General features: G+C 72.8%; 52 protein-coding genes, 5 tRNA genes and 1 pseudogene (2 of these 58 running past the window's edge). 39 read left to right on the forward strand and 19 right to left on the reverse strand.

What is annotated here, in order from left to right:
* Together ABZ822_RS12225 and ABZ822_RS12230 are read right to left on the reverse strand one after the other, a co-directional pair.
* A protein-coding gene (locus ABZ822_RS12225) for a DUF1918 domain-containing protein (protein WP_360851016.1) crosses the window boundary here: on the reverse strand, positions 1-177 show its 5' portion. The gene continues 30 nt to the left of window position 1, outside the view; only the first 177 of its 207 coding nucleotides appear in the window; the start codon lies at positions 175-177; its stop codon lies beyond the left edge, outside the window.
* A gap of 140 nt (positions 178-317) precedes the next feature.
* Entirely contained in the window at positions 318-1,340 is a 1,023-nt protein-coding gene (locus tag ABZ822_RS12230) for a DMT family transporter (RefSeq protein ID WP_360851019.1), read from the reverse strand.
* On the opposite strand from ABZ822_RS12230, the gene ABZ822_RS12235 reads away from it, so the two are divergent.
* Positions 1,339-2,796: a PLP-dependent aminotransferase family protein gene (locus ABZ822_RS12235; RefSeq protein ID WP_360851022.1), complete on the forward strand. Its 1,458-nt coding sequence runs from the start codon at positions 1,339-1,341 to the stop codon at positions 2,794-2,796. The genes ABZ822_RS12230 and ABZ822_RS12235 overlap by 2 nt on opposite strands.
* A gap of 155 nt (positions 2,797-2,951) precedes the next feature.
* On the opposite strand, the gene ABZ822_RS12240 is transcribed toward ABZ822_RS12235, so the two are convergent.
* From ABZ822_RS12240 to ABZ822_RS12250, 3 genes are all read right to left on the reverse strand, one after another.
* Positions 2,952-3,842 carry an SRPBCC family protein gene (locus tag ABZ822_RS12240; RefSeq protein WP_360851025.1) on the reverse strand — a complete coding sequence of 297 codons (891 nt, stop codon included), beginning with the start codon at positions 3,840-3,842 and terminating at the stop codon, positions 2,952-2,954.
* Positions 3,839-4,222, reverse strand: a complete 384-nt coding sequence (locus tag ABZ822_RS12245) for a metalloregulator ArsR/SmtB family transcription factor (protein WP_360851028.1) — start codon at positions 4,220-4,222, stop codon at positions 3,839-3,841. The genes ABZ822_RS12240 and ABZ822_RS12245 overlap by 4 nt, the downstream gene beginning before the upstream one ends.
* Before the next feature lie 73 nt (positions 4,223-4,295).
* A complete protein-coding gene (locus tag ABZ822_RS12250) occupies positions 4,296-5,255 on the reverse strand; it encodes a helix-turn-helix domain-containing protein (RefSeq protein ID WP_360851030.1) in 960 nt (319 codons plus the stop codon).
* Between the two features lie 143 nt (positions 5,256-5,398).
* Here ABZ822_RS12250 and ABZ822_RS12255 point away from each other — a divergent pair, with 143 nt between their 5' ends.
* The 7 genes from ABZ822_RS12255 (at position 5,399) to ABZ822_RS12285 (ending at position 11,083) form a co-directional block, all read left to right on the forward strand.
* Positions 5,399-5,698 (forward strand): antibiotic biosynthesis monooxygenase, encoded by a 300-nt coding sequence (locus tag ABZ822_RS12255; protein WP_360851033.1) that lies wholly within the window; start codon positions 5,399-5,401, stop codon positions 5,696-5,698.
* A 194-nt stretch (positions 5,699-5,892) separates the two neighbouring features.
* The gene (locus ABZ822_RS12260) at positions 5,893-6,498 is read left to right on the forward strand and encodes a PaaI family thioesterase (protein ID WP_360851036.1); all 606 of its coding nucleotides are present in this window, start codon (positions 5,893-5,895) and stop codon (positions 6,496-6,498) included.
* 18 nt (positions 6,499-6,516) lie between these two features.
* Entirely contained in the window at positions 6,517-6,831 is a 315-nt protein-coding gene (locus ABZ822_RS12265; protein WP_360851039.1) for a DUF4326 domain-containing protein, read from the forward strand.
* Positions 6,832-7,028: 197 nt separating this feature from the next.
* The gene (locus tag ABZ822_RS12270; protein ID WP_360851041.1) at positions 7,029-8,375 is read left to right on the forward strand and encodes an FAD-dependent oxidoreductase; all 1,347 of its coding nucleotides are present in this window, start codon (positions 7,029-7,031) and stop codon (positions 8,373-8,375) included.
* 60 nt (positions 8,376-8,435) lie between these two features.
* Complete coding sequence (locus tag ABZ822_RS12275) at positions 8,436-9,197, forward strand: NUDIX domain-containing protein (protein WP_360851044.1); 762 nt, start codon at positions 8,436-8,438, stop codon at positions 9,195-9,197.
* Between the two features lie 164 nt (positions 9,198-9,361).
* Complete coding sequence (locus ABZ822_RS12280) at positions 9,362-9,646, forward strand: hypothetical protein (protein ID WP_360851047.1); 285 nt, start codon at positions 9,362-9,364, stop codon at positions 9,644-9,646.
* Between the two features lie 69 nt (positions 9,647-9,715).
* Entirely contained in the window at positions 9,716-11,083 is a 1,368-nt protein-coding gene (locus ABZ822_RS12285; RefSeq protein WP_360851050.1) for an aminotransferase class V-fold PLP-dependent enzyme, read from the forward strand.
* 53 nt (positions 11,084-11,136) lie between these two features.
* Here the strand turns inward: ABZ822_RS12285 and ABZ822_RS12290 are convergent, their stop codons facing one another.
* A complete protein-coding gene (locus ABZ822_RS12290; RefSeq protein WP_360851052.1) occupies positions 11,137-11,877 on the reverse strand; it encodes a VOC family protein in 741 nt (246 codons plus the stop codon).
* A gap of 382 nt (positions 11,878-12,259) precedes the next feature.
* Between ABZ822_RS12290 and ABZ822_RS12295 the strand changes: the two genes are divergently transcribed.
* The 7 genes from ABZ822_RS12295 to ABZ822_RS12325 all read left to right on the forward strand — a co-directional run bounded on the left by ABZ822_RS12295 (position 12,260) and on the right by ABZ822_RS12325 (position 19,118).
* Complete coding sequence (locus ABZ822_RS12295) at positions 12,260-12,931, forward strand: HEAT repeat domain-containing protein (RefSeq protein ID WP_360851055.1); 672 nt, start codon at positions 12,260-12,262, stop codon at positions 12,929-12,931.
* Between the two features lie 3 nt (positions 12,932-12,934).
* Positions 12,935-13,939, forward strand: a complete 1,005-nt coding sequence (locus tag ABZ822_RS12300) for a MerR family transcriptional regulator (RefSeq protein WP_360851058.1) — start codon at positions 12,935-12,937, stop codon at positions 13,937-13,939.
* Positions 13,940-14,161: 222 nt separating this feature from the next.
* The gene (gene argC / locus ABZ822_RS12305) at positions 14,162-15,190 is read left to right on the forward strand and encodes an N-acetyl-gamma-glutamyl-phosphate reductase (RefSeq protein WP_360851061.1); all 1,029 of its coding nucleotides are present in this window, start codon (positions 14,162-14,164) and stop codon (positions 15,188-15,190) included.
* Positions 15,191-15,233: 43 nt separating this feature from the next.
* Positions 15,234-16,385, forward strand: a complete 1,152-nt coding sequence (argJ, locus tag ABZ822_RS12310; RefSeq protein ID WP_360851064.1) for a bifunctional glutamate N-acetyltransferase/amino-acid acetyltransferase ArgJ — start codon at positions 15,234-15,236, stop codon at positions 16,383-16,385.
* A complete protein-coding gene (gene argB / locus ABZ822_RS12315; RefSeq protein WP_360851067.1) occupies positions 16,382-17,332 on the forward strand; it encodes an acetylglutamate kinase in 951 nt (316 codons plus the stop codon). Before argJ ends, argB begins: the two co-directional genes overlap by 4 nt.
* Positions 17,329-18,561, forward strand: a complete 1,233-nt coding sequence (locus ABZ822_RS12320) for an acetylornithine transaminase (protein ID WP_360851069.1) — start codon at positions 17,329-17,331, stop codon at positions 18,559-18,561. Before argB ends, ABZ822_RS12320 begins: the two co-directional genes overlap by 4 nt.
* A 5-nt stretch (positions 18,562-18,566) precedes the next feature.
* Positions 18,567-19,118, forward strand: a complete 552-nt coding sequence (locus ABZ822_RS12325) for an arginine repressor (RefSeq protein ID WP_360851460.1) — start codon at positions 18,567-18,569, stop codon at positions 19,116-19,118.
* Between the two features lie 148 nt (positions 19,119-19,266).
* On the opposite strand, the gene ABZ822_RS12330 is transcribed toward ABZ822_RS12325, so the two are convergent.
* From ABZ822_RS12330 to ABZ822_RS12345, 4 genes are all read right to left on the reverse strand, one after another.
* The gene (locus ABZ822_RS12330; protein WP_360851462.1) at positions 19,267-20,007 is read right to left on the reverse strand and encodes an FAD:protein FMN transferase; all 741 of its coding nucleotides are present in this window, start codon (positions 20,005-20,007) and stop codon (positions 19,267-19,269) included.
* Positions 20,008-20,050: 43 nt separating this feature from the next.
* Entirely contained in the window at positions 20,051-20,656 is a 606-nt protein-coding gene (locus ABZ822_RS12335; RefSeq protein WP_360851072.1) for an FMN-binding protein, read from the reverse strand.
* 4 nt (positions 20,657-20,660) lie between these two features.
* The gene (locus ABZ822_RS12340) at positions 20,661-22,046 is read right to left on the reverse strand and encodes a ferredoxin reductase family protein (RefSeq protein ID WP_360851075.1); all 1,386 of its coding nucleotides are present in this window, start codon (positions 22,044-22,046) and stop codon (positions 20,661-20,663) included.
* A gap of 262 nt (positions 22,047-22,308) precedes the next feature.
* A complete protein-coding gene (locus ABZ822_RS12345) occupies positions 22,309-22,890 on the reverse strand; it encodes a pyridoxamine 5'-phosphate oxidase family protein (protein ID WP_360851078.1) in 582 nt (193 codons plus the stop codon).
* A 170-nt stretch (positions 22,891-23,060) separates the two neighbouring features.
* Between ABZ822_RS12345 and ABZ822_RS12350 the strand changes: the two genes are divergently transcribed.
* The 7 genes from ABZ822_RS12350 to ABZ822_RS12380 all read left to right on the forward strand — a co-directional run bounded on the left by ABZ822_RS12350 (position 23,061) and on the right by ABZ822_RS12380 (position 30,898).
* Positions 23,061-24,254: an argininosuccinate synthase gene (locus ABZ822_RS12350; RefSeq protein ID WP_360851081.1), complete on the forward strand. Its 1,194-nt coding sequence runs from the start codon at positions 23,061-23,063 to the stop codon at positions 24,252-24,254.
* Between the two features lie 128 nt (positions 24,255-24,382).
* Positions 24,383-25,813: an argininosuccinate lyase gene (gene argH, locus ABZ822_RS12355; RefSeq protein WP_360851084.1), complete on the forward strand. Its 1,431-nt coding sequence runs from the start codon at positions 24,383-24,385 to the stop codon at positions 25,811-25,813.
* Positions 25,814-25,879: 66 nt separating this feature from the next.
* On the forward strand, positions 25,880-26,854 hold the full coding sequence (locus ABZ822_RS12360; protein ID WP_360851087.1) for an aldo/keto reductase: 975 nt from the start codon (positions 25,880-25,882) through the stop codon (positions 26,852-26,854).
* A gap of 128 nt (positions 26,855-26,982) precedes the next feature.
* A complete protein-coding gene (locus ABZ822_RS12365; RefSeq protein ID WP_360851090.1) occupies positions 26,983-27,813 on the forward strand; it encodes an alpha/beta hydrolase in 831 nt (276 codons plus the stop codon).
* 96 nt (positions 27,814-27,909) lie between these two features.
* A complete protein-coding gene (locus tag ABZ822_RS12370) occupies positions 27,910-28,464 on the forward strand; it encodes a helix-turn-helix domain-containing protein (protein WP_360851093.1) in 555 nt (184 codons plus the stop codon).
* 20 nt (positions 28,465-28,484) lie between these two features.
* A complete protein-coding gene (locus ABZ822_RS12375) occupies positions 28,485-30,191 on the forward strand; it encodes an MFS transporter (protein WP_360851465.1) in 1,707 nt (568 codons plus the stop codon).
* A gap of 203 nt (positions 30,192-30,394) precedes the next feature.
* A complete protein-coding gene (locus ABZ822_RS12380; RefSeq protein ID WP_360851096.1) occupies positions 30,395-30,898 on the forward strand; it encodes a GNAT family N-acetyltransferase in 504 nt (167 codons plus the stop codon).
* Positions 30,899-30,910: 12 nt separating this feature from the next.
* On the opposite strand, the gene ABZ822_RS12385 is transcribed toward ABZ822_RS12380, so the two are convergent.
* Entirely contained in the window at positions 30,911-31,540 is a 630-nt protein-coding gene (locus tag ABZ822_RS12385; RefSeq protein ID WP_360851468.1) for a lysophospholipid acyltransferase family protein, read from the reverse strand.
* Between the two features lie 331 nt (positions 31,541-31,871).
* On the opposite strand from ABZ822_RS12385, the gene ABZ822_RS12390 reads away from it, so the two are divergent.
* From ABZ822_RS12390 to ABZ822_RS12400, 3 genes are all read left to right on the forward strand, one after another.
* On the forward strand, positions 31,872-33,017 hold the full coding sequence (locus tag ABZ822_RS12390; RefSeq protein ID WP_360851099.1) for a glycerophosphodiester phosphodiesterase: 1,146 nt from the start codon (positions 31,872-31,874) through the stop codon (positions 33,015-33,017).
* Positions 33,018-33,188: 171 nt separating this feature from the next.
* Positions 33,189-33,818 carry a sigma-70 family RNA polymerase sigma factor gene (locus ABZ822_RS12395; RefSeq protein WP_360851102.1) on the forward strand — a complete coding sequence of 210 codons (630 nt, stop codon included), beginning with the start codon at positions 33,189-33,191 and terminating at the stop codon, positions 33,816-33,818.
* Between the two features lie 165 nt (positions 33,819-33,983).
* On the forward strand, positions 33,984-34,487 hold the full coding sequence (locus tag ABZ822_RS12400) for a GNAT family N-acetyltransferase (RefSeq protein WP_360851105.1): 504 nt from the start codon (positions 33,984-33,986) through the stop codon (positions 34,485-34,487).
* Positions 34,488-34,582: 95 nt separating this feature from the next.
* Here the strand turns inward: ABZ822_RS12400 and ABZ822_RS12405 are convergent, their stop codons facing one another.
* The gene (locus ABZ822_RS12405; protein ID WP_360851471.1) at positions 34,583-34,963 is read right to left on the reverse strand and encodes a hypothetical protein; all 381 of its coding nucleotides are present in this window, start codon (positions 34,961-34,963) and stop codon (positions 34,583-34,585) included.
* Positions 34,964-35,072: 109 nt separating this feature from the next.
* Positions 35,073-35,441 (reverse strand): hypothetical protein, encoded by a 369-nt coding sequence (locus tag ABZ822_RS12410; RefSeq protein ID WP_360851107.1) that lies wholly within the window; start codon positions 35,439-35,441, stop codon positions 35,073-35,075.
* 157 nt (positions 35,442-35,598) lie between these two features.
* Here ABZ822_RS12410 and ABZ822_RS12415 point away from each other — a divergent pair, with 157 nt between their 5' ends.
* The 9 genes and pseudogenes from ABZ822_RS12415 to ABZ822_RS12455 all read left to right on the forward strand — a co-directional run bounded on the left by ABZ822_RS12415 (position 35,599) and on the right by ABZ822_RS12455 (position 48,885).
* On the forward strand, positions 35,599-36,264 hold the full coding sequence (locus ABZ822_RS12415) for an HAD family hydrolase (RefSeq protein ID WP_360851110.1): 666 nt from the start codon (positions 35,599-35,601) through the stop codon (positions 36,262-36,264).
* Positions 36,265-36,764: 500 nt separating this feature from the next.
* The gene (locus ABZ822_RS12420) at positions 36,765-37,835 is read left to right on the forward strand and encodes an ATP-binding cassette domain-containing protein (protein WP_360851113.1); all 1,071 of its coding nucleotides are present in this window, start codon (positions 36,765-36,767) and stop codon (positions 37,833-37,835) included.
* Positions 37,832-38,470: pseudogene (locus ABZ822_RS12425) on the forward strand (methionine ABC transporter permease); the annotation flags it as partial. The gene ABZ822_RS12420 and the pseudogene ABZ822_RS12425, both read left to right, overlap by 4 nt.
* Before the next feature lie 140 nt (positions 38,471-38,610).
* Entirely contained in the window at positions 38,611-39,453 is an 843-nt protein-coding gene (locus tag ABZ822_RS12430) for a MetQ/NlpA family ABC transporter substrate-binding protein (protein WP_360851116.1), read from the forward strand.
* 197 nt (positions 39,454-39,650) lie between these two features.
* Positions 39,651-40,289: a GNAT family N-acetyltransferase gene (locus ABZ822_RS12435; RefSeq protein ID WP_360851118.1), complete on the forward strand. Its 639-nt coding sequence runs from the start codon at positions 39,651-39,653 to the stop codon at positions 40,287-40,289.
* Between the two features lie 143 nt (positions 40,290-40,432).
* Positions 40,433-41,692, forward strand: a complete 1,260-nt coding sequence (cbiE, locus tag ABZ822_RS12440) for a precorrin-6y C5,15-methyltransferase (decarboxylating) subunit CbiE (RefSeq protein ID WP_360851121.1) — start codon at positions 40,433-40,435, stop codon at positions 41,690-41,692.
* Between the two features lie 305 nt (positions 41,693-41,997).
* Positions 41,998-46,113 (forward strand): nicotinate-nucleotide--dimethylbenzimidazole phosphoribosyltransferase, encoded by a 4,116-nt coding sequence (gene cobT, locus ABZ822_RS12445; protein ID WP_360851123.1) that lies wholly within the window; start codon positions 41,998-42,000, stop codon positions 46,111-46,113.
* A gap of 653 nt (positions 46,114-46,766) precedes the next feature.
* Positions 46,767-48,011: a uroporphyrinogen-III C-methyltransferase gene (gene cobA, locus ABZ822_RS12450; protein ID WP_360851126.1), complete on the forward strand. Its 1,245-nt coding sequence runs from the start codon at positions 46,767-46,769 to the stop codon at positions 48,009-48,011.
* A gap of 55 nt (positions 48,012-48,066) precedes the next feature.
* The gene (locus tag ABZ822_RS12455) at positions 48,067-48,885 is read left to right on the forward strand and encodes an RNA methyltransferase (RefSeq protein WP_360851129.1); all 819 of its coding nucleotides are present in this window, start codon (positions 48,067-48,069) and stop codon (positions 48,883-48,885) included.
* Between the two features lie 75 nt (positions 48,886-48,960).
* Here ABZ822_RS12455 and ABZ822_RS12460 read toward each other — a convergent pair whose 3' ends face one another.
* Positions 48,961-50,265, reverse strand: a complete 1,305-nt coding sequence (locus ABZ822_RS12460) for a protein kinase (RefSeq protein ID WP_360851132.1) — start codon at positions 50,263-50,265, stop codon at positions 48,961-48,963.
* A 664-nt stretch (positions 50,266-50,929) separates the two neighbouring features.
* Between ABZ822_RS12460 and ABZ822_RS12465 the strand changes: the two genes are divergently transcribed.
* The 3 genes from ABZ822_RS12465 (at position 50,930) to ABZ822_RS12475 (ending at position 53,410) form a co-directional block, all read left to right on the forward strand.
* Complete coding sequence (locus tag ABZ822_RS12465; RefSeq protein WP_360851135.1) at positions 50,930-51,136, forward strand: hypothetical protein; 207 nt, start codon at positions 50,930-50,932, stop codon at positions 51,134-51,136.
* 749 nt (positions 51,137-51,885) lie between these two features.
* Entirely contained in the window at positions 51,886-53,058 is a 1,173-nt protein-coding gene (locus ABZ822_RS12470; protein ID WP_360851138.1) for a phosphotransferase, read from the forward strand.
* Between the two features lie 70 nt (positions 53,059-53,128).
* On the forward strand, positions 53,129-53,410 hold the full coding sequence (locus ABZ822_RS12475; RefSeq protein ID WP_360851141.1) for a zf-TFIIB domain-containing protein: 282 nt from the start codon (positions 53,129-53,131) through the stop codon (positions 53,408-53,410).
* Positions 53,411-53,507: 97 nt separating this feature from the next.
* Here the strand turns inward: ABZ822_RS12475 and ABZ822_RS12480 are convergent.
* The 5 genes from ABZ822_RS12480 to ABZ822_RS12500 form a co-directional block, all read right to left on the reverse strand.
* Positions 53,508-53,579, reverse strand: a tRNA-Val gene (locus ABZ822_RS12480).
* Between the two features lie 77 nt (positions 53,580-53,656).
* Positions 53,657-53,728: transfer RNA gene (locus ABZ822_RS12485), tRNA-Val, on the reverse strand.
* Between the two features lie 76 nt (positions 53,729-53,804).
* Positions 53,805-53,876 (reverse strand) — tRNA-Val (locus ABZ822_RS12490).
* Between the two features lies 1 nt (position 53,877).
* Positions 53,878-53,951, reverse strand: a tRNA-Cys gene (locus tag ABZ822_RS12495).
* A gap of 31 nt (positions 53,952-53,982) precedes the next feature.
* Positions 53,983-54,055, reverse strand: a tRNA-Gly gene (locus tag ABZ822_RS12500).
* A 339-nt stretch (positions 54,056-54,394) separates the two neighbouring features.
* On the opposite strand from ABZ822_RS12500, the gene ABZ822_RS12505 reads away from it, so the two are divergent.
* Together ABZ822_RS12505 and ABZ822_RS12510 are read left to right on the forward strand one after the other, a co-directional pair.
* Positions 54,395-55,453, forward strand: a complete 1,059-nt coding sequence (locus tag ABZ822_RS12505) for a chorismate-binding protein (RefSeq protein ID WP_360851144.1) — start codon at positions 54,395-54,397, stop codon at positions 55,451-55,453.
* Positions 55,450-55,573 carry the 5' end (the start) of an aminodeoxychorismate lyase gene (locus ABZ822_RS12510; RefSeq protein WP_360851147.1) on the forward strand. The gene runs 701 nt beyond the window's last position, so only the first 124 of its 825 coding nucleotides appear in the window; its start codon is at positions 55,450-55,452; its stop codon lies beyond the right edge, outside the window. The genes ABZ822_RS12505 and ABZ822_RS12510 overlap by 4 nt, the downstream gene beginning before the upstream one ends.

Genomic DNA, 55,573 nt, shown 5'->3' on the forward strand with positions numbered 1-55,573 from the left:
CCGTACGACCGCGTCGGGGCCGGGGGACACCACGCACTCCTTGCCGTCGTCCTCGAAGCGGATCCGGTACGGCGGTTCGCCGTGGTCCCCCATGACTTCGACGATCTTGGCCATGCGGTCGTGGTGCCCGACCGTCCTGCCGTGGACGAGCAGGCTGTCGCCTTTCTTCGCTTCCATCTGCGGTGACCTCCGCTCAGGGGTGCTGCTCAGGGTGCTGCGCCTCTTGTCCCACAGTGTGGTGCTCCGTCCGTCAATTCTAGGGCGGGAGCCGCTTCCCGCACCCCTCCCCGCGGGCCAGGCCGCGGCCCCGTCCGCTGTCAGGAGCGAGCCCGCTGGGTGACCGCGATGCAGACGAGCACGGCCGCGGCCGTCAGCGGGGCGGCGGGTGTGAGGTGCTCGCCCAGCAGCAGGACCGACCAGACGAGCGTCAGGAGGGGCTGGGCGAGCTGGAGCTGGCTGGCCCGCGTCACGCCGATCGCGGCCATGCCCCGGTACCAGATGAGCAGCCCGAGGAACTGCGAGCCCGCGGCGAGCCAGAGGATCCCGGCCACCGCGTGCCCGGTGAGGTCCACGGGCTCGGCGAGCACCGCGAACACGGCACCGGCGAGCGCGGCCGGGAAGCAGGCCACGAGCGCCCAGCCGATGACCTGCCAGCCCGGCAGGTGGCGTGCGAGGCGGCCGCCCTCGGCGTAGCCGGCGGCGCAGATCAGCAGCGCGCCGAACAGATAGAGATCGCCGGTCGTCGGGGCCCCGCCGCTCTGCAGCAGCGCGAAGACGATCACGACCGCGGCCCCGGCGAGTGCGGCGGCCCAGAAGGTCGGCGACGGCCGTGACCCCGTACGGATCGCGGAGTACGCGGCGGTGGTCAGCGGGAGCAGCCCGACGACCACCGCCGCGTGGGAGGTGGTGGACGTCTGCAGCGCCAGTGTCGTCAGCAGGGGGAAGCCGACCACGACGCCGGCGGCGACGACGAGCAGCCCGGCCCAGTGGCGGCGGTGGGGGACCGGGACGCGGCGGGCGAGCAGGCAGGCGCCGGCGATGAGGGCGGCCAGGACGATACGGGACGTGGTCACGGTCCAGGGGCCGAGACCCTCCAGCGCCCACGCGGTGGCGGGGAAGGTGAGGGAGAAGGCGGCGACGGCGAGAGCGGCGAGGAGGGTGCCGCCCGCGGCGTGGGTGCCGTGCGGCGTCTGCCCGGCTCCGGCCGCGGGGCCCGCGAGGCCGGTCGCGGGGCCGGTCGCGGCGGTCTGCCCGGCCGTCGGGGGCTGCCCGGCCACGGCGGCGGTTTCGCTACCTGCCGCTACCGTCACCGTCTCGATAGCGCTATCCTGTGCTCTCATGCAAGAGCGTAGCAGTGTGGGTGAGCTGGCGGAAACTCTGCGGAAAGAGCTGGACCGCTACTCGCATGGGGAGAAGCTGCCGTCGAGCCGGGCTCTGGTGGAGCGCTACCGCGTCAGCCCGGTGACCGTCACGCGTGCCCTGGCCGTGCTCGCGGGCGAGGGGCTCGTCGTCACCCGGCCCGGCGCCGGCGCCTTCCGCGCCGAGCCTCGCCGCGGTACGCCGGAGCCGGGCGACACCTCCTGGCAAGAGCTGTTCCTCAGCGCCGAGTCGGCCTCCGCCTCCGGGGAGCCCATTCCCCGTACGGTCGACGCCTCCGGGGTGCTGGCCACGCTCGCCGCACCGCCGACCGGTGTGATCGAGTTCAACGGCGGCTATCTGCACCCCGCTCTCCAGCCGGAACGGGCCATGGCCGCGGCCCTCGCCCGGGCCGGACGGCGTCCCGGTGCCTGGGGCCGCCCGCCGATGGAGGGCCTGGCGGAGCTGCGCGCGTGGTTCGCCCGCGAGATCGGCGGACCCGCCGGTCACGTGGGCGCCTCCGAGGTCCTGATCACCGCGGGCGGCCAGAGCGCCCTCACCACGGCGCTGCGCGCGCTCGCCCCGCCGGGCGCCGCCGTGCTCGTCGAGTCGCCCACCTACCCCGGGATGCTCGCGGTCGCGCGTGCCTCGGGGCTGCGCCCGGTGCCGGTCCCGGCGGACGCCGAGGGCGTACGGACCGAGCTGCTGGCCGCCGCCTTCCGTGCGACCGGGGCACGGGTCTTCGTCTGTCAGCCCCTCTTCCAGAACCCGACCGGGGCCGCGCTCGCCCCGCACCGCCGGAGCGAGGTCCTGCGGGCCGCGCGCGAAGCGGGCGCGTTCGTGGTGGAGGACGACTTCGCGCGGTGGCTCGGCCACGACGACGCGGGTGAACTGCCGCCGCCGCTGGCCGCGGAGGACCCCGACGGGGTCGTCGTCCACCTCCGCTCACTGACCAAGATCACCTCGCCCAGCCTGCGGGTCGGCGCCCTGGCCGCGCGCGGCCCCGTCCTCAGCAGGCTGCGCGCGATCCAGGTCGTCGACAGCTTCTTCGTCCCCCGCCCCCTCCAGGAGACCGCCCTCGAACTCGTCGGCGCGCCCGCCTGGCCGCGCCATCTGCGCACGGTCCGGGCGGAGTTGCGGGCGCGGCGCGACGCGATGGCGACCGCGGTACGGCGCGAGCTCCCCGAACTGGCCCTCGCGCACGTGCCCTCCGGCGGCTACCACCTCTGGCTGCGGCTGCCGGAGGGCACCGACGAGGACGCGCTGACCACCGCCGGGCTGCGCGCGGGCGTCGCGGTCGCCACCGGGCGCCCGTACTTCGCCGCCGAACCGCCCGCCCCGCACCTGCGGTTGAGCTTCGCGGGCGTGGCGGGTGAGGCCGAGATCGCCGAGGGCGTACGGCGGTTGAGGACCGCGTGCGACGAGGCGATCATCCGCTGAGCGAGGCGGCGGTCCGGAAACACGGCTACCGGCGGCCCGGTCCCCGGTCCGTGAGGCACCCTCACACAACTGCACAACTGCACAACTGCACAACTGCACAACTGCACAACTGCACAACTGCACAACTGCACAACGGCGCATCCGGCGACGGGCGTTCAGGCCCGCGGCAGGGCGCGCAGATCCTCCGCCAGGCGGGCGATGCGGCGCTTCCACGCCCGGAGCGCGGTGTGCCGCTCCGCCGTGAGGCCGGCTGGTCCGGTCTGCGTGAGGACGAGCCGGGCGCCGTGACCCGTGCCGGGCGTCAGCTCCCAGCGGACCCGTCCCACCGTACGTCCGCCCGACTCCCAGGCGTATTCCAGCAGTTCGGGCTCTTCGACCGAGGTGACGGTGCCCGCGTCGACCTTGCCGTGGGTGAACCCGGGCGGCACCGTTCCTCCTGCCCCGAGGCCGTCCCCGTCCGCGAGCAGGGCCCAGACCCGCTCGGCGGGCTGGGTGAGCTGGCGCTCGAAGCGGACCACCCAGCCGTCCACGGTGTCCGAGTACACCCCGCCGTCCAGGCCGAACTTCTCGACGTACGCGTCGTGCAGCGAGGGCACCGGGTAGCCGGGCTCGACGGGCCGGTCGTCCACCACGGCTTCGAAGGCGTCGAGGCAGACCTGCCAACCGCTCGCGTAACTCGCCGCGGCGTAGCGGTCGTCGAAGACATGGGTGAACACCAGACGGCAGCCGGTGCCCTCGGGGGACAGCTCGAAGCGGATCAGGTCGTCGCTCTCGCGGGGCATCTCCGCCGGGGCGCGGGTGCTGAAGGCGAACAGGCGCGGCGGGTCCAGCTCGGTGACGACGGCGTCCAGCGTCATGCCCGCACCGTCGTCGAAGCGGATCTTCCCGCCCAGGCGCAGTTCCAGCTTCGTGGCCCGGAACGGGTACCACCGGCTGAGGTGCTCCGGCTCGGTGACGGCCCGCCAGACCTTCTCCCGCGGATGGGCCAGCATCCGCTCGATGCGCAGGACGGGGCGGCCGTCCGCCGTGGTCAGCGTCTCGTTCATGACGGTTCCTTCGGATCGGTCCCGGGCTCGTCCGGCACGGGGCCGGAGCCGGGTGCGGAGCCGGGCGGGGCGGCGTCCGGCATGGTGTCGAGGTGCCGTTCGAGGGCGTCGAGCCGCTGCTCCCACAGACGCCGGTACGGCGCGAGCCAGGCGTCGACCTCGGCCAGGGGCTCCGGGCGCAGCTCGTACCACCGCCGCTGGGCGTCCCGGCGGACGTGGACGAGGCCGGCCTCGCGCAGCACGCGCAGATGCTTGGAGGTGCCGGGCTGGCTGATCCCGAGGTGGCCGGTCAGCTCACCGACCAGGCGGGGGCGCTCCAGCAGCAGATCGAGGATCCGCCGGCGGGCCGGCTCCGCGAGCACGTCGAAAGGTATGGACACATGCCCGAACATACTCCTGGGGCTATATAGCCGCAAGGGAATGTACGTCCTGGAGATCGCCGGCCGCTTCCGCTCAGCGGCGGCGCAGCTCGCCCGCCGTCGACCCGGTGCGCTCCCGGAGCAGGATCCGGAGCGTGTTGGCGTGCTCGTAGCCGACCTTGCGCGCGATGACCTCCAGCGGCATGTCCGTGGTCCGCAGCAGATGCGAGGCTCGTTCGATCCGCAGGTCCTGCACGAAGCGGACGGGCGAGGTGCCGAGCGTGCGGCGCACGGCCCGCTGGAGGGTGCGCTCGCTGACCCCGATCGCCGACGCGCCGTCCGAGATGGCGATCGGCTCGTCCAGGTGCACCCGCGCCCAGCGTTCGAAGGCGGCCACGGTCGGATCGCTCTGCGCCAGGGCGGCCGAGATGGTGTACGCGGCCTGGGACGGGCGTTCGTCGACGACGAGATAGCGCGCGACGAGATCGGCCAGCGCCGGGCTGCTCATCCGGACGATGGCGAGCGCGAGGTCGACATGGCCGAAGGCCGCGCCCGCCGTCGTCACCCCGCCCGACGACGTCACCATGCGGGTCTCGTCGATCGTCACCGCCGGATAGCGCTTGCGGAAGTACGGCGCGAGCCACCAACTCGTCGTCGCCTGGCGCCCGTCGAGCACGCCCGACTCGGCGAGCAGGAACGTGCCCGTACAGGCCGAGGCGACGGGCGTACGGCGCTCGCGCGTCGCCGCCACCAGCTTCCGCGCCGCCGCCGACACGGGTCCCGAGACGTGCGCGATGAGCGCGTCGGGCCGGCGTTCCGCCAGCGCGGGCACCAGCAGGAGGTCGCTCTTCTCCGCCTCGGCGACGGGTGCGGTCTCGACCACATGGCCGGCGCCGGTACGGATCCGGCGGCGGAAGCCGACCGTCGTGACGTTCCAGGCGGGCGGCGGCTCGGGGAGCTCCGTCCGCATGGCGTTCGCCCCGTCCAGGACGTCGAGGATCGCGGCGAGTCCCGAGTCGAAGACGCCGTCGTATGCCAGCACTGCAATATCCATGGCGGAAACCGTATCGGAAGAGTCGCTTGCGACACTGGGAGGAGGGGGGTGGTCCTCCTAGGTTTGCTGATGTCCGGACACCGGCCGGTGCGACGGCACCGGCCCCGCATCCGATACGACCACCACCCCGACAGGAGCACACGATGAGCAAGCTCGGCCTGCTGGCCCGGATCGAAGCCAAGCCCGAGTACGCCGACCAGGTCGACGCCATGCTGCGCAACGCGGTCCAGCTGGCCCGCGAGGAGGCGCACACCGTCACCTGGTTCGCGTTCCGCCAGAGCGCCACCACCTTCGGCGTCTTCGACACCTTCGAGGGCGAGGACGGCCGTAAGGGCCACCTGGAGGGCAAGATCGCCGCCGCGCTGATGGACGCCGCCCAGACGATGCTCGCCGAGGCGCCGGACATCAAGCCCGTCGACATCCTGGCGGTCAAGCTTCCCTGATCCGGCCACGCGTACGGACCGGGAGCGCCCACTTGTGTCGGGAACGCTATCGAAGCTGTCGTGAGCGACGCTCCCGCGGGACCGCCGTACGCGCCTAGGTTCGCGGTACGGGGGCGAGCACTCCTCGCCCCCGTACCGCACGCACATCCACAACACGCCCCGCCGGACGGGGCATTCGAGGGACGGAACGCACCATGGCGCAGCCCGCCACCCAGCCCCCCACCACGCCCGAGGTCTCCGCGACCGGCACCGCAGCCCGCGGCGCCACCGGCAGCGGCACCGGACACGGCACGGACGCCGACGGGGTCCGCTCCCGCATCCACACCTGGGACCCCCCGACGTCCTACGCCGACGCGGGCAGCCGCTCAGGACTCGAACTGGCGCGGATGAGCCTCGACGGGCGCCTGCCGTCCGCACCGATCTGCAGCACCCTCGGCTTCCGGCTCGTGGAGGTCGAGGAGGGCCGCGCGGTGTTCGAGGGCACGCCGGGGGAGCACCTCTTCAACCCCATGGGCACGGTCCACGGCGGCTTCATGGCGACCCTCCTGGACTCCGCCCTCGGGACGGCGGTGCTCAGCGCCCTGCCGACCGGCCGCGCCTACACCACCGTCCAGCTCGGGGTGCATCTGGTCCGGCCCGTTCTCGGCACCACCCCGGCCCTGCGCTGCGAGGGCACGGCCGTCCACGTCGGCCGGACGACGGCGACGGCGGAGGCCCGGATCGTCGGGACGGCGGACGGAAAGCTGTACGCGCACGGGACGACCACGTGCGCCGTCTTCGCCGTGCCCGGCGCGGCCTGAAGAGCGAGGATGAAGCACATGAGCAGGACGACGGTCGTCAACCTCAAGGGCCACCGCGACGATCCGGACTACGCGGACGTCGTCTACGTCGGGCGCGCGATGCACCGCGACGGCTGGGACCTGAAGGGCTCACCGCTCGCCAGCCCGTTCCGGCCGGGGCCGGACGGCACGCGGGAGGAGGTCGTGGCCAAGTACCGCGAGTATCTCCTCGGCCGTCCGGACCTGCTGGAGCTGCTGCCGGAGCTGCGCGGCCGGAGGCTCGGGTGCTGGTGCGTCCCCGAGGCGTGCCACGCCCAGGTCATCGCCGAACTGGCCGACTCGCTCGACGCGTAGACCCCCTCCACGTCACTGCCCGTACGTCACTCCCGCGGGCGGCTCCCGGAGGAATTCCCGGCCCGGACGCAGCCTTTCGCCGCCGGGTGCCGTCCTCCGTAGTGCGGCCCGGAGCGGGGCCCGAGCTGTCCGGCACGAGGTCGGGGCGGCGGCACTCGATCCCGGCATGGGCGGGTTCGGCGACCACGAGGGAGATCATGACGGAACGCGGCAATGTCACCCGGCGCGGCCTGCTCGGCGCGACCGGTGCCCTCACCACCGCCGCGGTCGCGGCCATGGCGGTGGCGGGCTGCGGGCCGTCCCGCCCCCGCGGCCGTCGCGGCGTTCCCGAGCCGGTGTCCTTCCTGCGCACCTCTTGGTCTGCCGACCCCTTCGCCCTGTGCGCGTACTCGTTCCTCGCCCCCAGCCCCCTGGGCCGGTCGGTCCGGGCGAAACTGGCCGCCCCGGTGGGCCAGCGGCTGCACTTCGCCGGCGAGGCCACCTCCGGCGAGGCCCCTGCGACGACGACCGGCGCGCTGCTGAGCGGCCGCAGGGCCGCACGAGACATCCTCGACACGGCGCGCGAGGGCGCGCGGATCACGGTCGTCGGGGCCGGGTTCGCCGGGCTCGGCTGCGCCCGCGCCCTGGCGGACGCCGGGATGCGGGTGACCGTCCTGGAGGGGCGCGACCGTACGGGCGGCCGGACGTGGACGCGGCGGATCGCCGGAGTGCCCGCTGAGATGGGGGCCTCCTGGATCCACACCTGGCGCGGCAACCCGGTGACCGAGCTGCTGCGACGCACCGGAGGCCGCGCCGTGCCCTTCGACTACGAGAACACCGTCGGCACGGACGAGGCGGCCATGGCCGAACTCGCCCGCTACGCCCGCAAGCTCGACGCCGTCGGCAAGCCCGACACGACGCCCGTGTCCGCGGTCTTCCCCGATGCCCCGTCCGCAGGACTGCGCTGGGCGGCCAACATGACGTACACCCAGGAGTACGCCACCGAACCCGACGAGCTCTCCGTCAGCGCCCTGGAGGAGGGCACCGGCGGCCGGGGCGGGGACGTCCTGCTGCCCGACGGCTACGACCGGATCGTCGACCGGCTCCGCGGCGACATCCCCGTCCGAACGGGCGCCACGGTCACCGCCGTCCGTCACGGCGACGACGGCACGACGGCGATCCTCGACGGCGGTGAGGAGATCGTGTCCGACCACTGTGTGGTGACCGTGCCCATCGGTGTCCTCAAGGCCGGCCGCATCACGTTCGACCCGCCGCTCCCCGCCGCCAAGCGGAGCGCCGTCGACGCGCTCGGGGCGGGGCTGATGGACAAGCTCTGGCTCCGCTTCGACGAGGTGTTCTGGGACCGCGAGGCCGACGCCCTCGAATGGTTCGACCCCGACGAGCCGGGCCTGTGGTCGTACTGGGTCAACGGTCACAAGGTCTTCGGCGAACCCCTTCTGCTGGGCTTCAACGCGGGCCGCTCCGCGCACCGCCTCGCCCACTGGTCCGACCGCCGGGTCGTGTCGAGCGCGATGGACGCCCTGCGCCGTATGCACCGGGGATGAGCGGCGTAACAGGGGCTCACGCCCGCACGAGGGCGTGGGGACGCATGACAGCATGACCGGATGACCGAGCTGCTGCGGCGACCAACGGGCGTGGACATCCTGGACGTTCACCGGCTCCGCCTGGCCGAGACCGCCCCGCCGCTGGTGCCGCCCGAACACCGGGCGGCCATGGACCGGGTCTGGGACGACGCCGTACGCGCCAACCCCAGCCTCTTCGACGGGCCGGTGGCGGCCTGCACCGGGCTGGACGCGGACGGCGCGGGCCGCCTGACCATCTCCTGGGCGAGGACCACCTACCGGCACCGTGCGCTGCGCCGCGTGCCGGGCGCCGCCTTTCTGCCGTCCCTGTTCGTCGGCGTCCTGCAGCCGGACGACGACGGGCGGCTGGTGGTGGGCCGGGGCTCGCCGTCGACGGCCGCTCCCGGGCGCTGGCAGCTGCCCGGCGGCACCGCCGAACCGCCGGAGGACCACGCGTCCCTCGACGCGGCCGCGCTCCGCCGCCATGCCGCGCGCGAGCTGGCCGAGGAGACCGGTGTGGACGCCCCGCCGGACGGCCTGGACTTGTGGTGCGTCACGCGGGGCACGAACGGGAACGTGGGCGTCCTCTTCCTCGCGCCGCCCCGCCCGGCGGCCTGGCTGCACGACCGCCACGCGGCCCTGGTGTCCGCGGAGACGGCCCAGGGCCGGGAGCCCGAACTGGACCGGATCGCGCTCGTCCGCTCCCCGGCCGACGCGGCGGACGACCTCCGCGGCCCGCACGTGGACTACCTGGACGCGGTCCTCCGCCGGTACGCGGAGCGGACGCGCCACCGCGGCGCCTGATCATCTCCGGCCACAGCGGCGGGATCCTCCGCGGAAGGCCGCTGTTCGGATCACCGGTGCGAGCCCTTCCGGTGATTGCCGGGCGTCCGCGCCCGCCCCGGTCGCCGACCCGGGTACGCCGTCACCGCAGAGACGTGCAGCGCGATGCGGTGAGGAGACCGGAGATGTACGCAGTGGTGCGGCGGTACGAGGGCGTGACCGACCCGGCCGAGGCGGGACGGCGGGTGAGCGAGGGGTTCGTACCGATCCTCCGAGAGGTCCAGGGGTTCGTCGCCTACTACTGGGTCGACGCCGGGGGCGGCGTGATGGTCTCGACGAGCGTCTACCAGGACCGGGCCGGTGCGGAGGCGTCGAACGAGCGGGCGGCCGGATTCGTCCGGGAGCACCTCGCCTCCCTGCTCCCCAGCCCTCCCGAGGTCACGGGCGGCGAGGTCGTGGCGCACTCCTAGCGGCCGGGCGCGCCTGCCGGAGGCGTCGTGGCTTGCGCGGTGGCGGGGGCTGTCCCATAGTCCGGAGGTATGGACGCGCGCGACGCGGCGCTTCGGCAGGCGTACGACCATGCCCTCCGCTGGCTTGAGAGCCTCTCCGACCGCCCGGTTCCCGCCCGCGCCTCGGCCGAGGAGATCGTGCGCGCGCTCGGCGCCGAACTGCCCGACGACCCGAGCCCGCCCGCCGACGTCGTCGACCTGCTGGCCACGGCCTGCGAGCCGGGTCTCACCGCATTTCCCAGCGGCCGCTTCTACGGCTTCGTGATCGGTGGCACCGAACCGGCCGCGCTGGCTGCGGACTGGCTCGTCAGTGCCTGGGACCAGAACTGTGTGATGCGTGCCGTCTCACCCGCGTACACGGCCGCGGAGGACATCGCCGGCGCCTGGCTGCTGGATCTCCTCGGCCTGCCGGACGGCAGCGCCGTCGGCTACACCACGGGTGCCACGATGGCGAACTTCACCTGCCTCGCCGCCGGACGGGACGCGGTGCTCCGGCACGTCGGATGGAACGTCGCGCGCGACGGACTCGCGGGCGCGCCGCCCGTGCACGTCGTCGTCGGCGAGGAGCGCCACATGGCCATCGACGTGGCGCTGCGCTACCTGGGACTCGGACACCCCGACGCGGTCGGGGCGGACGACCAGGGGCGTATCGACCCCGACGCCTTGCGGCGCAGTCTGGCGGACGCGGGGGAGTGCCCCACGATCGTGGCCCTCCAGGCCGGGGAGATCCACTCCGGCGCCTTCGACCCCTTCGCCGAGACGATCCGCGCCGCACGCGAGGCGGGCGCCTGGGTGCACGTCGACGGCGCCTTCGGCCTGTGGGCCGCCGCTTCGCCGCCGTACGCACATCTGACGGCGGGCTGCGCGGATGCCGACTCGTGGGCGACGGACGCCCACAAGACCCTCAACGTCCCCTACGACTGCGGCATCGCGATCGTCCGCGACCCGGCCACGGTCCGGGCGGCGATGGGCGTACACGGCGACTACCTCATCCAGCACGAACAGGGTGACCCCAGCGACAAGGTCCCCGAACTCTCGCGGCGCGGCAGGGGGTTCACCGTGTGGGCGGCCCTCAGGTCGCTCGGCAGGACGGGCGTGGCCGACCTCGTCGAGCGGCTGTGCCGGCACGCCTCCGCGTTCGCCGCCGGGATCGCGGCGATCGACGGCGCAACCGTGCTCAACGACGTGGTCTTCACCCAGGTCTGTGCCGAGTTCGGCAGCGACGACCGCACGGAACGGGTGCTCAGCCGGCTGCTCGACGACGGCACGACCTGGATCAGCGGCTCCACCTGGCGCGGCCGGCGCGTCATGCGGATCTCGGTGAGCAACTGGTCGACGACGGACGAGGACGTGACGCGGGCACTGGACGCGATCCGCCGCGCCGCCGCCACGGCCTGACGGGCACGCCGCCGTGGCGCGGACCGCCCGCCCCGGCCGGAGGAGGCTTCGCGTCAGGACGGGGCGAGGACGCAGAACTCGTGGCCTTCCGGGTCGGTCAGGCAGGTCCACGGGACGTCGCCCTGGCCGACGTCGAGGTCGGTGGCACCGAGGGCCCGCAGCCGGGCCACCTCCGCCGCTGTGTCGTCACCCGGGTACGGCAGCAGGTCGAGATGGATACGGTCCGGCACGGTCTTCACGTCGGGCGTGCGGAGGAACTCCAGATACGGGCCGACCCCCGCGGCGGAGCGCAACGTCGCCTGATCGTCGGTCACCTCGTGCAGGGTCCAGTCCGTCGCCTCGCCCCAGAACCGGCCCATGGCCCGCGGGTCCGCACAGTCGACCACCACCGCGGCGATCGGTCCGGTGTCCCGGTAGATCTCCCGGGGCTCCAGCACGCAGAACTCGTTGCCCTCCGGGTCGGCGAGGACCGTCCACGGCACCTGGCCCTGGCCCACATGGACGGGTGTCGCACCGAGAGCCCGGAGGCGCGCGACCAGCTCCGTCCGATGGGCCGCGGAGGTGGTGGCGAGGTCGAGGTGCACACGGTTCTTCGTCGTCGTCCTCGGTTCCGGGACGGGAACGACGTCGATGCCCACGGCGACCGGGTCCGGCCAGACGAGACCGCCGGCGGGTCCGACGTACGTGGTCACGCCGGGGCTGTACGCACTCCAGCCGAGCGCCTCCGCCCAGAATCGGCCGACCGCCGAGGCGTCGAGAGCCTTGATGATCACGTGAACGGGTCGCAGCGCCATGCCGGCGATCCTATGCACTTAAGACTCGGCGTTTCAGTCGGGTTTGTGGCGCTCCATTCGGCCCAGCAGGGCGTCATGGTCGGCCTGTTGGGCGGAGAGGCGCCGCTGCAATGGGCTTTCCGGCCCCGGGCGGGTCGTTGGCGCGGTCCCGGCTCGGGGCGGGCACTGTTTCGCCGACCGTTAGGGCCGGAGGGTCCCCGACAAGGCCCACACCGCATACACCAGCCCCGTGACCAGCGACTTCACGAAGAACGGTGCTCATCAGGACAGTGCTCACAGGGCACGCCTGGGACGCGGCAGTCGACCGGTGAACGCGCAGCGGGCCCCGTTTGACCTTGACACGGTGACAACGCCTTCACTGCTTGCCGAGGAGGTGGTCACGATGACCATGGCGAGACAGGACACGGATGCGGTGCGAGTGCTCCGGGGGCTGGAGGACGGCCGTTCGTCCGTGCGCCTGCGGGCTGCTCTGGCGGCCGGCACGACGCCGGACCCGCGCTTCGTCGACAAGCTCGTCAAGCGCTGCGCGATCGAACCCGCGTTCTTCGTCCGCGAGATGCTGACCTGGGCGCTCACCCGCCACCCGGTGTCCATGACGCTCCCCGGGCTGCTCCGCGAAGTCCGCTCGGAGCGTGCGCAGGCACGGAGTCAGACGCTGCACACGCTGTCCAAGATCGGGGACCGGCGGGCATGGCCGGCGATCACACAGGCGCTGTTGTCCGACGCCGACGACGAGGTGGCGCGGAGCGCCTGGCGGGCCGCGGTCGTGCTCGTGCCGGAAGGCGAGGAGTCCGCGTTGGCCGCGGAGTTGGCGAAGCAACTCGGGCGCGGGGGACAGGGGACGCAGCTGAGTCTCAGCCGGGCGCTGATCGCGCTGGGCGGAGCCAGTGAGCCGGCTCTGCGTGCTGCGGCGACGGCCACCGACCCGCGGGTGCGCGCGCACGCGTTCGCCACACAGCGGATGCTGCGGGACCCGGAGGCCGGATTCGAGTTCGCGATCGAGGAGGCGAAGCGCGCGGTGGTCCTTGCCCGGTCCGGCCAGGAGGGACAATAGGACGTGTTGATCGGTGAGGTGGCGCGGAGGTCCGGGGTCAGCGCCCGCATGCTCCGGCATTACGAATCGCTCGGCCTGGTGCGGCCTGCGGGCCGTACGGGCTCCGGATATCGGGAGTACTCCGGGGAGGACATCCGGCGGATCTTCCAGATCGAGTGCCTGCGGTCGCTGGGGCTGTCGCTGCGTGAGATCGGTCGCGCGCTGGACGATCCCGGCTTCACGCCCTCGACGCTCGTCGGCGACCTCATCCGTCGGACACGCGACCGCATCGCGGCCGAGACCGAACTGCTCACGCGGCTGCGCCGGATCGATGCCGCGGACCCTGCCGGCTGGGAGGACGTCCTCCAGGTCGTTGCGCTCCTCCAGGCTCTGGGGTCGAAGAGCGCCGACGCACGCCAGCGCGCCGCCCTCTCCTCGGCCGACGAGGTTCCGGTGCCGGTGGAGGCCCTGGTCGAGGCGGCACTGGGCGAGACGGATCCGAACGTCGCCGGAGCCCTTCGTTGGGCGCTGGCGCGTTCGGGCGACGGTGGTCCGGCGCTGCTGGCGGAGGGTCTCGGCTCACCGGAGGCCGCGGTGCGGGAACGTGCCGCACAGTCCCTGGTCGAGATGGTCGATGGTGAAGCTACCGCGCAGCTGCGGGACGCTCTCGCGAACCCCGACGTCGTGGTCCGCGGGTATGCGGCTCTGGCGCTCGGGACACGCGGAGTGGCCGAAGCGGTCCCGACGCTCGTCGACATGATCGTGGAGGGACGGAACGACACCGATGCGGCCGATGCGCTCAGCGTGCTGGCCGGCGACACCGCGACGGCGGATCGGATCGCGACCAGGCTCGTCGACCGCCTCGCCCTCGACACCACTGAAGCGCCTGCGCGCGGACGGCTGACCCAGGCGCTGGCGGGCATCCCGGGGACGACGGCCTCACATGCCCTCGAGGACCTGTCGCATGACGAGGACCGTGCCGTTGCGCTGACTGCGGCGTACCTTCTTCAGCTACGCGACGCAGGGTGACGGGGCTCTCCCGGGAAGAACACGCCCCATCTTGCCCGACCCCGAAACGCCCGGGTCAGCAGCGCCCGCCCCCACCGGCGGGCCCATCGCGACGCTGAGCCGGGCCGACTCCGGCGCGCCTCGGCAGAGCCGTTCGGTCGCGTACCCCCGGGCTCCTGGTCTGGGCTCGATTGCATAAAGCTGCCGCATTCCGTATAGTCATGCCATCGAGAGGGAGGTTCGATGGCAGTGCGCGTGGCAGTCGCCGGAGCGAGCGGATACGCGGGCGGGGAACTGCTCCGCCTGCTCGCCGGGCATCCGGCCGCCGAGATCGGGGCCGTGACCGCGAACAGCAACGCCGGGCAGCGGCTCGGCGCGCTGCAGCCGCATCTCCTTCCGCTCGCCGACCGCGTCCTCGAGCCGACCACCACCGACGTCCTCTCCGGGCACGACGTCGTCTTCCTCGCGCTCCCGCACGGCCAGTCCGCCGCTGTCGCCGACGAGCTGGGGGAGGACGTCCTGGTCGTCGACTGCGGTGCCGACTTCCGCCTCCAGGACGCCGAGGCGTGGCAGACCTTCTACGACTCCCCGCACGCCGGCACCTGGCCGTACGGCCTTCCCGAGCTGCCCGGCGCGCGGGCCGCGCTGCGGGGCACCCGGCGCATCGCCGTCCCCGGCTGCTATCCGACGGCCGTCTCGCTCGCCCTGTTCCCGGCCTACGCCGCCGGGCTCGCCGAGCCGGACGCCGTGATCGTCGCCGCGTCCGGCACCTCCGGGGCGGGCAAGGCCCTCAAGCCCCATCTGCTGGGCAGCGAGGTCATGGGCTCCATGAGCCCGTACGGCGTCGGCGGCGGCCACCGGCACACGCCCGAGATCATCCAGAACCTGAGCGCCGCGGCCGGTGAGCCGGTGACCGTCTCCTTCACGCCCACCCTCGCCCCGATGCCCCGCGGCATCCTCGCGACCTGCAACGTCAGGGCGAGGCCCGGGGTGACGGCGGCCGCGGTGCGCGAGGCGTACGACAAGGCCCTCGCCGCCGAACCGTTCATCCAGCTGCTCCCCGAGGGCCGGTGGCCGTCCACCGCGGCCGTGTACGGATCGAACGCCGTCCTGATCCAGGTCGCGTACGACGAGGCCGCCGGCCGGATCGTCGTGATCAGCGCGATCGACAACCTCACCAAGGGCACCGCCGGCGGCGCGGTGCAGAGCATGAACATCGCCCTCGGACTCCCCGAGGAGACCGGTCTCCCCATGACCGGGGTCGCCCCGTGAACCGGAGCGGCGCCGCGAGCGGGGCCACGACGAAGGAGGCGCAGTGAGCGTCACGGCAGCCAAGGGATTCACGGCGGCGGGCATCGCCGCCGGGATCAAGGAGAACGGCAACCCGGACCTGGCGCTCGTCGTCAACACCGGGCCGCGCCGTGCCGCCGCGGGCGTCTTCACCTCCAACCGCGTCAAGGCCGCGCCGGTCCTGTGGTCCGAGCAGGTGCTCGCGGGCGGCCAGGTCTCCGCCGTCGTCCTCAACTCCGGTGGCGCCAACGCCTGTACGGGCCCGCTGGGCTTCCAGGACACCCACGCCACGGCCGAGAGGGTCGCGGACGCCCTGGGCGAGAGCGCGGCGGAGGTCGCTGTCGCCTCGACCGGCCTGATCGGCATCCGGCTCCCGATGGACAAGCTGCTGCCCGGCGTCGACACGGCGGTCGCCGAACTCTCCGCGCACGGCGGCGAGAAGGCGGCCATCGCCATCAAGACCACGGACTCGGTGCACAAGACGGCCGTCGCCGAGGGCGACGGCTGGACCGTCGGCGGCATGGCCAAGGGCGCGGGCATGCTCGCGCCGGGCCTCGCCACGATGCTCGTCGTCCTCACCACCGACGCCGACGTCGACGCCGCAGGACTGGACGGCGCGCTGCGGGCCGCCACCCGCGTCACCTTCGACCGGGCCGACTCCGACGGCTGCATGTCCACCAACGACGCCGTCTATCTCCTCGCGTCCGGCGCCTCGGGCGTCACCCCCGGCCAGGAGGAGTTCGCCGCGGCCCTCACCGAGGTCTGCGACAGCCTCGCCCGTCAGCTCATCGGCGACGCCGAGGGCGCCTCCAAGGACATCCGCGTCGAGGTGGTGGGCGCCGCGAGCGAGGACGACGCCGTCGAGGTCGGACGCTCCATCGCGCGCAGCAACCTCCTCAAGTGCGCCATCCACGGCGAGGACCCCAACTGGGGCCGGGTGCTCTCCGCGATCGGCACCACCTCCGCCGTCTTCGAGCCCGACCAGCTCAACGTCGCCATCAACGACGTCTGGGTCTGCAAGAACGGCTCGGTCGGCGAGGACCGCTCAGGAGTCGACATGCGGTTCCGCGAGGTCCGCATCACAGCCGACCTCGCCGCGGGCACCGAGTCCGCCGTCATCTGGACCAACGATCTCACCGCCGACTACGTCCACGAGAACAGCGCCTACTCCTCATGAGCTCCCCCAACCTCCGGCCGGGGGTCCCCCCGCGCAAGCACACCGCCCTGCCCAAGGCGCAGACCCTCATCGAGGCGCTGCCCTGGCTGACCCGCCACCACGGCAAGACCGTCGTCATCAAGTTCGGCGGCAACGCCATGATCGACGACGAGCTGAAGTCCGCGTTCGCGCAGGACGTCGTCTTCCTGAGGCATGCCGGCCTCAAGCCGGTCGTCGTCCACGGCGGCGGCCCGCAGATCAGCGCCCACCTCGACAAGCTGGGCCTGGTCTCGGAGTTCAAGGCCGGGCTGCGCGTCACCACGCCCGAGGCGATGGACGTCGTACGGATGGTGCTCGCCGGACAGGTGCAGCGCGAACTCGTGGGACTGCTCAATCAGCACGGCCCGCTGGCCGTCGGCATGACCGGCGAGGACGCCCACACCATGACCGCCACCAAGCGCTTCGCCGAGATCGACGGCGAGGCCGTGGACATCGGCCGGGTCGGTGAGATCACCGACATCGACGCCGGAGCCATACAGGCGCTGCTGGACGACGGCCGGATCCCGGTCGTCTCCTCCATCGCCCGCAGCGCCGACGACGGCCACGTCTACAACATCAACGCCGACACCGCAGCAGCCGCACTCGCCGCCGCGCTGGGCGCCGAGACGCTGATGGTCCTCACCGACGTCGAAGGGCTCTACGAGGACTGGCCGAACAGCGACGAGGTCATCAGCAAGCTGACGGCCAGCCAGCTGGAGGGGCTGCTGCCGGAGCTGGCGAGCGGCATGGTCCCCAAGATGGAGGGCTGCCTGCACGCCGTCCGCCACGGGGTACGCACCGCGCGCGTCATCGACGGCCGGGTGCAGCACTCGATCCTGCTGGAGATCTTCACCGACGAGGGCATCGGCACGATGGTCGTGGCCGACGACCGCGAAGCGGCCGACGACCGGGAGACGGGGACGGCATGACGCACGATCAGAACACCACGAGCGCCGCGCAGAAGTCGGGCAACCAGGAGCTGACCCGGCGCTGGCAGGGCGCCCTCATGGACAACTACGGCACGCCCCGCCTGCCGCTGGTGAACGGACAGGGCGCCACCGTCCGCGACGCCGAGGGCCGGACGTACACCGACTTCGTCGGCGGCATCGCCGTCAACGCCCTCGGCCACGCCCACCCCGCCGTCGTCCGGGCCGTCTCGGAGCAGATCGCCACCCTCGGGCACGTCTCCAACCTCTTCGTGGCCGAACCCCCCGTCGCGCTCGCCGAGCGGCTGCTCCAGCTCCTCGGCCGCCCCGGACGCGTCTACTTCTCCAACTCCGGTGCGGAGGCCGTCGAAGCGGCCGTCAAGATCGGGCGGCGTACGGGGCGTACGCACATGGTCGCCACCGAAGGCGGCTTCCACGGCCGCACCATGGGCGCCCTCGCCCTCACCGGCCAGCCCGCCAAGCAGGAGCCGTTCCGGCCGCTCCCCGGCGACGTCACGCACGTGCCGTACGGGGACACCGACGCGCTGCGCGCAGCCGTCACGGGCGACACCGCGCTCGTCGTTCTCGAACCGGTCCAGGGCGAGAACGGCGTCGTCGTACCGCCCAAGGGCTATCTGGCCGCCGCCCGGGAGATCACCCGGGCCACCGGCACGCTGCTCGTCCTGGATGAGATCCAGACCGGCATCGGGCGTACGGGCCACTGGTTCGAGCACCAGGCGCAGGGCGTCGAGCCCGATGTGGTCACCCTCGCCAAGGGGCTCGGCGGCGGACTGCCGATCGGCGCGACCGTCGCCTTCGGCGAGGCTGCCGACCTCCTGACGCCCGGGCAGCACGGCTCGACCTTCGGCGGGAACCCGGTCGCCTGTGCGGCCGCGCTCGCCGTCCTCGACACCCTCCAGGCCGAAGGAATCCTCGACCGCGTCAAGCGCACCGGCGAACGCCTGCGGTCCGGGATCGAGGCGCTCGGCCACCCGCTGGTCGGCCAGGTCCGCGGCGCGGGCCTGCTGCTCGGTATGGTGCTCACCGAGCCCGTTGCGCCTGAGGTGCAGCGGGCGGCGCAGGAAGCCGGTCTCCTGGTGAACGCGGTCGCACCCGACGTGGTGCGGCTCGCCCCGCCGCTGATCATCGGCGAGGGCGAGGTGGACGCGTTCCTCGGGGCGCTCCCGGCGATCCTGGACGCGGTGTACGGGGAGCGACGATCCGGAGAATGACGACGATGAGCCAGGCGCAGGACAGCGAGCGCGGCGGACCCGACCAGGGCGGACCCGCGGTGCCCCAGACCCGTACCGCCCGGCACCGCCGGATCGTCGACATCCTCGGCAGGCAGCCGGTTCGCTCCCAGAGCCAGCTCGCCAAACTGCTCGCCGACGACGGCCTGTCCGTCACGCAGGCGACGCTCTCCCGAGACCTGGACGAGCTGGGCGCCGTGAAGATCCGCAACACCGGCGGTGAGCTGATCTACGCGGTGCCGAGCGAGGGCGGCGACCGTACCCCGCGGGCGCCGCTGGGGGAGTCGGCGAGCGAGGGGCGCATGGCACGCCTCGCGGGGGAACTGCTGATCTCGGCTGAGGCGTCGGCGAACCTGGTGGTGCTGCGCACCCCGCCCGGCGCCGCCCAGTTCCTCGCGTCGGCCATCGACCAGGCGGAGGTGCACGAGATCATCGGCACCATCGCGGGTGACGACACGCTGCTCCTGATCAGCCGCGCCCCCACGGGCGGCCAGGCGCTGGCCGACCACCTGCTGAGGCTGGCGCAGAAGGCGCGCTGAGGGGTCCGGTCGCCCTCCCGCCGGCATCCGGGCGTGGCGGCGGCAACGGTTGAGCGTGGCGGCAAGGGTCGCTTGCGGCCGGGGAGTTGACGACCCGGCTCCGTTCACATAGGTCGGGCCGAGTTCACGTGGACGCCTCAGCGGCGGCTCAGTTCACGTGGGCGAATTCCCGGAAACCCGCCGTGCACCACGTCCGCCCCGACGGCTCGACCGCGAACGCCTCCACGTCCGGCAGGGCCTCCAGCCACTCCCGGGACGACGCGCCGCGGGCGAAGGCCGCGGTCGCCCACGCGTCCGCCGCCGTCAGGCCGCGGGTCAGGACGGTGACCGAGGCGAGGGAGTCCGCGGGCGGCGCCCCGGTGCGCGGGTCCAGGACGTGGCAGCCGCGCTCGGCCGTACCCGACGTCGCCACCCCCAGATCCCCGTCCGACTCGACGATCGCGACGAGGTCGCCCGGGTGCAGCGGGTCGCTGATGCCGATCCGCCAGGGGCGGCCCGGCTCCTTCTCACCGCTCAGCTGGATGTCACCGCCGCCGTTGATGCAGGTGTCGCCCAGTCCGCGGGCCGCCAGCAGACGCGAGGCGCGTTCCACCGCCCAGCCCTTGACCAGGCCGGTGGGGTCGAGCGCACCCGCGTACCGCGTGCTGAACCAGCCGTCGCTGCGCGCCTCGGCGGCCTCGCACAGGGCGAGGACCTCGGCGATCAGCGGGTCGCAGTCACCCGCGGTCAGCTCGCCGCGGGCCAGCCTGCTCATCTCGCTCTCCGGCTTGTAGAGCGAGAACAGCGCGTCCACCCGGTGCAGCCAGTTCGCGGCCGCGTCCACCGCCGCCTCGGCCCCCTCCGCCCCGGCGGACTCGCCGCGGACGTCGAACGAGAAGACCGTGCCCATGGCGTGCTCGACCCGGCGCAGCCGCGGCTGTTCCGCCACCGGGTCAGACACCGGCCTTGTCCAATGCGCTCTGCAGCGAGCGCGAGTAGCCCTCACTGGTGTACGTGGCCCCCGACACCGCGTCGATCTCACCGCTCCGTGACTGCACGGCCTTCTGGTTGAGCTGGGGGACCGCCTTGGAGGTGATCTGCTTCGACATCGGCGTCGAGGCGGGTGCCTGTGTGGCGGCGGCCTGGGTGACGCGGCCTCCGGACACGGTGAGGCGGACCTGCACCGGGCCGTAGTCGGTCTGCACGGCGTCGCCGACGACCGTACGGGCCCCGCCGCCCTGACCGCCCTCCTCCTGCTCTCCGCCTTGCCGTTCTTCGCCCGAACCCTGTCCGTCCGATCCCTCACCGCCCGGCTCGTCCTGCTGCTGCCCGTCCTGCTGCGGCGGGTTGCCCTGCTGCCGCCCTGGCTCCTGTGGCCCGGAGCCGCCCTGCTGCTCCGGCTGTCCCGCGGGAGCCGATGCCGGGGGCGCGGCGGGCAGACCGCTCGCCTGCGTCGAACTGCTCGGCAGGCCAGGGGCCTTGAGTGCCAGCAGCATCACGACGCCGGAGACGGTCGCGGCCGTGCTGAGCAGGATGTGGCGCAACGGATGCTTCTTCATGAACTCACCATTCGAAGGACTCGTGGTGGATACGGTTCGCCGGAACGCCCGCTTCGCGCAGCGCCTCGTAGGACTCCTCGGCGAGTCCCGGCGGTCCGCACAGATACGCGTCGTGGCTGTCGATGTCGGGGAGGACCTTGCGCAGGTTCTCGGCGGAGATCTCGGGGCGGGCGCCGTCCGGGCCGTTCACCGCGTACAGCAGCCGGGCCCCGCGTGCGTCGGCGATCTCCCTCAACTCGCCCCACAGCGCCAGGTCTTCGTGCCGCCGCGCCCGGTAGAGCAGCGTCAGGTCCCCGGGGCGGGCCGGCATCGTCTCGAAGAGCGCGCGCAGCGGGGTGATGCCCGCGCCGCCCGCGATGAGCAGCACCTTGCTGCCGCGGCCGCGCCGCCGCCGCGCCGCGGTGAGCGCCCCGTACGGGCCTTCGGCCCAGACGCGCGTGCCCGGCTGCAGCCCGGCGAGGGCGGCGCTGTGGTCGCCCGCCGCCTTGACGGTGATGCGGATGCGGTTGTTGTGCGGCGGCGCCGAGAGGGAGTACGGGTTGGCCGTCCAGCGCAGCCCCTTGGTGAGGAAGCGCCAGCGGAAGAACTGCCCGGCCTGGGCGCCCAGCAGGTCCAGCCGACGCCCGCTCATGACCACCGAGACGACGCCGGGCGCCTCCTCGATCGTGGCCTCGACGCGCAGGCGGTGGCGGAGGTTGAGGCGTACGGGCGTGAGGAACCGGTACCAGACCACCAGCAGGGTCGTGCCGCCGTAGATCCCGTACCAGGCGGCACGGGCACCGGGGTCGTCCACGAACTCGGTGCCCGCGCTGAGCTGGTGCCAGTACGCGAGGAAGACCGCCGCGTAGGTCATGAGGTGCAGGTAGTACCAGGTCTCGTAGCGCATGCGGCGGCGTACGAGACCGGCCGAGACGAAGCCCACGATCAGCAGCAGGCTCGTGCCGATGGCCGCCTCGATCATGTCGGGGTACTCGAGGACCACCGAGACGGTCTGGTCGACGAACGTCGTGCCGGACTCCAGCGCGTAGCCGGCGACGATCGAGGCGATGTGGGCCAGGATGAGGAAGATCGTGTAGCGGCCCGCCATGGCGTGCCAGCGGGTCACCACGTCCGAGCCCACGCGCCGTTCGAGGGCCGGCACGCGGGCCATCAGGGCGACCACGATCGCCGTGGAGTAACCGGCGAGCAGGCCGGTGATGCGCCCGGCGCCGATGAGCCAGTCGGCCGTGGTCTCCACCGCGATGGTGTTGATCCACCAGGGGTAGAGCACCGCGATCGCCCCGGCCCAGATGACGGCCAGCATCGGGCGCGCGGGCGAGCGGCGCGGTCGCATCCGTCGTTCGGCCTGACGCTGTGCCGCCCGGCCTCGGTACGGAATGGTCGTCGTCAACCCTCTCGCCTCCCAATGGCGCCATCCCTGACCTGTGCTGACCAGTGATACGGAGCGGGAGGGGCGGTCACTCAATGGCCGCGAGGATTCGCGCGAGAGATTTCCGGCCGTGTTCCGTCGATTTCACGCCTCGGCCGGAAGCGCTGCTCGTGTCGTCGCGGGTCGTGCGGAGTGCGGGTGCCCGGGGTGCGGGGCGCGTGTGTGCGGGGCGTGGGGGCGCGCGGCACGTCTCCTCCGCGGGCGTGGGCGCGCCCCCGCTGCCTCAGTCCGTACGCGCCGGAAGCGGCAGCGGCAGGGCCGGCAGTCCGTCGAGGCTGACACCCACGTACTCCTTCTTCGCGCAGTACGCGGCGAACTCCTCGTCCGTCTTCCGTCCGAAGTGCTCGGCGTGCTGCGTGCGCTCCTCGCGGTAGTCCATGAAAGGGACGGCGAAGCCGCAGCTGTCGCCGATCCGCTCGGCGCGGACCACGACGATCGCCCGGGCGGCCGGGCCGTCGGCCTCACCGAAGCGGGCTGTCAGCTCACCCCAGCGCGGGTCGTCGCGGAAGACGGGCTCGCCCCGGCCGTGAACCCGCAACACCTTCGGGGGGCCGGTGAAGGCGCACCACATCAGGGTGATGCGGCCGTTCTCGCGGAGGTGCGCGATGGTCTCGGCGCCGCTGCCGCCGAAGTCCAGGTACGCCACGGTCAGCGGGTCGAGCACGACGAGCGTGCCCGCGCGGCCCTTCGGCGAGAGGTTGACGTGACCGTCCCCGGCGAGCGGTGCGGTGGCGGTGAAGAACACCGGCTGTGCCTCGATGAAGGTGCGGATCCTGCCCTCGATGCGTTCGTAGACCTGTCCCATGGCCGTGATTCTTCCGTCCCCTCCCGGGACGGATCCGTCCCGGGAGGATCCGCCAGGCGGTCGGGACTGCTGTGACCTGCGGTTTCGAGGAGCCACTCCGACGCTTTGACGAATCATGCAGAGGAGTGCATACTTATTCCATCAAGCGCATGCACCGTAAGGAGAGACCCGTGACCGAGCGCGTCGTACTCGCCTACTCAGGCGGCCTGGACACCTCCGTCGCCATCGGCTGGATCGCCGAGGAGACGAGCGCCGAGGTCATCGCCGTTGCCGTGGACGTCGGCCAGGGCGGCGAGGACCTGGACGTCATCCGCAAGCGCGCTCTCGACTGCGGTGCGGTCGAGGCGGAGGTCGCGGACGCCAAGAACGAGTTCGCCGACGAGTACTGCCTCCCGGCGGTCAAGGCGAACGCCCTCTACATGGACCGCTACCCGCTGGTCTCGGCGCTCTCCCGGCCGACCATCGTCAAGCACCTCGTCGCCGCCGCCCACAAGCACAACGCCTCGATCGTGGCGCACGGCTGCACGGGCAAGGGCAACGACCAGGTGCGGTTCGAGGCGGGCATCTCCTCCCTGGCCCCCGACCTGAAGTGCATCGCCCCCGTCCGGGACTACGCGATGACCCGGGACAAGGCCATCGCCTTCTGCGAGGACAAGGGCCTGCCGATCGCCACGAGCAAGAAGTCCCCGTACTCCATCGACCAGAACGTCTTCGGGCGGGCCGTGGAGACCGGCTTCCTCGAGGACATCTGGAACGCCCCGATCGAGGACGTGTACGAGTACACCGAGAACCCGGCCACCCCGCGGGAGGCCGACGAGGTGGTCATCACCTTCCAGCAGGGTGTCCCGGTCGCCATCGACGGCAAGCCCGTCACCGTCCTCCAGGCCATCCAGCAGCTCAACGAGCGCGCCGGTGCCCAGGGCGTCGGCCGGATCGACATGGTCGAGGACCGGCTGGTCGGCATCAAGTCCCGTGAGGTGTACGAGGCGCCCGGCGCGATCGCGCTGATCACCGCCCACCAGGAGCTGGAGAACGTCACCGTCGAGCGTGAACTCGCCCGGTACAAGCGGCAGGTCGAGCAGCGGTGGAGCGAACTCGTCTACGACGGCCTGTGGTTCTCCCCGCTGAAGCGCGCCCTCGACGGCTTCATCGACGAGGCCAACGAGCACGTCTCCGGCGACATCCGGATGACGCTCCACGGCGGCCGTGCCGTCGTGACCGGCCGGAAGTCCGCGGAGTCGCTCTACGACTTCAACCTGGCCACCTACGACACCGGTGACACGTTCGACCAGTCGCTGTCGAAGGGCTTCATCGAGATCTTCGGCATGTCGTCGAAGATCGCGGCCAAGCGCGACCTCGCCTGAGGGTAACGTCCTTCACCGCCGCCTCCTCGCCTCCCGGCGGGGAGGCGGCGGTGCATCACCCGGCATTCCCCTCCTGAATTCCCCCCCCGCATTTCCGCCTTGATCAGGACCTTCCGAGGAGCACAGCAGTGAGCAACGGCAACGGTGGCGACGTCCGTCTCTGGGGAGCCCGGTTCGCCGACGGGCCGTCGGAGGCGCTGGCGCTGCTCTCCGCGTCCGTCCACTTCGACTGGCGGCTCGCGCCGTACGACATCGCGGGCTCCCGCGCCCACGCGCGCGTGCTCCACAAGGCCGGACTGCTCACCGCCGACGAGCTGGAGCGGATGCTCGCCGGACTCGACCGGCTGGAGGCCGACGTCGCCGACGGCAGCTTCACCGGAACCGTCGCCGACGAGGACGTGCACACCGCCCTGGAGCGCGGGCTGCTGGAGCGGCTCGGGCCCGACCTCGGCGGCAAGCTGCGCGCCGGCCGCTCCCGCAACGACCAGATCGCCACCCTCTTCCGGATGTATCTGCGGGACCACGCCCGCATCATCGGCGGTCTGCTCGCCGACCTCCAGGAGGCCCTGACCGGCCTGGCCGATGCGCATCCGAACGTCGCCATGCCCGGCCGGACACACCTCCAGCACGCCCAGCCCGTCCTGTTCGCGCACCATGTCCTCGCGCACGCACAGGCGCTGTCCCGGGACGCGGAGCGGCTGCGGCAGTGGGACGAGCGGACCGCGGTGTCCCCGTACGGCTCCGGCGCCCTCGCCGGTTCCTCCCTCGGCCTCGACCCGGAGGCCGTCGCCGCCGACCTCGGCTTCGAGCACGGCTCGTCGGGCAACTCCATCGACGGCACCGCATCCCGCGACTTCGTCGCCGAGTTCGCCTTCATCACCGCGATGATCGGTATCGACCTGTCCCGGATCGCGGAGGAGGTCATCATCTGGAACACGAAGGAGTTCTCCTTCGTCACCCTCCACGACGCCTTCTCCACCGGTTCGTCGATCATGCCGCAGAAGAAGAACCCGGACATCGCCGAGCTGGCGCGCGGCAAGTCCGGCCGCCTCATCGGCAATCTGACGGGGCTTCTGGCGACGCTGAAGGCGCTGCCGCTCGCCTACAACCGCGATCTGCAGGAGGACAAGGAGCCGGTCTTCGACTCCTGCGACACCCTGGAGGTCCTGCTGCCCGCCTTCACCGGCATGATGGCGACGCTCACCGTCCACCGCGAGCGGATGGAGGAGCTGGCCCCGGCCGGGTTCTCGCTCGCCACCGACGTCGCCGAGTGGCTGGTCAAGCAGGGCGTGCCGTTCCGTGTCGCGCACGAGGTCGCCGGTGCGTGCGTCAAGGAGTGCGAGGCGCACGGCATCGAACTGCACGAGCTGACGGACGAGCAGTTCGCGGCGATCTCCTCGCACCTCACGCCCGAGGTCCGCACGGTCCTGGACGTGCCGGGCGCGCTCGCCTCGCGCAGCGGCCGCGGCGGTACGGCCCCCTCGGCCGTCGCCGTCCAGCTCGCCGAGGTCAAGGCCGACGTGGCGCAGCAGAAGGCATGGGCGGCGGCGAAGGGCTGAGACACTGGCGCGCGGGCCGGAACGCGATGGGCCCGCGCACGCCGACATCCACGGGAGGAACCCGCCATGGCCTTCGCCCGCCTCGCGGAAGCGGCCACGCCGACCGCCCGGATCGGACTGGGCCTGGCCGCGGTCGGCCGCCCCGGCTACATCACCCTCGGCCGCGACCGGGACCTCCCGGACACCCGTACCGTCGACGCGATGCGCGAGCGGGCCCACGCCCTGCTGGACGCGGCGTACGCGGGCGGGGTGCGCTACATGGACGCGGCGCGCTCGTACGGGCGCTCCGAGGAATTCCTGGCCGAGTGGCTGCGAAGCCGCCCGGACGCCGGTGACGTCGTCGTCGGCAGCAAGTGGGGCTACACCTACACGGCCGGCTGGCGGGTCGACGCCGACGTCCACGAGGTGAAGGACCACGGCGTCGCCACGTACGACCGGCAGCGCGCCGAGACGGACGAACTCCTCGGCGCGCGACTGGACTTGTACCAGATCCACTCCGTGACCACGGACAGCCCGGCCCTCACCGACCGTGCCCTCCACGAGCGCCTGGCGCGGCTGGCCGACGAAGGCGTCACGGTCGGCCTGACGGCCAGCGGGTCCGCGCAGGCCGACGCGATCCGCGCGGCGCTGGAGGTCACGGTCGGCGGCGCGCCGCTGTTCCGTACGGTCCAGGCGACGTACAACCTGCTGGAGACGTCGGCGGGACCCGCGCTGGCCGAGGCGCACGAGGCCGGGCTGACCGTGATCGTGAAGGAGGCCGTGGCGAACGGCCGCCTCGCGGCCCCCGGGCAGGCCCCGCCTGAAGTGGCCGCCGTCGCAGGCGAGTCGGACGCCGGGTGCGACACGGTCGCGCTGGCGGCCGTACTCGCCCGTCCCTGGGCCGGGGTCGTCCTCTCCGGCGCGGCCACCACCGGTCAGCTCGCCTCCAACCTGGCCGCGGCGACCCTCACCCTCGACGAGGACCGCCTCGCGCGCCTGGAAGCCCTGGCCGAGGAGCCCGGCGCGTACTGGCGGCACCGCTCGGCGCTGCCCTGGCAGTGAGCGGGCGCCGCCAACACTCCGCAGGGACGGCGGAGTTCGCCCCGGCCCGCAGGGCGCGGCGGGGGCGTCCGGTGGGCCCGGCTCGCATAGAGTCACCGGGACGGCGTGTTCGACCGAGGAGGCGCGGCATGACCACGCGCGACTGGCGGCTCACCCGGACCTTCCGCAGCGCTTCCGGGGAGGTCCGCTGGGACCGGTTCGGCGAGGCGGGACTGCCGCCGGTCGTGCTGCTGCACGGCACGCCGTTCTCCTCGTACGTCTGGCGGGCCGTCGCCCGCTCCCTCGCGTACAGCCACCAGGTCCACGTCTGGGACATGCCCGGCTACGGCACGTCGGAGAAGAGCAAAGGACAGGACGTCTCGCTCGCCGCCCAGGGCCGGGTCTTCACCGCGCTCCTGGAGCACTGGGGCCTGGACGAACCCCTCGTCGTCGCCCATGACTTCGGCGGCGCCGTCGCCCTGCGGGCCCATCTGCTGCACGGTGCCCGCTACGGCCGCCTGGCGCTCGTCGACCCCGTGGCGCTCGCGCCGTGGGGGTCGCCGTTCTTCCGGCTGGTCGGCGAGCACGCCCCGGTCTTCGAACAGCTGCCGCCCGCGCTGCACCGGGCACTGGTGCGCGAGTACGTGGGTTCCGCGAGCGGCCCCGGTCTGCACCCGGCGATCCTGGACCGGCTCGTGGAGCCCTGGCTCGGCGAGGCGGGACAGCGGGCGTTCTACCGGCAGATCGCGCAGGCGGACCAGCGGTACACCGACGAGATCGAGGGCCGTTACGGGGAGCTGGACCTGCCGGTGCTGATCTGCTGGGGGACCGACGACACGTGGATCCCGCAGGAGCGGGGGCATGAACTCGCCGCGCGCATTCCCGGCGCGCGGCTGCGTCCGATCCGGGGGGCCGGTCATCTCGTCCAGGAGGACGCCCCCGCCGAGCTGACCGCCGCCCTTCTGGACTTCCTGGCCTGAGAAGCCGCACACCGGCCGCCGTGTCGACGCCCACGGTGACGATACACACACGTATCGCATGAGACATTCGTGTCTCACATGGGCTACTCTTGTCTCATGTCCGTCGATCGTGAACACGTACTGCGCGCCGCCGCCGCCCTGCTCAGCCGCAAGGCCACGGCCTCCATGGACGAGATCGCCAAGGCCGCCGGCATCAGCCGGGCGACCCTGCACCGGCACTTCGCCGGGCGGCCCGCCCTCGTCGAGGCGCTCGGCCTGCTCGGCATCGAGCTGGTCGAGGAGCGGCTCGCGGCGGCGCGGATCGACGAGGGGGACCCGGTCGAGGCGGTCCGGCGCACGGTCGCCGAGGCCATGCCCGTGGCCGGCTTCCTCGCCTTCCTCTACGGCGAGAACCAGCTCTACGAAGCCGGGGGAGCGATGGAGGAGGGCTGGGAGCGGATCGACGAACGGGTCGCCGCGCTGTTCCGGCGCGGACAGGAGAAAGGGCTCTTCCGGTTCGACCTGACCCCGGCCTGGCTGAACGAGGCGCTGTTCGCCCTCATCGCCGCCTCGGCCTGGTCGGTCCAGGAGGGCAGGCTCGCGGCCAACGACGCGGGCTACATGGTCACCGAGCTGGTGCTCGGTGGAGTGATGCGGAGTGTGGAGAAGTGAGCAGCAAGACCGCGGAGCGCCTGACCGGCGTGAACGGTGCACCCGGGGCCACCGAGGCCAAGGGGGCACCGGGTCGGTGGCTCGCCCTGTCCGTGCTCGTCCTCGCCGTCCTGCTGGTGGCCGTGGACGCGACCGTGCTCGGCCTGGCCACGCCGTTCCTCAGCGAGGACCTGGAGCCGACCGGCAACCAGCTGCTGTGGATAGGCGACGTCTACTCGTTCGTCATCGCGGGTCTGCTGGTGTCCATGGGCAGCCTGGGTGACCGTATCGGCCGCAAGAAGCTCCTGCTCAGCGGAGCCGTCGCCTTCGGCGGACTGTCGGTCCTGGCCGCGTACGCCACCACGCCCGAGATGATGATCGCGGCCCGGGCCCTGCTCGGCGTCGCGGGCGCCACCCTCATGCCCTCCACGCTCGCCCTGATCCGGAACCTCTTCCCGGACCCCCGGGAGCGCAGCGTCGCCGTCGGCATCTGGGGCGCGATGGCCTCGGCCGGTGCGGCCGTCGGTCCTGTCGTGGGCGGCTTCCTGCTGGAGCACTTCTGGTGGGGCTCGGTGTTCCTCATCAACCTGCCCGTGATGGCGGTCCTCGTCCTCGTCGGCATCAAGCTGCTGCCGGAGTCCAAGAACCCCGCCCCCGGACCCTGGGACCTGCCCAGCGTCGGCCTCTCCCTCGTCGGCATGATCGGCGTCGTCTACCTCGTCAAGGAACTGGCGTCGCACGGCCTGCGCTGGGACGCGGTCGGGGCCGGTCTTCTCGGCGTGCTCGCCCTGCTCATGTTCGCCCGGCGCCAACTCCGGCTCCGCGCACCGCTGCTGGACATGCGGCTGTTCCGGAACCGCGGCTTCTCCGGCGCCGTCCTCGCCGACCTGCTGACCATCCTCGGCCTGTCCGGCCTGGTCTTCTTCCTGTCGCAGTTCCTGCAGCTCGTGCAGGGGCGCGCACCGCTGGAGGCCGGCCTGGCCGAACTGCCCGCGGCCGTCGGCGCGGTGGCGGCCGGTCTGGTCGCCGGTGCCGCGGCCCGGCGCTGGTCCGTACGGGCGGTCGTCGCGGGCGGTCTCGCGGCCATCGGCGTCGCGCTCGCGGCGCTCACCCTGCTGCACGCGGAGACCGGCTACTGGCTGATGGGCGCCGTGCTGCTCGTCGTCGGCGTCGGTGCGGGTTTCTCCTTCACCGTCACCGCCGACGTGATCCTCTCCAGCGTGCCCAAGGAACAGGCGGGCTCCGCCTCGGCCGTGTCCGAGACGGCGTACGAGCTGGGCGCGGCCCTCGGCATCGCGCTCCTCGGCTCCATGGTCACCGGCGTCTACCGCGGCTTCACCGCGCCCGCCGGTGTCCCCGCCGACGCGGCGTCAGCGGCGCACGAGTCGCTGGGCGGTGCGGTCGAGACGGCGGCGCACCTGCCGGACGACGTGGCGTCCGGGCTGCTCTCCGCGGCGCAGGAGGCGTTCGTCGACGGTCTGCGGATCGCCTGCGGCGTCGGCGCGGCCGTCCTGCTGGCGACGGCGGTGGGAGCCTGGTTCCTGCTGCGCGGCCAGAAGCTGGAGGAGCGCCCGGACGAGCCCGCGGTCGTCGGGTCCCCGGCCGTCGAGGCCGCGGCGGAGTCATCTGCCCGGGCCGTCGAGCAGGGCGGTGACCCTGAGCGTGGGAGCGGAAGCCCGGCAGAGGCCGCCGCGGACGACGGCGTACTCGATGGCGGCCGCGTCGGGGAGGCGGCACACCGGAGCTGACGGGGGCGTGGTGGGTGGCCGGACGCAACGGCGACAGGGCCGCTCCGTCCGCCCACCCCCTCGTCCGCCCGAGGACGGGAACCGGCGCACGACGGCGGTTCGCCGACGAACGTCCCGCGGCGGCCTTCGGCACACCCTGGCCGCAGCCGCCCGCCGCAAATCCAGGTGCGGCCCGGCCGCCCCGAGTGATACCCCTCCGTGCCATGAACGCTCTGGTGACAGCGCGACTGATCCTGCACCCGCTCAGCCCCGACCAGGCCGAACGCATCGTGGCGGGCGCGCCGGACGCCCGTACCTCATGGGCCCCCGGCTACCCCGCCGCCGGTGACGTGGCCGGAGCCATGCGCTTCCTGTCCGTCTGCGCGAGCAGCGGTGACCCTCGGCCGTTCGGCGCCTACGAGATCCGGCGTCGCGACGACGGACACGCGATCGGCGGCCTCGGCTTCCACGGTCCCGCGGACCACGACGGCGCTGTCACCATCGGCTACGGCCTGATCCCGTCGGTGCGCGGCCAGGGGTACGCCTCCGAAGCACTCCGCGCCCTCCTGGCGTTCGCCCGCGCACACGGCATCACCCGGGTGCGGGCCGACACCGACCACGCCAACGACGCCTCCCGACGCGTCATGGCCGCCGCGGGCATGCGCCAGGTCGCGGAGGACGCACGACTGCGGTACTTCGAGACCACCTGGGCCGACGGCGCGGGGTGACCGGGCCGAACTCTAGGCGGCCTTGGCCTTCGTGGCGTACATGTCCACGTATTCCTGGCCCGACAGCTCCATGACCTCGGCCATCACCGAGTCCGTCACGGCGCGCAGCACATAGCGGTCGCGGTCCATGCCCTCGTACCGCGAGAACTCCATCGGCTCGCCGAAACGGACCGTCACCCGGCCCGGACGGGGCAGGCCGGCGCCGCCCGGCTGGATCTTGTCCGTGCCGATCATCGCGAACGGCACGACCGGGGCGCCCGTCATCAGGGTCAGCCGCGCGATACCCGTACGGCCCCGGTACAGGCGGCCGTCGGGGGAGCGGGTGCCCTCCGGATAGATCCCGAAGATCCGGCCCTCGTCCAGGACGCGGCGGCCCGTCATCAGCGCCGCCACACCGCCGTTGGCGCCGTCGCGGTCCACCGGGATCATGCCGACGCCGGTGAAGAACCACGCCATCAGGCGGCCCTTGAATCCCTTGCCCGTGACGTACTCGTCCTTGCCGATGAAGAACACCTGACGGTCGCAGACGAGCGGCAGGATCATCGAATCGATGAACGTGAGGTGGTTCCCGGCGAGAATGACCGGACCCGTGCCCGGGATATTGCCCGCTCCTTCCACCCGTGGGCGGAACAGCAGACGCATGATCGGTCCCAGCACTGCCTTGATGAGCGCGAAACGGGACAACGGGTCCTCCGGTGTCGTGGATGTCCGGCCAAGTACGTACAGAAGTATGTGCAGGTGAGGACGATACTCGTGGGTTCAGCACCACCGCACGTCGGGTTGACCGGACCGATACGTGGTGTTGACGTGCGTTACCCCTGTGTTCCGTCCATTGTCTCCCTTGCGAAAGGCGTAGCCGCTTACGATCAGCGCGTTGTGCGTCAGATGCGGGACACCGCAACATCACACATTCGCAGTGCACCGTTACGGCGCAATGCGCCGTAACGGCACGGACGAAAGGCGAGGAGTGGTTATGCAGCAGGAGCAGCAGCCGGGCCGGAGAGCCCTACTGGGTGCGGCGGCCGTCCTCGGCGCGGGAGCGGCGATGTTCGGCGCGTCGGGAACGGCGGCGGCCGAGGGGACCGCGACCGGCGGAGGACGCGGCCGCCTGCCGGTGCCGACCGTCATCGGCCACCGCGGTGCCAGCGGCTACCGCCCGGAGCACACGCTCGGTTCGTACCAGCTCGCCCTCGACATGGGTGCGGACGTCATCGAGCAGGACCTCGTACCGACGAAGGACGGCCACCTGGTCTGCCGCCACGAGAACGACATCACCGCCACCACCGATGTCGCCCAGCACCCCGAGTTCGCGGACCGGAAGACCACCAAGAAGGTCGACGGCAAGGACCTCACCGGCTGGTTCACCGAGGACTTCACCCTCGCCGAGCTGAAGACGCTGCGGGCCAAGGAGCGCATTCCGGCCGCCCGCCAGGAGAACACCCTCTACGACGGCCGCTGGGGGGTGCCCTCCTTCGAGGAGGTGCTGCAGTGGGCCGAACAGCAGGGGCGTCGGCGCGGCCGCCCGGTGTGGCTGCACATCGAGACCAAGCACCCCACGTACTTCCGCACGCTCGGGCTGGGCCTGGAGGAACGTCTCGCCAAGCTGCTCCGCAGGTACGGTCGTCACCGCGCGGACTCGCCCGTCTTCCTCCAGTCGTTCGAACCGAGCAGCATCCAGCGGCTGTCGAAGCTGGTGTCCTCCCCGCGTGTCGTCCTGCTCGACGCTGCGAACACCCGGCCGTGGGACTTCGTCGTGGCCGGCGACCCGCGGACCGTCGCCGATCTCGTCAAGCCCGAGGGGCTGCGGTGGATCGCGGGCTTCGCACAGGGCATCGGCCCCTGGCTGAACCTGGTCATCCCGGTGGACGCGAACGGCAAGCTGGGCACGCCGACCACCCTCGTAAGGGACGCGCACCGGGCCGGGCTGATCCTGCACCCGTACACGATGCGCAACGAGAACCAGTTCCTGCCCGCGGACTTCCGGCGCGGCACGGACCCGAACGCGTACGGGGACGCGTTCGGTGCGTTCAGGACCTACTTCGAGACGGGCATCGACGGCATCTTCTCCGACAACCCCGACACCGCGCTGCTGGCGCGGGACGACTTCCTGAGGAAGTAGCCGCCTGGGCAGGGAGCAGTACGAACGCACCGGGGAGCTCGCGCCGACGGCCCGTACGCCCGTCGGCGGGGGTTCCCCGGCGTCGTCGACCCGGACCGCCGTCGTCCCACGGACGGGTGAGCCGGCGGTCCCGGGGAAACCGGGGCCGCCTCCGCCGCCGTCCGGATCGGTATGGGACCGGCCGAGCTCCTCACCGCCTACCGCCCGCTGCTCGCCGCCGAGGCCGAAGCCGAGGCGTACGGCACGGGCGTCGACCCCGCCGACCTCGAACAGGGCGTCTGGCTGCGCCTGTTGGAGCGCACCCGCGCCACCGGGCCGCCGCCCGCGCCCGCGGCGTGGCTGCTCGACGCCGTGCGCACCGAGGCGCGCGGGGCCCGCCACCGTGCCCGCCGCGAGGTGCCGTACGAGGGCTGCGGCTCCGCCGCCGGTCACCCGGACGCGGGCCAGGACGCCTGGGCGTCCGGATGGGCCGCCCCTCCCGGTGGCGAGGCGGACGGCGCGGAAGGCGACGACGCCGGCGAGGGAGCGATCGGTGATCCGGCCGCCGTCGTGGAGGACCGGGTCCTGGCAGCGGAGACGCGGCGGGCCGTGCGGACGGCGGTCGCGCGCCTTCCGGGGCGCTGTCCTCGCCTGCTGACTGCGATGTTGTCGCCGAAGGACCCGACCTACCGGGAAGTCGCAGGTGAGTTGGGAATCTCACAAGGCAGTTTGGGGCCCGTACGTTCCCGATGCCTTGGATGTTTGCGCAGAATGCTGCTGGCGGAGGTTGCGGCAGCGGACTTCAGGGGAAGGGAGCGTTAGCCGGCCGGCGCCACGGAGGCGGGTGGCGCTCTCCCGGCCACCGCTGGGGGTGCTCCCGTCCAGCGGACCGGGCGGTGGCACGACGGCTCCGTACAGGGCCCACCGCCCGGGCCATCCACCACCCTCATCACCCGGGCGGACCGAACCTAGGGGAGGCATGCGCACATGGGCACGAGTGTGACCATCTCTGACGCGACCGAGCAGGACGCCGAGCAGATCCTCAAGCTGCAGTACCTCTGCTACCAGCGCGAGGCGGAACTCTACGGCGACTACACACTCGCGCCGCTCACGCAGACGCTGGACGACCTTCGTACGGAACTGGGCCGGGGCCGGGTGCTCGTGGCCCGGCTGAACGACGAGGTCGTCGGATCGGTGCGCGGCACGGTCGACGAGGACGGCACCGCGAGCCTCGTCAACCTCATCGTCCATCCCCGGATGCAGCGGCACGGCCTGGGAGGTCGGCTGCTCGCCGCCATCGAGGCACGGCTGGCGGAAGAGCTGGAGGCCAAGCGGTACCGGCTGTTCACCGGCCACCGCAGCCAGGGCAATCTGCGGCTCTACCGCAAGTACGGGTACGCGCAGGTCGGCACCGAAGAGGTCACCCGCAGGCTGAGCCTGGTGCGGCTGGAGAAGGACGCCGAGCCGCGCGCGTTCGTCACCAGCGCCTGAAGGGCCGGGGTCGGTTCTCCCGTACGAGGCACCGGCCGTCCGTCCCTTCGGGGGTGCGGGCGGACCGGTGCCTCAGCCGTGCGTGCCGGCAAGAGCTACGCGGGGCGGGCCCGGCGCAGCCAGATCAGCCCGGTGACCGGCAGCATCAGCGGCAGGAACAGGTAGCCCATGCCGTAGTCGGACCAGACGGTCGCGTCGGGGAAGGCCGACGGCTCGACGAGCGTCCATGTGCCCACGCCCAGCACGCCGATGAGCTCCGCGGCGCAGCACACCATCGCCAGGCGGCGGGCGGTCTCGCCGCCGCGGACGAGGGAGACGAGGATGAAGGCGTAGACGACCGCGGCGATCGCGGAGAGGACGTACGCGAGCGGCGCCTCGTCGAACTTCATGATCATCTGCGCGATGGAGCGGGACGCGGCACCGACGGTGAACACCCCGTAGAGCAGGACCAGAAGACGTCCGGGGCCCTGTCCCAGTCCACCCGTCCGGGCGGCCGGGGTCGCGGTCGGGGGCGTCGTGGAGGAGCGGTCGTCCGTGCCGGGCGATGCGGCCGGGCCGCCGGGCGCATCGCCGGACGCGGCGGACTCAGGCACCGGAGCCTCCCCAGATGTCGAAGAGCCGCACTTCGAGCACGGCCAGCACGACCGCACCCGCCGACACGGTCACCGAACCCCAGCGTGTCCGCTCCGACAGCGACATGACGCCGGCGGCGGGTACGGCCGCGGTCGCCCCGAGCAGATACGCGATGAAGATGCCGGTGCCGTCGTCCGGCTTCTCGCCGCGCGCCAGCAGCACGACGCCGATCACGAGCTGCACGAGAACGAGGACCGTCACCACGGCCATACCGATGAAGTGCCAGTCCTTGGTCGGCTGGTCACGGTAGGCGGCTAGGCCGCACCAGGCGGCCAGCGCCAGCGCGGCCGCACCGACCGCGACGGTCAGCGCGTCGGTCACCGTGACCTCGCCGCGGAAGACCTCGCCGCCGAAGACGGTGCCGCCGAGGTCCTCGCGACCCGGGCGGAAGAGCGGGTGAACAGCATGGGAAGACTGTAATGCGCCCGATTGATCCCACTGGCGGCGACCCCGGAGCCACCCCGTAGGCTCCCGCCCCATGAAGCTCTCCGCCGACGCGCTGCTGTTCGACATGGACGGAACCCTGATCTCCTCGATGGAGTCGGTCGTCCGCTGCTGGACGCGCTGGGCGGAGGAGTACGGGATCACGGCCTCGGAGTTCGCCCGCGTCCCCCTGCACGGCCGCCCCGCGGCGGAGATCATCGCCGATCTGCTGCCCGCCGAGCGGGCCGCGGAGGCGCTCGCCCGTATCGAGCAGCTCGAGGTCGAGGACGTCACCGGGGGCGTGGTCGTGCTGCCCGGGACCGCGGACCTGCTCGCCTCGCTGCCGGACGACGGCTGGGCCGTGGTCACCTCGGCGACGCGGCGCCTGGCCGAGGCGCGCCTGCGGGAAGCCGGCATCCACCCGCCCCTGCTGATCGCCGCGGACGACATCGTGCGCGGCAAGCCCGACCCGGAGCCGTTCCTGCTCGCGGCCGTGAAGCTCGGTGCCGAGCCGGCCCGCTGCGTGGTCTTCGAGGACGCCCCGGCGGGCCTGACGGCCGGTCGCGCCGCGGGCATGCGCACGGTGGCGCTCGTCACGACGCACGAACGGGCGGAGCTGGACGCGGACGTGGTGGTGGCCGATCTGTCGTCCGTATCGGCACAGGCCCGTGTATCGGCCCCGGCCGGCGCGGCGGGACTGGAGATCACGGTCGCGGGATGAAGCCGGCCGCGATGTACGGCCCCTGCACACCGGGCTGAACCGTGCTGCCCGCATCGTGCGGCATTTTGCACATCGCCTTCCGCATGTTGGTCGCCTGTGTCCGAACTGTGGACACGTTTGATCGGCTCAGGCCGCGGTCTGTTTACTTGCGGCCATGACAGCACCGAGCGAACGCACCCCTGCGACCGAGGCGACGATGACGCCCGGTGCTCGCTGTCCGCGCATCACGCGCCGAATGTGTGACTGCTGAGGACTCACGGCACCTCCTCGCGCCCCGCAGCGAGAACCCTTCCCGAGCCGCGTCCGGCTGCCGCACCGCAGCGGACCGCCCCGGCCCCCGCGTCACCCACGACTCCCCGCCCGGACCGCACCGGACGCCGCCGTGCCGTGCGCACCCGGCGGAATGACGCCCCTGCCTGCGTCACGCCGCCCTGACACCGGCCGAAGTACCCCGTGCCCGGCGGCGATCCCGCCGCGCACACGACCCGATGGAAACCCCCGTGATCACCACCACAGGCCTGACCAAGGTCTACCGCTCCCAGGGCCGCCAGGTCACCGCCCTCGACGGCGTCGACCTGCATGTCCGCGAGGGCGAAGTGTTCGGCGTCGTCGGCCGCAGCGGCGCCGGCAAGTCCACGCTCATCCGCTGCGTCAACCTCCTCGAACGCCCCAGTTCCGGCACCGTCGTGGTCGACGGCCAGGACCTCACCGCGCTGGCTGGCCACGCCCCCGAGCAGTCCCGGCCCGGCAGCCGCCCCGGCGGCGCCAACGCCGAACTGCGACGGGCCCGCACCCGTATCGGCATGGTCTTCCAGCACTTCAACCTGCTGTCCTCGCGCACCGTGCAGGACAACGTCGAACTGCCCCTGGAAATCCTGGGTGTCACGCGCCGGGAGCGCTCGCGCAAGGCCCTCGACCTGCTCGACCTCGTCGGCCTCGCCGACAAGGCCAGGGCCTACCCCGCGCAGCTCTCCGGCGGCCAGAAGCAGCGCGTCGGCATCGCCCGCGCCCTCGCCGGCGACCCCAAGGTGCTGCTCTCCGACGAGGCGACCTCCGCCCTCGACCCGGAGACCACCCGCTCGATCCTCCACCTGCTGCGCGACATCGGCCGCCAACTCGGGCTGACCGTCCTGCTCATCACGCACGAGATGGACGTCATCAAGACCGTCTGCGACTCCGCCGCGCTGATGCGGGACGGCAGGATCGTCGAGAGCGGCAGCGTCGCCGAGGTGCTGGCGACCCCGGGCTCCGAACTCGCCCAGGAACTGTTCCCGGTCGGAGGTGAGGCCTCCGGCCCGGACCGTACGGTCGTGGACGTCACCTTCCACGGCGAGGCCGCGACCCAGCCGGTGATCTCGCAGCTCTCCCGTACGTACAACATCGACATCTCCATCCTCGGCGCCGCCATGGACACCGTCCGCGGAGGCCAGGTCGGCCGCATGCGCATCGAACTGCCGGGCCGCTTCGAGGACAACGTCGTGCCCATCGGCTTCCTGCGCGAGCGGGGCCTGCGGGTCGACGTGGCCGGGACCGCGGTCACGGCCGGGCCGGTGAAGGAGGGCGCACGGTGACCTGGTCCGAGATGCAGCCGCTGCTGACCGACGCCTGTCTCGAGACGCTCTGGATGGTCGGCTGGTCGGGACTGATCGCGGTAGCGGGCGGCCTTCCGCTCGGCCTGCTGCTCGTCCTGACCGACCGCGGTGGCCCGCTGGAGAACGTCGTCGTGAACAAGGCCGTCGGCCAGATCGTCAACGTCGGCCGCTCCATGCCGTTCATCATCCTCATGGTCGCGCTGATGGCGTTCACGCGCTGGGTCACGGGCAGCACCATCGGTCCCGGCGCGGCGATCGTCCCGCTGGCCATCGGCGCCATCCCGTTCTTCGCCCGCCTCGTCGAGACCTCCGTACGCGAGGTGGACCGCGGACTCGTCGAAGCCGTCCAGGCCATGGGCGGCTCCACCTGGGCCGTCGTCCGCAAGGTGCTGCTGCCCGAGGCGCTGCCGTCCCTGATCGCGAGCGCCACCACCACGGTCGTCGCCCTCATCGGCTACTCGGCGATGGCCGGGACCGTCGGCGCCGGCGGCCTGGGCGACCTCGCCGTCCGCTACGGCTACCAGCGCTTCGAGACCGGGCTGATGTGGATCACCGTGGCCGTCCTGGCGGTGGTGATCTCCGCGATCCAGTACGCCGGCGACCTCGCGGCGCGACGCCTGTCCCGTACGGCCTGACCCCGCGCTCCGTTCCGCCGCCCCACCGTCCCCCGGAGGGCTGTCCCCACGGCGCTCCGTCCTCACCCGCCCCCACCACCCAGCGGGGGCCCGCTCCACCCATGAGAAAGGCACTTTTCGTGCGTAACACCATAAAGACAACGACCGCCGTCCTGGCCGCCGGAGCCCTCACCCTCGGGCTCTCCGCCTGCGGCGCCGGCTCCGCGTCCACCGCCGAGGCCGACCCGGACGTGCCGCTCCTCGTCGCCGCGAGCCCCGTCCCGCACGCCGAGATCCTCACCTACGTCAAGGACCACCTGGCGGAGAAGGCCGGCCTGAGGCTGGAGGTCCAGGAGTTCACCGACTACGTCACGCCCAACACGGCGACCGAGGACGGATCGGTGGGCGCCAACTACTTCCAGAACCAGCCGTACCTGGACGACTTCAACGAGAAGAACGGCACCCACATCGTGCCCGCCGGCACCGTGCACCTCGAACCGCTCGGCCTCTACTCGAAGAAGGCCGGCTCCGTGAAGTCCCTGCGCAGCGGCGCCACCGTCGGCCTCCCCAACGACACCGTGAACGAGGCCCGCGCCCTCCGCCTCCTCGACGCCCACGGCGTCATCCGGCTGAAGTCCGGTGCCGGCAACGCCGCCACCCCCGCCGACATCGCGGACAACCCGAAGAAGATCGCGTTCAAGGAGCTCGAGGCGGCCCAGCTCCCGCGCTCCCTCGGCGACCTCGACGCCGCGGTCGTCAACGGCAACTACGCGATCGAGGCCGGCCTGAAGCCCGCCGAGGATTCCCTGATCCTGGAGTCCGCGAAGAACAACCCGTACGCCAACTTCCTCGCCGTGAAGAAGGGCAACGAGAAGGACCCGCGGGTGAGGAAGCTGGCGAAGCTCCTCACCTCGCCCCAGGTGAAGCAGTTCATCGAGAAGAAGTACCAGGGCTCGGTCCTCCCCGCCGGCGACGCGAAGTAACCCGCGCATCCCGGCCCGCGCACCGCGGACGGAGACGGGCTCCACCCCCGTACGGCGACGGGCTCCACACGCCGTACGGAGGCGTGGAGCCCGTCTCCGCCATCAGCGGAATGCGACCGCTGCGTGACCCGGTGCTCCCCTCGTACGCCCCCATGCTGCATGCTGGGTTCCCGATTCCCCCCATGACGGAGAGGCGCATGACATCCACCTTCCCGGACATTTCCATCAGCACGGAGCGGCTGGTGCTGCGCCCGTTCGAGGAAGGGGACGTACCCGCGCTCGCGGACATGATGAACGACGAACTGGTGACGGCCTGGACCTCCGTGCCCCACCCGTACACCCGTGACGACGCCCGCGCCTGGGCCACCCGGATCGCGCCGGCCGAGCGCGCCGAGGGCCGCGGCATCGTCTTCGCCGTCACCGAACTCCTCACCCAGCGCCTCGTCGGCGCCGTGCACCTGCAGCGCACCGACTGGCGCGTCCGCTCCACCGAAGTCGGATATGTCACCGCACGCTGGGCGCGCGGCGAGGGGTATGCCTCCGAAGCCGTCCACGCCCTGGCCCAATGGCTGTTCCGGGACCAGAAGTTCGAGCGCATGGAGCTGCGCACCGCGGCCGACAACACCGCGTCCCAGCAGGTCGCGCAGAAGATCGGCAGCATCAACGAGGGCGTGCTGCGCAACGCGTGGATAGCCCGTTCCCGCACCGAGGACGGCGGCTGGACGGACATCCGCACCGACCTCATCGTGTGGAGCCTGCTCCCGGAGGACCTCGAGGACCTCGCGGAGGCCACCGCCGACGGCGACGGGTTCTCCGCGTACCCCGACTGGGACTGACCGACCCGACCTGGGATGCTCCGGTCCGGACCACCCGGGGTACTGTGCTCGTCCGGGGAAACCCCCCAGCGCCCCCGCACGTGCCACCGGCCCGCTCACCTCGCGGGCTTCCGACCTGCGATTTGCCCAGGAGACTGACGACGATGGCCGACCGGGTCACGGTGATCGGCTACGACGGCTCGGCGCTGACCGCCGCGGCCCGCTCCGCGCTGGGCGCCGCCACGCTCGTGGCCGGTGCGGCGCACCATCTGACGCTGCCCGAAGTGCCGCACGCCGCCGAGCGGATCCGGCTCGGCAGCGTCGACCTCGCCGCCCGCCGCATCGCGTCCCACCGTGGCACCGCGGTCGTCCTCGCCGACGGGGACCCCGGCTTCTTCGGCGTCGTCCGCACCCTGCGCGCGCCCGAGCACGGCCTCGAGGTCGAGGTCGTGCCCGCGGTCTCCTCCGTCGCCTCCGCCTTCGCGCGCGCCGGCATGCCCTGGGACGACGCCCAGATCGTCGTCGCACACAGCCGTGACCTGCGCCGCGCCGTCAACGTCTGCCGCGCCCACCCCAAGGTCGCCGTCCTCACCTCGCCCGGAGCCGGCCCGGCCGAACTCGCCCTGCTGCTCGGCGAGGTGCACCGCACCTTCGTCATCTGCGAGGAACTGGGCACGGACCGCGAGCAGGTGACCGTCCTCACCTCCGACAAGGTCGCCGACCACACCTGGCGCGACCCCAACGTCGTCATCTCCATCGGCGGCTTCCAGACCTCCTCCGCACCCGGCGTCGCGGTCCAGGGCGGAAGCTGGATCGCCGGACGCGATCCCGGCCAGCCGTCCGCCGTCCGCGGCTGGGCGCTCCCGCCCGCGGACTACGGCTTCGGGCCCGGAACCCAGGACGGACCCGGTGAAGGGGAGTCGCCCCAGCTCCGGGCCGCCCAACTCGCCCGTCTCGGGCCCCGCGTGGGAGACCTCGTCTGGGACATCGGCTCGGGCTCCGGCGCCGCCGCCGCCGAGGCCGCGCGGTTCGGCGCGGCGGTCATCGCCGTCGACCGCGACCCGGACGCCTGCGGCCGCACCGCGGCCGTCGCCCGCCGGTACGGCGTCCAGCTCCAACTCGTGCACGGCACCGCACCGGAGGTCCTCGAAGACCTGCCCGAACCCGACGTCGTACGGGTGGGGGGCGGCGGCGTCCCCGTCGTCGCCGCCTGCGCCGCGCGCCGCCCCGAACGCATCGTCGCCCACGCCTCCACCCGTGACGCCGCCGAGGCGATGGGGGCCGCTCTCACCGACGCCGGATACGGCGTGGAATGCGCCCTGGTCCAGTCTGTGGAGTTGGACACGTCGGTCGCCTCCTCCTGGAAGGAACGCGAGCGCGCAGTGGCGTTTCTCCTGTGCGGACACCGGCTTTCGCGGCGCTGACCCGAGCCCGGTTCCACCCCTCGTACACCGCCCTGGACCAGCCTTCCCGACATCGGCCGGTGAACTGCCGCCGACCGGTGGGCGGTAGGCTGGCGCACCGTTGTACCGCCGCGCGGCGTTCGCAGTTTCGTTCGCCAATGTCCGAGACGCACCCCCGTTTTGGGAGTGAGCGGTACGACGGTCGGGGGACGCGCGACGTGCCGCGGGGCGTACACGCTCGTTGTTCTCACGGGGCGGTCGCTGCGTCGCGTCCGGGCGGCCGGACGAGCGGTTGGAAGGAGCACTACCTATGGCGAGGGGTACGCATGACTGACACCGGCCAGGTCCCGGGCGAGGGACTGCCGGAGAACGCAGGCGGACAGCAGGAGACACCGCGGTACGCGGCTCCCGCCACCCCCGCAGGCTCCGGCCTGCCGGAGCAGCCGGGCTCCGTCCCGGCCCCGGGTGCGTACGCCTTCCATGACCCGGCCGAGAACGGAGCGGGGGGCGGCGAGGAGGAGGACGCGCTGCTCATGCCCGGAGCGCAGGGCGCCTGGGGCGACCTGCCGGCCGGTGCGGTACCGCCTCCGACCCACGCCCATCAGGCACATCAGCAGCACCCGCACGGCGTGCCGCAGCCCGCGGACCCGTCCGCCGGGTATCCGCAGGCGGCCGCCCCTCCGCAGGCGCAGCAGTCGCCGTACCACTCCGTCGGGCACCCGCACGCGTATGTGCCGCACCAGGCCCAACAGCCCGCGGAACAGGGCATCTACGAGCCGGGGATACACGGCACGCACGGGGGCGCGTCCCTGGATCCGCGTACGGACACGCACACGGGGACCCAGGCCGGCCCGCACGGAGCGACGCACGACGGGGCACCCGCGGCCCACGACGGAACGCACGCGGGGACGCACGCCGGGACGCACGAGACCGGCGGCCGCGACACCGGGTCCGTCGACTACGGCGCCGTGCGCATGCCGCAGCAGTCCTCGGCGTCCCAGTCCGTCTCCCAGTCGATGACCGCTCCCTCCCACCCGTCACCCGTCTCCGCGACGCCCCCCGCGGGAACACCGACGTCCGGCCGGCGGCCGCTCCACCGCGGGCCCCAGGGGCCCGACACCTCGGGCGGTGTCGTGCGCTCGCTCGCCGACCGCGGTCCCGCGGGCGCGCGCACGCAGGGAGCCGGCCAGGCCATGCCCGTACCCGGCCCTGGTCCCGTACCCGGCCCCGAGTACCTCGACGTACCGCCCGAGGAGTCCGCCGTCGTGCTGTCGGTCGCGGCGTACGCCGACCAGTACGCCGCGTCGCTCCCGGGCCCGCAGCTCGGTGAGATCCCGCCGCAGAGCGCGCACTGGGACATGCAGCCGGTGCAGAACGCGAACACCGGTCGCGCGGACCGTGCGGCTGCTTCCGCCACGGCTTCCGCCGAGGCTCACGCCGCGGCCGGTCATGCCCCGGCGGAATCCGCGGCGTTCGGTCGAGCCGCTTCGGGTCCTGCCGCTTCCGGTCATGAAGGCGCGCGTCCTGCCGCCGCCGCAACCACTGAATCCGTTGCCACCGGCGGCGGTTCAGGCGCCGACGGCACCCCGGGGATCCCGCGGCAAGCCCCCGATGCCACGCAGCACGCCCCGTCGCCCGAGCCGACGGAGGGACACACCCTGGCCGGACCGGACCTGTCGGCCCTCCCCGAGACGTCCGCGGTCCACGGCCAGGAGCCGGTCCCGGACGCCGCACCTGCCCAAGACCCGTCCGCGCACCCGGAGTCGGGCGATGCCCATGGCGCCGCGCCCGAGTCCGAGCAGGTTCAGGGCGCGGGCGAGCAGCCCCCCGTCGTCGCCGGTGAGGACGTGCACCACAGCAGTACGCACGGCCAAGGAGCGGGCACCGCCGACGGATCCCCGGCCACCGCCGACGGATCCCCGGCCACCGGGACGGATGACGCGCCCGCCGAGCCGAACGCCGCGGATGCGGCTGCTGCCGAGTCGGCCGTCATCGAGCCGACCGACGAGGAGTCGTCCGACGGGCGCGCCGCCGCACAGGCGAGCGACCCGCAACCCGCCGCCCCGGCAACCCCGTTGCCCGAAGAACCCCAGCCTGCCTCCGAAGCCACCGCCGCCGAGTCGGCGCAGCCCACGGCGGCCGAGGGAGCGCCGGACGCCGGAGGCGATGCCGCCGCCGACGCCACCGGTCAGGTCGCGGCGCAGCCCGAGGAGCCCGTCGTGGCGCACGCGGCGGACGTCGCCGACGCGCCTGCCGCGGAGCCCGCGCCCGAGCCGTCGCCGGAGGCCGCCGCACAGCCGTGGCCCGAGGCGCCCGTCGACCCCGAAGCGCAGGCCGAACAGTGGGCGGCCGCCGAGCACCAGCAGGTCCAGGAGGCCGAACAGTTGGCCGAGCCCGTAGCCGCCGAGCCCGTTGCCGAAGCCGTCACCGCGGAGGCCGCCGCGGCCGGTGAAGCCGGGGGAGCGGCCGACCAGGACCAGCCCGACGCGGGACGCCGCCCGGTGCTCGCCGACGAGCTGGTCGCGCCCAAGTCCCGTACACCGCAAGCCGCTGCGGAACCGGCTGCCGAGGAGGACGCCACGGGCGCAGCGGAGACACCCGCCGACGCCGAAGCGCCCGCCGCCGCGGATGCCGAAGCCGACACCGGAACACCGATCGCTGCCGAGGCAGAAGCCGAGGCGCCGGACGACCCGCAGGCCGTCGAGCGCGCCCGCGCCGAGGGCTACGGCGACGCCGAACGCGAAGCCGTGCTCCGCGTCATCCGCGAACGCCGCGACATCCGCAACGGCTTCCGCTCCGACCCGGTGCCCCACGACGTCCTGCTGCGCGTCCTCGAAGCCGCTCATACCGCGCCCAGCGTCGGCCACTCCCAGCCCTGGGACTTCGTCGTCATCCGCTCCGCCGAGACCCGGCGCACGATGCACGAACTGGCCATGCGTCAGCGGGAGGCGTACGCCAAGTCCCTCCCGAAGGGCCGCGCGAAACAGTTCAAGCAGCTCAAGATCGAGGCCATCCTCGACACCCCGGTCAACATCGTCGTCACCGCCGACCCCACCCGGGGCGGCCGCCACACCCTCGGCCGGCACACCCAGCCGCAGATGGCGCCGTACTCCTCCGCGCTCGCCGTGGAGAACCTCTGGCTCGCGGCCCGCGCCGAGGGCCTGGGTGTCGGCTGGGTCAGCTTCTTCGACGAGCGCGAGATGGTCCGCGCCCTCGGTCTTCCCGACCACCTCGAAGTCGTCGCGTACCTGTGCGTGGGGTACGTCGACGAATTCCCCGACGAGCCCGAGCTGATGCAGTCCGGCTGGTCCAAGCGCCGTCCGCTGTCCTGGGTCGTCCACGAGGAGACGTACGGCCGCCGTGCCCTCCCCGGCGCGGAACCGCACGACCTGCTGGCCGAAACCCTCCAGGGCATCCGGCCGTTGGACGCCAAGGCGCTGGGGGAGGCGTGGGAGCGCCAGAAGCGGATGACGAAGCCGGCGGGTGCGCTCGGCATGCTGGAGATCATCTCCGCGCAGCTGAGCGGGCTGTCCCGGCAGTGCCCGCCGCCGATCCCGGAGCCCGCAGCCGTCGCGGTCTTCGCCGGTGACCACGGAGTCCACGCCCAAGGCGTGACCCCGTGGCCGCAGGAGGTGACCGCACAGATGGTCGCCAACTTCCTGGGAGGCGGGGCCGTCTGCAACGCCTTCGCCAACCAGGTCGGTGCGGAGGTCTGTGTCGTCGACGTCGGCGTTGCGGGCGAACTTCCCAGTACCCCGGGGCTGTTGCCGCGCAAGGTCCGGCCGGGCACCGGTGACTTCACGACCGGGCCCGCGCTCACCCAGGAAGAGGTGCTGCGGGCGATCGAGGTCGGCATCGAGACGGCCAGGGACCTGGTCGCCGCCGGCAACAAGGCGCTCCTCAGCGGCGAGATGGGCATCGCGAACACGACCGTGTCGGCGGCCCTCATCTCCGTCTACACCGGCCTCGACCCGGCCGAGGTCACCGGCCGCGGCACCGGCATCAACGACGAGACGCACGCCCGCAAGGTCGACGTCGTACGGCGCGCGCTGGAGCTCCACCAGCCCGACCCGGGCGACCCGATCGGGGTACTCACCGCGATCGGCGGCCTGGAGCACGCGGCGATCGTCGGCCTGCTGCTGGGCGCCGCGTCACTCCGTACGCCGGTCATCCTCGACGGCGTCAGCGCCGGCGCGGCCGCGCTGGTCGCGCGGGCGATCGCCCCGGAGGTCCTGGCGGCGTGCATCGCGGGTCACCGCAGCGCGGAGCCGGGGCATGTGGCGGCGCTGACGAAGCTGGGCCTGCGGCCGCTGGTCGACCTCGACCTGCGCCTCGGTGAGGGAACGGGCGCGCTGCTGGCGCTCCCGCTGGTGCAGAGCGCGGCACGGGCGATGCACGAGGTGGCGACGTTCGATTCGGCGGGCGTCACCGAAAAGGCGTAGCCCTCGCCGGGCGGGCCGCTCCGCGCTCGGGGGTTTCGCCCCCGGGGCGCGGGGCGGCTTTTGTGTGGGTGCGGGGTGGGGCGGGCTCTCTCCCGGCGGCATGATGTACGAACTGGCGCCACTATCAGTCCCGCCCGCGGCCCGGTCCCCTCGGCGGCCCGCTGGTCCTTTCCGACACCTTCAACTGCTCGGTCCGGCCTTTTGGTTGGCACCGGCCGCTGCCGCCTCTGGGCTGCTCTCGGAGGATCGCGACTCCTGTGGACCGGATCTTGGGGATCGATCGGGGTGGTCGCGGGCGGCGGGGAAGGGGTGGGGTGGGATGGTCCCGGCAAGGGGCGTAGAGCGTGATTTGTGGGCCGGCTGACGGCCGGGCCGCAGACGGAATCGAGAGGGGTGCCGGCCCGTAAATCATGCAGCCCCGGAGGGACTGTCCCGCACCGCCCCTGACCCACCCACCGGACAGAGCGCACCCACCCACCGGACAGAGCGCACCCACCCCCACCGGCCGTAGGATCCGACCCGCCGAGGCCGCCCGGACGCCCGAGGCCGCCTCACCGTAGGGTGGGCCGCGAGGGCCGACCCTGGTCGGCCTGCCGCTCCAGTGCCGCAGCGGCCACGTTCCCGCCTCTCCGCACGGAGGACTCGCACCAGCCATGACCGAGAACGCCGCCGGCGCCCCGACGCCGTACCCCGCCTACCCCGTCGGACTGCGGCTCGCAGGACGACGGGTCGTCGTGCTCGGCGCCGGAGTGGTGGCCCAGCGGCGGCTCCCCGGGCTGCTCGCCTCGGGTGCGGACGTTCTGCTGATCTCGCCCTCGGCGACCCCCTCGGTCGAAGCCATGGCCGACGCCGGTGAACTGCGCTGGGAGCGTCGCCGCTACCGCGAGGGCGACCTCGCCGACGCCTGGTACGCACTGATCACCACCGACGACGACGAGGCGAACGCCGCTGCCTCCGCCGAGGCCGAGGCCCGCCGCGTGTGGTGCGTGCGCAGCGACGACGCCGAGGCGGCGACCGCCTGGACCCCGGCCACCGGCCGCAGCGAGGGTGTCACGGTCGCGGTCCTGACGGGCCAGGACCCGAAGCGTTCGGCGGCCGTGCGGGACGCGGTCGTCGAGGGCTTGCGCGACGGCACGCTCGCCGCTCCCCACCACCGTTCCCGCACCTCCGGCGTGGCGCTCGTCGGCGGTGGCCCGGGCGACCCGGACCTGATCACCGTGCGCGGCCGCAGGCTCCTCGCGGAGGCCGACGTCGTGATCGCCGACCGCCTCGGCCCGCGCGATCTGCTGGACGAACTCCCGCCGCACGTCGAGGTGATCGACGCGGCCAAGATCCCGTACGGCCGTTTCATGGCGCAGGAAGCCATCAACAACGCCCTGATCGAGCACGCGAAGGCGGGCAAGGCGGTCGTCCGTCTCAAGGGAGGGGACCCGTTCGTCTTCGGCCGGGGCATGGAGGAGGCCGAGGCGCTCGCCGAGGCGGGTGTTCCATGCACCGTCGTCCCCGGGATCTCCAGCTCGATCAGCGTGCCCGCCGCGGCGGGCATCCCCGTCACGCACCGGGGTGTCGCGCATGAGTTCACGGTCGTCAGCGGCCATGTCGCGCCGGACGACGAGCGGTCGCTCGTCGACTGGGAGGCGCTCGCCCGGCTGCGCGGCACGCTGGTGCTGCTGATGGCCGTGGAGCGGATCGGCGCCATCGCCGAGGCGCTCGTCGCGTACGGGCGTGGTGCGGACACGCCGGTCGCCGTGGTGCAGGAAGGCACGACGGCCGCCCAGCGCCGGGTCGACGCGACGCTCGCGACCGTGGCGGAGCGCGTACGGGTCGAGGGCGTACGGCCGCCCGCGGTCGTCGTCATCGGAGAGGTCGTCGCCGTCGGTTCGCGTAACCCCCGGTAACTTCAGCACGTACGGCGCCGTTGGCACCGCAACCAGGACAAGGCAGTATCACCCTGTGGCAGAACTCATCACGGTCGACGATCCCGACGACCCCCGCCTCGGCGACTACACGGGCCTGACGGACGTCGAGCTGCGCCGCAAGAGGGAGCCCGCGGAAGGGCTGTTCATCGCCGAGGGCGAAAAGGTGATCCGCCGTGCCCGGCACGCCGGGTACGAGATGCGGTCGATGCTGCTGTCGTCCAAGTGGGTCGACGTGATGCGCGACGTCATCGACGAGGTGCCCGCCCCCGTCTACGCGGTGAGCCCCGACCTCGCGGAGCGCGTGACCGGCTACCACGTGCATCGCGGCGCCCTCGCCTCCATGCAGCGCAAGCCGCTGCCGACCGCGGCCGAACTCCTCACCTCCGCGCGGCGGGTGGTCATCATGGAGGCGGTCAACGACCACACCAACATCGGCGCGATCTTCCGCAGCGCCGCGGCCCTCGGCATGGACGCGGTGCTGCTCTCGCCGGACTGTGCCGACCCGCTCTACCGGCGGTCGGTGAAGGTCTCCATGGGGGCCGTCTTCTCCGTCCCGTACGCACGGCTGGAGACCTGGCCGCGCGGGCTGGAGTCGGTGCGCGAAGCCGGGTTCAGGCTGCTCGCCCTGACGCCCGACGAGAAGGGCACCGCCATCGACGCGGCCGCCCCGCATCGGCTGGAGCGGGTCGCGCTGATGCTCGGCGCTGAAGGGGAGGGGCTGTCGACGCAGGCGCTGATGGCGGCGGACGAGTGGGTCCGTATCCCGATGTCGCACGGCGTGGACTCGCTCAACGTGGGCGCCGCGGCGGCGGTCGCCTTCTACGCCCTGGCGAGCGGCCACCCGGAGGCGTGAGCCCGCCGTCGGCCGGAGGGTGAGCCCCCCATCGGTGACAGGCCCGCACCGTCAGTCGTCCGGTGACCTCGTCCCTCAGCCGACCTGACCCGCCGCGGCGGCCGGACCGGGGTCCGGCGGCAGGTCGGACCGTTGCGCCTGCGATCCGTACCGGGCCTTGAGGTCAGGGTTCAGGCCGAGCCCCCGGGCCGGTCCCTCGCAGCCCTGAGCCGCGGCGATGCCCAGTGCCACCAGCAGCGTGACCGTGACGAACACGATCAGCCGCTGACGCAGCAGCCGCCGGTTGACCCGGGGGCGCCGGCCGGGAGGCGGCCCGGGGCGCGTGTGCGTCCGAGGGCCGGGGCGCGTGCCGCCCCGTGTCCCGCCCCGAGCCACCGGAGTGCGCGTGCCCGGGCGGGGCGGCGTACGCGGCGTGGAGGCCCGCGGCGACTGGGCTCGCGAGGAGGGCGTGGGCGTCGCCTGCCGCCGCTCCGTGCGCTGCCGCGCGTACTCCTCGGCCGGCCGCCCGGCCGGCCGCGCCTCCTGACGGGGGGCGGGCGGGCGGCTCTCCGGCAGACCGTGCGCCTCGCGCGCCGCGATCTCCTTGAGCCGCATCGAGAGCTGCAGGGTGGTCGGGCGGTCCGCCGGGTCCTTGGCCAGGCACGCCTGGATGAGCGGCGCGAGGGAGTCCGGGACGCCGTGCAGGTGCGGCTCCTCGTGCACCACGCGGTAGAGCATGACCTCCGAACTGCCCTGCCCGAAGGGGGAGTCCGAGGTCGCGCAGTAGGCGAGTGTGGCGCCCAGCGCGAAGACGTCGGTCGCCGGGGTCACGGCGGCGCCGCGCACCTGCTCAGGGGCGAGGAAACCGGGGGAGCCCACGGCCGTGCCCACGTGGGTCAGCGTGCTGGCGCCGGTCGCCCAGGCGATGCCGAAGTCGATGATCCGGGGGCCCTTGGGGGAGAGGAGGATGTTCGACGGCTTGAGGTCACGGTGCACGACACCCGCGTCGTGCACGGCGACCAGGCCCTCGGACAGGGCCGCGCCGATCGACGCCGTTCGGGCCGCGGAGAGCGGGCCCTCCTCGGTCACCTTGTCGTGCAGGGAAGGCCCGGGTACGTACTGCGTGGCGAACCACGGGCGGTCCGCGTCCAGGTCGGCGGCCACCAGCCGGGCCGTGCAGCCGCCGCGGATCCGCCGCGCCGCCGAGACCTCGCGGGCGAACCGCGACCGGAACTCCTGATCCTCCGCCAGATCGGGCCGGATCACCTTCAGCGCCACCCGCTGGCCGCGCCGGTCCGAGCCGAGGTAGACCACGCCCATACCGCCGGCACCGAGTCGCCTGTGAAGCCTGAACGAGCCGACGACACGCGGGTCCTCGCGCCGGAGCCGCATCATCGCCATGTCCATCCCTGATCGCCGGTCCGCCTGACGTGCCACAGCTTACGGATTGCCGACCCGGTGTGCTCATAGGCGCCGCATGCGTCGACCGACGGATTGTCAGGGTCCGGCGGGATCCCGGGAGTAGGGAACGGGAGGGCCGCTGATCGGGGGTACTCGCCCCGGCGCGAGATCTCAACGGTCCGTCACGTAAGGGGGATTGATCAGATGTGGGGTGACCGGGCGGAGGCCGTGGTTGACGCCGGGGACACGACAAGGGCGTACGGGACGGTCGCCTCGCGGTCGGTCTCACCGGGAAGTGCGGGGGAGTGGTGGAGTGAGCGAAGTCACGCCTCTCGCCGAGGCACCGTCAGGGGAGGTGACCGCAGGTCCGGTCGTGCGCCACCCCTGCCCGGAACGGCCGACGGGGCCGTCCTGTGAGGGATGACCCGCAGGTTTGGAAGCGGATCTCCACCCAGAGGAGTATCCGCTTCCGCCCGGCGTCATCCTCCTGGAGAACGGCCAATCGGTACGGAGGCATGACGACCGGGGGCCCCGGCGTCCGTAATGTTGAGGTCAAGCGGCGGGCGGCCACTCGTCCCCCGAGGTCAGACGCCCGCCGCTCCGGAATCGGTACGTGAACCGGTGAACGCACCGGCGCGTGGGCGAGGGGAAGGGAGCGGGGGCCATGGCGGACACAGCAGGACGCACGGCTTTCGTGTCGCAGGGGCGCAAAGCAGTGGCCTCGTTCGGCATCCGCCCCTCGGGCACGCGCCACCCACTGGTCGCCGCCGCGATGGTGCTGCCCCTGGCAGCCGTGCTCGCGGTGGTCTTCGGCGGCTGGGAAGCCGTCGTCACACAAGCGTCGTCCGTGGTCGGAATGCTGGGGCGCTGAGCGGCGCCTCGGGCCCGGGAAGAGCGGCCCGGGCCGGGGACAACCGGCCATCAACCCCGTGGGGACGGGGGTGCGGCGGACGGCACGAATGCCCGGACAGCTGGGGAGCTGTCCGGGCATCGCGCTGTTCTCTCGCCGAGTGGGCCGCTCCGCGCTCGGGGGTTTCGCCCCCGGGGCGCGGGGGGCTTTTGTGTGGGTGCCGGGTGCCGGGTGCGGGGTAGGGCGGGCCCTCTCCCGGCGGCATGATGTACGGGCCGGCGCCGCTTTCGATTCCGTCTGCGGCCCGGTGTTCGGCCTGCCCACACATCACGCTTTAGTGTCTGGAGAGCACCCGCCCCACCCCGCCCCCTCCCTTCGGTGGCCCGCTAACCGCATCCACGACTTTCAACTACCGGGCCTGGCCTGTTGGTTGGCACCGGCCGCTGCCCGCATCCGGGCTGCTCTCGGAGGATCGCCGCCCCTGCGGACCGGATCTTGGAGATGGACTCGGGGTGGTCGCGGGCGGCGGGGAAGGGGTGGGGTGGGATGGTCCCGGCAAGGGGCGTAGAGCGTGATTTGTGGGCCGGCTGACGGCCGGGCCGCAGACGGAATCGAGAGGGGCGCCGGCCCGTAAATCATGCAGCCCCGGAGGGACTGTCCCGCACCGCCCCTGACCCACCCACCGGACAGAGCGCACCCACCCCCCCACCGGCCGTAGGATCCGACCCCGGAGGAGAGCGGGACAGGGGAAGAGCGGGACAGGGGGAGCCATGCACCAGACACCGATCGCCGAGGAACTGCAGCAATGGGCCACACGGGCCCCCGTCACACAGGCCTCCGCCACACACGCGCCCACCGGCACTCCCGAACCCGCGGCCAAGATCCCGCACCCGCGTCCCACCCCGGAGCCGGTCGTCCTCGCCGACCGCCCCGACGGCACCGTCATACGGATCGGGGACGTCGTCTCCAAGGCGCACGCCCCCGGCACGGACCCCGCCGCGCTCGCCGCACGGCTCCACGTCGCCGCCCACCCACGGCTCCGCGGCGTGCTGCTCCCACCGTTGCCCGTCGCGGGCGACGGCGGACTGCTCGGCCGACTCCACGACGGACGTCCGGCCAGCCTCTGGCCCATGGGTCGTCCCGTCGCCCCGGACGACCCGGCCGCGGCCCCGTGGGAGGAGGCGGCAACCCTCCTCGCGCGGCTGCACTCCACCCCGCCCGCCGAACTCGCCCTGCCCGGCCCCGTACCGCCCACCCGCGGAACCGCAGGGCCCATCGGCGGACCCGTACCGGCCATCGACCGAACCGCAGCGCCCATCGGCGGACCCCTACCGCCGATGGGCGGACCCGCCAAGGTCGCCCGGGCCGTGGCCCGGCTGGCGGAGGCGGCCCCGGTGAGCCCCGCCGCTCGCGACGCCGTCCGGCGCGCCTGGCGCGGCCTGCCGCCCTGGGCCCGCGACGAGGCGCCTCACGCCACCGACACCGCACCCCGCGGGGGCGGCACCACCCCCGGAGCCACCCCCGTCGGAAGCCGTGGCCTCTGCCACGGCGACTGGCATCTGGGCCAGCTCGTCCGGCATCCCGCCCCCGATGGCCCCTGGCTGCTGATCGACGTCGACGATCTCGGCATCGGCGACCCCGCGTGGGACCTGGCCCGTCCCGCCGCCTGGTTCGCGGTCGGGTTTCTCGCGCCCGAGGTCTGGCAGCGCTTCCTGGACGCCTACCGCCGCGCCGGGGGACCGGCCGTGCGGCCGGAGGGCGACCCCTGGCCCCAACTGGACGTCCCGGCCCGCGCGTTGACCGTCCAGACGGCCGCGCTCGCCCTCGCCAGGGCCGCCGCCGAGGGCCGCGCCCCTGACGAGGACGAGGAGGCGCTGGTCGACGGCTGTGTCCGGATCGCGGAACTGGGATCCGGAGACATGTCGTCTTGCGTCAGTACGTAGCGTGAAGCATGTGCTGCCGGGCAGAATTTCCCGGCAGTTCGACGTCCGACGGCGAGGAGCTGAGCCGAGCATGCAGTGTCCCAAGTGTCATGCGCCGATGCATACGTACAACCGCAACGGCGTGCAGATCGAGCAGTGCAGCGGGTGCCGGGGGATCTTCCTCGACTACGGGGAGCTGGAGTCGCTGACCCGGCTCGAGTCGCAGTGGTCGCAGCAGGCGCCGCCCGCCCCGCCCGCCCCGCAGGCCTACCCGGCGGCTCCCGCTTGGGGCGCCCCTCACCACGGGCAGCACGGTCATGGCCACCACGGCCACCGTCAACGGGGCTTCGGACGGATGCTCTTCTCGTCCTGAGGGGCCGTTCTTCCTGAGGGGGCTGCGTCTCTCCCTGAAGAGGGCTGAACGCACAAGCCGGGGCCGGAGCTTCAACGCTCCGGCCCCGGCCTTCGTGTGGACGATACTGGGATTGAACCAGTGACCTCTTCCGTGTCAGGGAAGCGCTCTCCCGCTGAGCTAATCGTCCGCGGTACTGCTCTGCACTCGGTACTGCTCTCTGCGCCGCACTGCCGTACTACGGACCGTAGTACGGCAGTTGGTGCGTGCGCGATACTGGGATTGAACCAGTGACCTCTTCCGTGTCAGGGAAGCGCTCTCCCGCTGAGCTAATCGCGCCGGGGCCCCCGGCCTGCTGCCGGGGCGAGGTCCTTGCGATCCCTGCCCTCCGTGGAGGGAAGGTCCTGCGGACCAGTGGACGATACTGGGATTGAACCAGTGACCTCTTCCGTGTCAGGGAAGCGCTCTCCCGCTGAGCTAATCGTCCGTGGAGGTGGAGACGGGATTTGAACCCGTGTAGACGGCTTTGCAGGCCGTTGCCTCGCCTCTCGGCCACTCCACCACTGTGAGGGTTCGGGTGATCCCCCACGCCGAGCGGACGACGAGATTCGAACTCGCGACCCTCACCTTGGCAAGGTGATGCTCTACCAACTGAGCCACGTCCGCAGGTGCCTCCCCCGGAGTTCGTCCGGGAGGTGCTCCGAGCCCCCGGGGCGCATCCGCGTCCCGGCGACGTGTTGAACTTTAGCGGATTCCTGGGCCAGCTCAAATTCCGTTTGCCCAGCGTGCTGCGCTCGGCTCGCCGCACCTGTGCCCCTCGGCTCCCGGACATCCGCGCTCAGGACCTCCCGGGGTCCGCACACGGCACCCTGGTGGCATCCCGTTCGACGTCCCGCGCGACCGGCCCGGGATGCCGTCCCGCCGGCGCCGCGCGCAGGTCCCGTCCGCGCGGGGCCGGCGGTGCCCCGCCCAGGCCGCGCGCCGCGCCACCCTAGACTCACAGCCGTGCACGACCTCCCACCTCTCGCCCGCTTCGGGGATCTTGTCGCCGCTGACCTGCGCGATGTCACCAGCGACCCCGCAGCGCTGGACTCGACGGGCTTCTGGGCGGTGGTCGCGGACTTCGAGGGGCAGCTGGTCTGCGCGCGCTTCGGGGACGTACGGCGCGAGCCCGTGCCCGCGGCCGTACCGGGGGCGTGGGCCGCCCCCGCCCCCGGCGACTGGTCGTCCTCGCTCGACCGCGCCGCGTACACGGCCGGTGTGCGGCGGATTCGCGAGCACATCGCCGCGGGCGAGGTCTATCAGGCGAACCTCTGCCGTGTGCTGTCCGCTCCGCTGCCCGACCCCGCGGCGGCGGACGTCGACGCGCTCACCGCGCTCCTCGCGCGCGGGAACCCGGCCCCGTACGCGGGTACGGTCCGACTGCCCGCGCACGGCGTGGAGGTGGCCACCGCCTCGCCCGAGCTGTATCTGCGGAGGGCGGGGCGGGTCGTGGAGTCGGGCCCGATCAAGGGCACGGGGCGCACCCCGGCGGACCTGCTGGACAAGGACCGCGCGGAGAACGTGATGATCGTGGACCTGGTCCGCAACGACCTGGGCCGCGTCTGCGCCACCGGCTCGGTCACGGTCCCGGCGCTCTGCGCCGTCGAGCGGCACCCGGGTCTGGTGCACCTGGTCTCCACCGTGCGCGGTGAGCTGGACGAGGGCGCGGGCTGGGCCGAGTTGCTTGCCAAAACGTTTCCCCCCGGCTCGGTCACCGGCGCTCCCAAGTCCAGCGCCCTGCGCATCATCGACGCGCTCGAACCCGTTCCCCGCGGCCCCTACTGCGGCGGCATCGGCTGGGTCGACGCGGATCGCGGTACGGGCGAGCTGGCCGTCGGGATCCGGACCTTCTGGATCGACCGCACGGAGCCCGGTGGCCCCGTCCTGTGCTTCGGCACCGGTGCCGGGATCACCTGGGGCTCGGATCCGGAGCGCGAGTGGGAGGAGACAGAACTGAAGGCTTCACGGCTGCTCGCGGTAGCGTCGGGAACGTACGAGGAGTCCGGGAGGACACGACGATGAGGATCTGGCTCGACGGGAGCATCCGGGACGTCGAGACGGCCCGTGTGTCCGTGCTCGATCACGGGCTGACGGTCGGCGACGGCGTCTTCGAAACGGTCAAGGCGGTCGGAGGGCGGGCCT

The sequence above is a fragment of the Streptomyces sp. NPDC047108 genome (genome assembly GCF_040643575.1).
In the GTDB taxonomy this organism is placed as follows: domain Bacteria; phylum Actinomycetota; class Actinomycetes; order Streptomycetales; family Streptomycetaceae; genus Streptomyces.

What these genes read in the sequence shown, in the direction of transcription:
- ABZ822_RS12320 (WP_360851069.1), top strand. Translation starts at nt 17,329, where the DNA reads ATGACGCACGATCAGAACACCACGAGCGCCGCGCAGAAGTCGGGCAAC.
- ABZ822_RS12250 (WP_360851030.1), bottom strand. Translation starts at nt 5,255, where the DNA reads ATGGATATTGCAGTGCTGGCATACGACGGCGTCTTCGACTCGGGACTC.
- ABZ822_RS12385 (WP_360851468.1), bottom strand. Translation starts at nt 31,540, where the DNA reads ATGCGTCTGCTGTTCCGCCCACGGGTGGAAGGAGCGGGCAATATCCCG.
- ABZ822_RS12265 (WP_360851039.1), top strand. Translation starts at nt 6,517, where the DNA reads ATGAGCAGGACGACGGTCGTCAACCTCAAGGGCCACCGCGACGATCCG.
- ABZ822_RS12365 (WP_360851090.1), top strand. Translation starts at nt 26,983, where the DNA reads ATGACCACGCGCGACTGGCGGCTCACCCGGACCTTCCGCAGCGCTTCC.
- ABZ822_RS12360 (WP_360851087.1), top strand. Translation starts at nt 25,880, where the DNA reads ATGGCCTTCGCCCGCCTCGCGGAAGCGGCCACGCCGACCGCCCGGATC.
- ABZ822_RS12270 (WP_360851041.1), top strand. Translation starts at nt 7,029, where the DNA reads ATGACGGAACGCGGCAATGTCACCCGGCGCGGCCTGCTCGGCGCGACC.
- ABZ822_RS12275 (WP_360851044.1), top strand. Translation starts at nt 8,436, where the DNA reads ATGACCGAGCTGCTGCGGCGACCAACGGGCGTGGACATCCTGGACGTT.
- ABZ822_RS12260 (WP_360851036.1), top strand. Translation starts at nt 5,893, where the DNA reads ATGGCGCAGCCCGCCACCCAGCCCCCCACCACGCCCGAGGTCTCCGCG.
- ABZ822_RS12335 (WP_360851072.1), bottom strand. Translation starts at nt 20,656, where the DNA reads ATGAAGAAGCATCCGTTGCGCCACATCCTGCTCAGCACGGCCGCGACC.
- ABZ822_RS12345 (WP_360851078.1), bottom strand. Translation starts at nt 22,890, where the DNA reads ATGGGACAGGTCTACGAACGCATCGAGGGCAGGATCCGCACCTTCATC.
- cobT (WP_360851123.1), top strand. Translation starts at nt 41,998, where the DNA reads ATGACTGACACCGGCCAGGTCCCGGGCGAGGGACTGCCGGAGAACGCA.
- ABZ822_RS12290 (WP_360851052.1), bottom strand. Translation starts at nt 11,877, where the DNA reads ATGGCGCTGCGACCCGTTCACGTGATCATCAAGGCTCTCGACGCCTCG.
- ABZ822_RS12460 (WP_360851132.1), bottom strand. Translation starts at nt 50,265, where the DNA reads ATGGCGATGATGCGGCTCCGGCGCGAGGACCCGCGTGTCGTCGGCTCG.
- argB (WP_360851067.1), top strand. Translation starts at nt 16,382, where the DNA reads ATGAGCTCCCCCAACCTCCGGCCGGGGGTCCCCCCGCGCAAGCACACC.
- ABZ822_RS12370 (WP_360851093.1), top strand. Translation starts at nt 27,910, where the DNA reads ATGTCCGTCGATCGTGAACACGTACTGCGCGCCGCCGCCGCCCTGCTC.
- ABZ822_RS12395 (WP_360851102.1), top strand. Translation starts at nt 33,189, where the DNA reads ATGGGACCGGCCGAGCTCCTCACCGCCTACCGCCCGCTGCTCGCCGCC.
- ABZ822_RS12285 (WP_360851050.1), top strand. Translation starts at nt 9,716, where the DNA reads ATGGACGCGCGCGACGCGGCGCTTCGGCAGGCGTACGACCATGCCCTC.
- ABZ822_RS12435 (WP_360851118.1), top strand. Translation starts at nt 39,651, where the DNA reads ATGACATCCACCTTCCCGGACATTTCCATCAGCACGGAGCGGCTGGTG.
- ABZ822_RS12295 (WP_360851055.1), top strand. Translation starts at nt 12,260, where the DNA reads ATGACCATGGCGAGACAGGACACGGATGCGGTGCGAGTGCTCCGGGGG.
- ABZ822_RS12380 (WP_360851096.1), top strand. Translation starts at nt 30,395, where the DNA reads ATGAACGCTCTGGTGACAGCGCGACTGATCCTGCACCCGCTCAGCCCC.
- ABZ822_RS12255 (WP_360851033.1), top strand. Translation starts at nt 5,399, where the DNA reads ATGAGCAAGCTCGGCCTGCTGGCCCGGATCGAAGCCAAGCCCGAGTAC.
- cbiE (WP_360851121.1), top strand. Translation starts at nt 40,433, where the DNA reads ATGGCCGACCGGGTCACGGTGATCGGCTACGACGGCTCGGCGCTGACC.
- cobA (WP_360851126.1), top strand. Translation starts at nt 46,767, where the DNA reads ATGACCGAGAACGCCGCCGGCGCCCCGACGCCGTACCCCGCCTACCCC.
- ABZ822_RS12475 (WP_360851141.1), top strand. Translation starts at nt 53,129, where the DNA reads ATGCAGTGTCCCAAGTGTCATGCGCCGATGCATACGTACAACCGCAAC.
- ABZ822_RS12400 (WP_360851105.1), top strand. Translation starts at nt 33,984, where the DNA reads ATGGGCACGAGTGTGACCATCTCTGACGCGACCGAGCAGGACGCCGAG.
- ABZ822_RS12325 (WP_360851460.1), top strand. Translation starts at nt 18,567, where the DNA reads ATGAGCCAGGCGCAGGACAGCGAGCGCGGCGGACCCGACCAGGGCGGA.
- ABZ822_RS12235 (WP_360851022.1), top strand. Translation starts at nt 1,339, where the DNA reads ATGCAAGAGCGTAGCAGTGTGGGTGAGCTGGCGGAAACTCTGCGGAAA.
- ABZ822_RS12465 (WP_360851135.1), top strand. Translation starts at nt 50,930, where the DNA reads ATGGCGGACACAGCAGGACGCACGGCTTTCGTGTCGCAGGGGCGCAAA.
- ABZ822_RS12280 (WP_360851047.1), top strand. Translation starts at nt 9,362, where the DNA reads ATGTACGCAGTGGTGCGGCGGTACGAGGGCGTGACCGACCCGGCCGAG.
- ABZ822_RS12415 (WP_360851110.1), top strand. Translation starts at nt 35,599, where the DNA reads ATGAAGCTCTCCGCCGACGCGCTGCTGTTCGACATGGACGGAACCCTG.
- argC (WP_360851061.1), top strand. Translation starts at nt 14,162, where the DNA reads ATGGCAGTGCGCGTGGCAGTCGCCGGAGCGAGCGGATACGCGGGCGGG.
- ABZ822_RS12390 (WP_360851099.1), top strand. Translation starts at nt 31,872, where the DNA reads ATGCAGCAGGAGCAGCAGCCGGGCCGGAGAGCCCTACTGGGTGCGGCG.
- ABZ822_RS12240 (WP_360851025.1), bottom strand. Translation starts at nt 3,842, where the DNA reads ATGAACGAGACGCTGACCACGGCGGACGGCCGCCCCGTCCTGCGCATC.
- ABZ822_RS12470 (WP_360851138.1), top strand. Translation starts at nt 51,886, where the DNA reads ATGCACCAGACACCGATCGCCGAGGAACTGCAGCAATGGGCCACACGG.
- ABZ822_RS12230 (WP_360851019.1), bottom strand. Translation starts at nt 1,340, where the DNA reads ATGAGAGCACAGGATAGCGCTATCGAGACGGTGACGGTAGCGGCAGGT.
- ABZ822_RS12330 (WP_360851462.1), bottom strand. Translation starts at nt 20,007, where the DNA reads ATGGGCACGGTCTTCTCGTTCGACGTCCGCGGCGAGTCCGCCGGGGCG.